At 65.1% G+C, this 49,568-nt stretch carries 52 protein-coding genes (1 of these 52 cut by a window edge); 27 read left to right on the top strand and 25 right to left on the bottom strand.

Going from position 1 to position 49,568, the window contains the following annotated elements:
• Positions 1-78: 78 nt before the first annotated feature.
• From R4P57_RS04765 to R4P57_RS04735, 7 genes are all read right to left on the bottom strand, one after another.
• Entirely contained in the window at positions 79-282 is a 204-nt protein-coding gene (locus R4P57_RS04765) for a hypothetical protein (protein ID WP_317801649.1), read from the bottom strand.
• Between the two features lie 558 nt (positions 283-840).
• Complete coding sequence (locus R4P57_RS04760) at positions 841-2,148, bottom strand: AAA family ATPase (protein ID WP_317801648.1); 1,308 nt, start codon at positions 2,146-2,148, stop codon at positions 841-843.
• Positions 2,145-2,606, bottom strand: coding sequence for a hypothetical protein (locus tag R4P57_RS04755; RefSeq protein WP_317801647.1), 462 nt, complete (start codon positions 2,604-2,606; stop codon positions 2,145-2,147). Before R4P57_RS04755 ends, R4P57_RS04760 begins: the two co-directional genes overlap by 4 nt.
• A 278-nt stretch (positions 2,607-2,884) precedes the next feature.
• Positions 2,885-3,061 carry a helix-turn-helix domain-containing protein gene (locus R4P57_RS04750; protein ID WP_317801646.1) on the bottom strand — a complete coding sequence of 59 codons (177 nt, stop codon included), beginning with the start codon at positions 3,059-3,061 and terminating at the stop codon, positions 2,885-2,887.
• 188 nt (positions 3,062-3,249) lie between these two features.
• On the bottom strand, positions 3,250-4,401 hold the full coding sequence (locus R4P57_RS04745) for a site-specific integrase (RefSeq protein WP_317801645.1): 1,152 nt from the start codon (positions 4,399-4,401) through the stop codon (positions 3,250-3,252).
• A 268-nt stretch (positions 4,402-4,669) separates the two neighbouring features.
• Positions 4,670-4,870 carry a hypothetical protein gene (locus R4P57_RS04740; RefSeq protein ID WP_317801644.1) on the bottom strand — a complete coding sequence of 67 codons (201 nt, stop codon included), beginning with the start codon at positions 4,868-4,870 and terminating at the stop codon, positions 4,670-4,672.
• A complete protein-coding gene (locus R4P57_RS04735; protein ID WP_317801643.1) occupies positions 4,863-5,540 on the bottom strand; it encodes a bile acid:sodium symporter family protein in 678 nt (225 codons plus the stop codon). Before R4P57_RS04735 ends, R4P57_RS04740 begins: the two co-directional genes overlap by 8 nt.
• A 221-nt stretch (positions 5,541-5,761) precedes the next feature.
• On the opposite strand from R4P57_RS04735, the gene R4P57_RS04730 reads away from it, so the two are divergent.
• From R4P57_RS04730 to R4P57_RS04715, 4 genes are read left to right on the top strand one after another with little or no spacing between them, the layout of a single operon-like run.
• Complete coding sequence (locus R4P57_RS04730; protein WP_317801642.1) at positions 5,762-6,037, top strand: hypothetical protein; 276 nt, start codon at positions 5,762-5,764, stop codon at positions 6,035-6,037.
• A complete protein-coding gene (locus R4P57_RS04725) occupies positions 6,030-6,737 on the top strand; it encodes an alpha/beta family hydrolase (RefSeq protein ID WP_317801641.1) in 708 nt (235 codons plus the stop codon). Before R4P57_RS04730 ends, R4P57_RS04725 begins: the two co-directional genes overlap by 8 nt.
• A 16-nt stretch (positions 6,738-6,753) precedes the next feature.
• A complete protein-coding gene (locus tag R4P57_RS04720) occupies positions 6,754-7,206 on the top strand; it encodes a hypothetical protein (RefSeq protein WP_317801640.1) in 453 nt (150 codons plus the stop codon).
• Entirely contained in the window at positions 7,203-7,730 is a 528-nt protein-coding gene (locus R4P57_RS04715) for a GNAT family N-acetyltransferase (protein ID WP_317801639.1), read from the top strand. Before R4P57_RS04720 ends, R4P57_RS04715 begins: the two co-directional genes overlap by 4 nt.
• A 7-nt stretch (positions 7,731-7,737) precedes the next feature.
• Here R4P57_RS04715 and zapE read toward each other — a convergent pair whose 3' ends face one another.
• The gene (gene zapE / locus R4P57_RS04710) at positions 7,738-8,751 is read right to left on the bottom strand and encodes a cell division protein ZapE (protein WP_317801638.1); all 1,014 of its coding nucleotides are present in this window, start codon (positions 8,749-8,751) and stop codon (positions 7,738-7,740) included.
• 34 nt (positions 8,752-8,785) lie between these two features.
• Here zapE and R4P57_RS04705 point away from each other — a divergent pair, with 34 nt between their 5' ends.
• The 5 genes from R4P57_RS04705 to R4P57_RS04685 all read left to right on the top strand — a co-directional run bounded on the left by R4P57_RS04705 (position 8,786) and on the right by R4P57_RS04685 (position 13,428).
• Positions 8,786-9,574, top strand: coding sequence for a pyrimidine reductase family protein (locus tag R4P57_RS04705; RefSeq protein WP_317801637.1), 789 nt, complete (start codon positions 8,786-8,788; stop codon positions 9,572-9,574).
• Between the two features lie 46 nt (positions 9,575-9,620).
• Positions 9,621-11,183 carry an alpha/beta hydrolase gene (locus R4P57_RS04700; RefSeq protein ID WP_317801636.1) on the top strand — a complete coding sequence of 521 codons (1,563 nt, stop codon included), beginning with the start codon at positions 9,621-9,623 and terminating at the stop codon, positions 11,181-11,183.
• Positions 11,184-11,246: 63 nt separating this feature from the next.
• Positions 11,247-12,485 carry a glycosyltransferase family 87 protein gene (locus tag R4P57_RS04695; protein ID WP_317801635.1) on the top strand — a complete coding sequence of 413 codons (1,239 nt, stop codon included), beginning with the start codon at positions 11,247-11,249 and terminating at the stop codon, positions 12,483-12,485.
• 27 nt (positions 12,486-12,512) lie between these two features.
• Entirely contained in the window at positions 12,513-12,941 is a 429-nt protein-coding gene (gene msrB / locus R4P57_RS04690; RefSeq protein WP_032377759.1) for a peptide-methionine (R)-S-oxide reductase MsrB, read from the top strand.
• Between the two features lie 28 nt (positions 12,942-12,969).
• Positions 12,970-13,428: a MaoC family dehydratase gene (locus R4P57_RS04685; protein WP_317801634.1), complete on the top strand. Its 459-nt coding sequence runs from the start codon at positions 12,970-12,972 to the stop codon at positions 13,426-13,428.
• Here R4P57_RS04685 and R4P57_RS04680 read toward each other — a convergent pair.
• The 5 genes from R4P57_RS04680 to hemE are packed head-to-tail and all read right to left on the bottom strand — an operon-like array spanning position 13,406 to position 19,567.
• Positions 13,406-15,727 carry a molybdopterin-dependent oxidoreductase gene (locus R4P57_RS04680; RefSeq protein ID WP_317801633.1) on the bottom strand — a complete coding sequence of 774 codons (2,322 nt, stop codon included), beginning with the start codon at positions 15,725-15,727 and terminating at the stop codon, positions 13,406-13,408. The two genes, R4P57_RS04685 and R4P57_RS04680, sit on opposite strands and share 23 nt — an antisense overlap.
• Positions 15,728-15,740: 13 nt before the next feature.
• Positions 15,741-16,445 (bottom strand): HAD family hydrolase, encoded by a 705-nt coding sequence (locus tag R4P57_RS04675; RefSeq protein WP_317801632.1) that lies wholly within the window; start codon positions 16,443-16,445, stop codon positions 15,741-15,743.
• A complete protein-coding gene (gene hemQ, locus R4P57_RS04670; protein WP_032397941.1) occupies positions 16,442-17,137 on the bottom strand; it encodes a hydrogen peroxide-dependent heme synthase in 696 nt (231 codons plus the stop codon). Before hemQ ends, R4P57_RS04675 begins: the two co-directional genes overlap by 4 nt.
• 4 nt (positions 17,138-17,141) lie before the next feature.
• The gene (locus tag R4P57_RS04665; protein WP_317801631.1) at positions 17,142-18,497 is read right to left on the bottom strand and encodes a protoporphyrinogen oxidase; all 1,356 of its coding nucleotides are present in this window, start codon (positions 18,495-18,497) and stop codon (positions 17,142-17,144) included.
• Complete coding sequence (hemE, locus tag R4P57_RS04660; RefSeq protein WP_317801724.1) at positions 18,494-19,567, bottom strand: uroporphyrinogen decarboxylase; 1,074 nt, start codon at positions 19,565-19,567, stop codon at positions 18,494-18,496. Before hemE ends, R4P57_RS04665 begins: the two co-directional genes overlap by 4 nt.
• A gap of 125 nt (positions 19,568-19,692) precedes the next feature.
• Here hemE and R4P57_RS04655 point away from each other — a divergent pair, with 125 nt between their 5' ends.
• From R4P57_RS04655 to R4P57_RS04620, 8 genes are all read left to right on the top strand, one after another.
• Complete coding sequence (locus R4P57_RS04655) at positions 19,693-20,292, top strand: DUF3000 domain-containing protein (protein WP_317801630.1); 600 nt, start codon at positions 19,693-19,695, stop codon at positions 20,290-20,292.
• A 40-nt stretch (positions 20,293-20,332) separates the two neighbouring features.
• Positions 20,333-21,628 (top strand): ribonuclease D, encoded by a 1,296-nt coding sequence (locus R4P57_RS04650; RefSeq protein WP_317801629.1) that lies wholly within the window; start codon positions 20,333-20,335, stop codon positions 21,626-21,628.
• Positions 21,629-21,700: 72 nt separating this feature from the next.
• Complete coding sequence (locus tag R4P57_RS04645) at positions 21,701-22,927, top strand: acetyl-CoA C-acyltransferase (protein ID WP_317801628.1); 1,227 nt, start codon at positions 21,701-21,703, stop codon at positions 22,925-22,927.
• Entirely contained in the window at positions 22,924-25,029 is a 2,106-nt protein-coding gene (locus tag R4P57_RS04640; protein WP_317801627.1) for a 3-hydroxyacyl-CoA dehydrogenase NAD-binding domain-containing protein, read from the top strand. Before R4P57_RS04645 ends, R4P57_RS04640 begins: the two co-directional genes overlap by 4 nt.
• 97 nt (positions 25,030-25,126) lie before the next feature.
• The gene (gene sigJ / locus R4P57_RS04635) at positions 25,127-25,987 is read left to right on the top strand and encodes an RNA polymerase sigma factor SigJ (protein WP_317801626.1); all 861 of its coding nucleotides are present in this window, start codon (positions 25,127-25,129) and stop codon (positions 25,985-25,987) included.
• 94 nt (positions 25,988-26,081) lie between these two features.
• Positions 26,082-26,828 (top strand): SDR family oxidoreductase, encoded by a 747-nt coding sequence (locus tag R4P57_RS04630; RefSeq protein WP_317801625.1) that lies wholly within the window; start codon positions 26,082-26,084, stop codon positions 26,826-26,828.
• 167 nt (positions 26,829-26,995) lie between these two features.
• A complete protein-coding gene (locus R4P57_RS04625) occupies positions 26,996-28,393 on the top strand; it encodes a sugar porter family MFS transporter (RefSeq protein WP_317801624.1) in 1,398 nt (465 codons plus the stop codon).
• Position 28,394: 1 nt separating this feature from the next.
• Positions 28,395-28,664 carry a YciI family protein gene (locus R4P57_RS04620; protein ID WP_317801623.1) on the top strand — a complete coding sequence of 90 codons (270 nt, stop codon included), beginning with the start codon at positions 28,395-28,397 and terminating at the stop codon, positions 28,662-28,664.
• On the opposite strand, the gene R4P57_RS04615 is transcribed toward R4P57_RS04620, so the two are convergent.
• Positions 28,634-30,001, bottom strand: a complete 1,368-nt coding sequence (locus R4P57_RS04615; protein WP_317801622.1) for a glycosyltransferase 87 family protein — start codon at positions 29,999-30,001, stop codon at positions 28,634-28,636. The two genes, R4P57_RS04620 and R4P57_RS04615, sit on opposite strands and share 31 nt — an antisense overlap.
• A 286-nt stretch (positions 30,002-30,287) precedes the next feature.
• Between R4P57_RS04615 and R4P57_RS04610 the strand changes: the two genes are divergently transcribed.
• Positions 30,288-31,613 carry an MFS transporter gene (locus tag R4P57_RS04610; protein ID WP_317801621.1) on the top strand — a complete coding sequence of 442 codons (1,326 nt, stop codon included), beginning with the start codon at positions 30,288-30,290 and terminating at the stop codon, positions 31,611-31,613.
• On the opposite strand, the gene dxs is transcribed toward R4P57_RS04610, so the two are convergent.
• Positions 31,600-33,480 (bottom strand): 1-deoxy-D-xylulose-5-phosphate synthase, encoded by a 1,881-nt coding sequence (dxs, locus tag R4P57_RS04605; protein ID WP_317801620.1) that lies wholly within the window; start codon positions 33,478-33,480, stop codon positions 31,600-31,602. The genes R4P57_RS04610 and dxs overlap by 14 nt on opposite strands.
• Positions 33,481-33,659: 179 nt before the next feature.
• On the opposite strand from dxs, the gene glsA reads away from it, so the two are divergent.
• Positions 33,660-35,486: a glutaminase A gene (gene glsA, locus R4P57_RS04600; RefSeq protein ID WP_317801619.1), complete on the top strand. Its 1,827-nt coding sequence runs from the start codon at positions 33,660-33,662 to the stop codon at positions 35,484-35,486.
• Between the two features lie 42 nt (positions 35,487-35,528).
• On the opposite strand, the gene R4P57_RS04595 is transcribed toward glsA, so the two are convergent.
• Positions 35,529-36,287, bottom strand: coding sequence for an anti-sigma factor (locus tag R4P57_RS04595; protein ID WP_317801618.1), 759 nt, complete (start codon positions 36,285-36,287; stop codon positions 35,529-35,531).
• Positions 36,284-37,039 carry a sigma-70 family RNA polymerase sigma factor gene (locus R4P57_RS04590; protein WP_317801617.1) on the bottom strand — a complete coding sequence of 252 codons (756 nt, stop codon included), beginning with the start codon at positions 37,037-37,039 and terminating at the stop codon, positions 36,284-36,286. The genes R4P57_RS04595 and R4P57_RS04590 overlap by 4 nt, the downstream gene beginning before the upstream one ends.
• Positions 37,040-37,220: 181 nt before the next feature.
• On the opposite strand from R4P57_RS04590, the gene R4P57_RS04585 reads away from it, so the two are divergent.
• Together R4P57_RS04585 and R4P57_RS04580 are read left to right on the top strand one after the other, a co-directional pair.
• The gene (locus R4P57_RS04585; protein WP_317801616.1) at positions 37,221-38,189 is read left to right on the top strand and encodes an ATP-binding cassette domain-containing protein; all 969 of its coding nucleotides are present in this window, start codon (positions 37,221-37,223) and stop codon (positions 38,187-38,189) included.
• Positions 38,186-39,025, top strand: a complete 840-nt coding sequence (locus R4P57_RS04580; RefSeq protein ID WP_317801615.1) for an ABC transporter permease — start codon at positions 38,186-38,188, stop codon at positions 39,023-39,025. Before R4P57_RS04585 ends, R4P57_RS04580 begins: the two co-directional genes overlap by 4 nt.
• A gap of 24 nt (positions 39,026-39,049) precedes the next feature.
• On the opposite strand, the gene R4P57_RS04575 is transcribed toward R4P57_RS04580, so the two are convergent.
• Positions 39,050-39,571 carry a CGNR zinc finger domain-containing protein gene (locus tag R4P57_RS04575; protein WP_317801614.1) on the bottom strand — a complete coding sequence of 174 codons (522 nt, stop codon included), beginning with the start codon at positions 39,569-39,571 and terminating at the stop codon, positions 39,050-39,052.
• 25 nt (positions 39,572-39,596) lie between these two features.
• Between R4P57_RS04575 and R4P57_RS04570 the strand changes: the two genes are divergently transcribed.
• Positions 39,597-39,758, top strand: coding sequence for a hypothetical protein (locus R4P57_RS04570; RefSeq protein ID WP_317801613.1), 162 nt, complete (start codon positions 39,597-39,599; stop codon positions 39,756-39,758).
• A gap of 16 nt (positions 39,759-39,774) precedes the next feature.
• Here R4P57_RS04570 and R4P57_RS04565 read toward each other — a convergent pair whose 3' ends face one another.
• Entirely contained in the window at positions 39,775-41,046 is a 1,272-nt protein-coding gene (locus R4P57_RS04565) for a class I SAM-dependent RNA methyltransferase (RefSeq protein ID WP_317801612.1), read from the bottom strand.
• A complete protein-coding gene (locus R4P57_RS04560) occupies positions 41,043-43,040 on the bottom strand; it encodes an APC family permease (RefSeq protein ID WP_317801611.1) in 1,998 nt (665 codons plus the stop codon). The genes R4P57_RS04565 and R4P57_RS04560 overlap by 4 nt, the downstream gene beginning before the upstream one ends.
• A 179-nt stretch (positions 43,041-43,219) precedes the next feature.
• Between R4P57_RS04560 and R4P57_RS04555 the strand changes: the two genes are divergently transcribed.
• Positions 43,220-43,885 (top strand): TrkA family potassium uptake protein, encoded by a 666-nt coding sequence (locus R4P57_RS04555; protein WP_317801723.1) that lies wholly within the window; start codon positions 43,220-43,222, stop codon positions 43,883-43,885.
• A gap of 49 nt (positions 43,886-43,934) precedes the next feature.
• Complete coding sequence (locus R4P57_RS04550) at positions 43,935-44,594, top strand: potassium channel family protein (RefSeq protein WP_032397923.1); 660 nt, start codon at positions 43,935-43,937, stop codon at positions 44,592-44,594.
• On the opposite strand, the gene R4P57_RS04545 is transcribed toward R4P57_RS04550, so the two are convergent.
• Both R4P57_RS04545 and R4P57_RS04540 read right to left on the bottom strand, forming a co-directional pair.
• The gene (locus R4P57_RS04545) at positions 44,568-45,221 is read right to left on the bottom strand and encodes a DUF3159 domain-containing protein (RefSeq protein WP_317801722.1); all 654 of its coding nucleotides are present in this window, start codon (positions 45,219-45,221) and stop codon (positions 44,568-44,570) included. The genes R4P57_RS04550 and R4P57_RS04545 overlap by 27 nt on opposite strands.
• Before the next feature lie 121 nt (positions 45,222-45,342).
• Entirely contained in the window at positions 45,343-45,720 is a 378-nt protein-coding gene (locus R4P57_RS04540) for an OB-fold nucleic acid binding domain-containing protein (protein ID WP_317801610.1), read from the bottom strand.
• A gap of 122 nt (positions 45,721-45,842) precedes the next feature.
• On the opposite strand from R4P57_RS04540, the gene R4P57_RS04535 reads away from it, so the two are divergent.
• Entirely contained in the window at positions 45,843-46,565 is a 723-nt protein-coding gene (locus tag R4P57_RS04535) for an alpha/beta fold hydrolase (RefSeq protein ID WP_317801609.1), read from the top strand.
• Here R4P57_RS04535 and R4P57_RS04530 read toward each other — a convergent pair.
• Together R4P57_RS04530 and dut are read right to left on the bottom strand one after the other, a co-directional pair.
• Positions 46,547-47,383, bottom strand: coding sequence for a DUF3710 domain-containing protein (locus tag R4P57_RS04530; protein WP_317801608.1), 837 nt, complete (start codon positions 47,381-47,383; stop codon positions 46,547-46,549). The two genes, R4P57_RS04535 and R4P57_RS04530, sit on opposite strands and share 19 nt — an antisense overlap.
• A 64-nt stretch (positions 47,384-47,447) precedes the next feature.
• The gene (dut, locus tag R4P57_RS04525) at positions 47,448-47,900 is read right to left on the bottom strand and encodes a dUTP diphosphatase (RefSeq protein WP_317801721.1); all 453 of its coding nucleotides are present in this window, start codon (positions 47,898-47,900) and stop codon (positions 47,448-47,450) included.
• 220 nt (positions 47,901-48,120) lie between these two features.
• Here dut and R4P57_RS04520 point away from each other — a divergent pair, with 220 nt between their 5' ends.
• Positions 48,121-48,585, top strand: a complete 465-nt coding sequence (locus tag R4P57_RS04520; protein WP_317801720.1) for a DUF3093 domain-containing protein — start codon at positions 48,121-48,123, stop codon at positions 48,583-48,585.
• A gap of 72 nt (positions 48,586-48,657) precedes the next feature.
• Here the strand turns inward: R4P57_RS04520 and R4P57_RS04515 are convergent, their stop codons facing one another.
• A complete protein-coding gene (locus R4P57_RS04515) occupies positions 48,658-48,960 on the bottom strand; it encodes a DUF4193 domain-containing protein (RefSeq protein ID WP_027496891.1) in 303 nt (100 codons plus the stop codon).
• 545 nt (positions 48,961-49,505) lie between these two features.
• Between R4P57_RS04515 and cei the strand changes: the two genes are divergently transcribed.
• Positions 49,506-49,568, top strand: the start of a protein-coding gene (gene cei / locus R4P57_RS04510) for an envelope integrity protein Cei (protein WP_317801719.1). 618 nt of this gene lie beyond the right edge of the window; 63 of the gene's 681 nt are visible here — the first part of the coding sequence; it begins with the start codon at positions 49,506-49,508; its stop codon lies beyond the right edge, outside the window.

The raw sequence follows: 49,568 nt of genomic DNA, 5'->3' as shown, positions 1-49,568 counted from the left end.
GATTGATTCTTTCACCACGACAGGGCATTTCGCTTCTACGACTCGATCACGTTCACGACCCGATCGGTGCATTCAGGCTTAACCCGGCCCACGGTTCGCCTCGGCGTTGGCCCGTGCTTGCCACGTTTCGGCATACAGCGCGAGTGAGTCGAGGCCACCGGTGGCCTCGAACAGGCTGGCGCACTCACTCGCCAAGGCCCATACGAGTTCATTGACGCCGTTCTCGTGGGCGGTCACTTGGTCGAGTAGCAAGTGCAACGCCCCGCGGTCGTTGGTAGCCACGCACAAGGCCGCACGAGCGGCCCACGCCTTGTGTTGAGCGGGCGGTTGGTATCTGTTTGCGGAAGTCATCGTGTCCCTGTCGTTGGTGGTTGATTGCTGCGCTTGAGTCGGACGGTGACGAGTCGGTGGGCCATAGCCACCCACTCGCACGATGGGCGGGCGTTGCCGCCGCGCTCGGAACGCGTGAGCGCTCATCGGTTGTTCCACTCGGTCGAGGGTGAGTGCCGGTGGTTCTCGGCCTCACCCGGCTCGGTTCGTTGTCGTGTCGGTGCGTTGCCGTCCACGCCCGCGGTGGGGCTCGGCCATAGCCCCGATGTGTCGGTACGTGAACGGTCCCGATACGTGCCCGCTTTCGAGAGAAAATCACAGGTGCCCGCTTCCCACCGCCCCTATAGGGATGGGGCGGCGGGCACTTGTGGCGGGCACCCTTGCGGGCACAAGCGGGCATCGTGCGGGCACCGACCATGACCTGCACGAATACGACCGCCGTGCAAAACGAGCGGGCAAAAGCGGGCAGATAAGCGGGCACCCCAAGCGGGCACCAAGCGGGCACCCCGTTCACGACGTCTCGTCGAGGTGATCGAGGCCGAGTTCGGCGGCGTAATCGGCGGTGATCTTGAACCGCTGTACGGGGTTGCCCGTCGCTGCACTCATCATCGGTTCGAGGCAGTTGCGGCCCTCCAACGTCGCCCACGCTTGAGAGAATCGACGCGATAGCTTGCGGGTGTCACCGTCGATTCTCAGCTCCGTATCGCCCTGTAGGGCGGCCTTGGCCTCGGCCTTGCTGGCACCGCTCTTGCCGTGGTCGAACACGCGGTACATGACCGCCGCCAACCGCTCGTGATAGGGCGACTCGGCGTGAATGCGAGGCGGCAGTACGTCGAACGGATCGCCTGTGGCCCCGGTGCCGACGGTGTCGAGCACGATTGAGCCGGTGCCCTCGACCGGTGCCACGAGCAACGGCAGCGGGTCGGGTTCTTCGATGTCTTTCTGCTTGACAGTCTTGAGCCGCACGGCTCCGCGTTTGTCCTTGACCATGAGTAGTTCGGTCTGCACGCCGCCCTCGATAGCGGTCGAGCCGCGGGCGTGCTCGGTGCCTCGGGTGTTGTGGTGCACGATCAGCACGCACGCCCCCGTGATGCGGCGTAACAGGTCGAGGTTGTGAATCAGCACGCTCATGTCGGTCGCGCTGTTCTCCTCGTGGCCGGGCGTGTAGCGGGCCTGTGTGTCGATCACGATAAGGGCGGGCTTGATCGACTGCATGATGCGCCCGAGGATCACCCACTCGGCGGCGTCGGACGCGGCCCCGGCAAGGTCGACGATGCCGTCGAACACGTCGACGTCGGCGGGTAGGCCCTCGTTGCGTGAGAGTTCCCACGCCTTGAGCCGAGCGTCGATACCGCGCACGCCCTCACCGACGAGATAGACCACCTTGCCGCCGGTGACCGCCTTGCCGTGCCATGGCCGACCGGTGACCACCGAGGCGGCCCAGTCGAGCGCTAGAAACGACTTGTACGACCCCGGTGGGCCGACGAGGCGGGCAACGCTGTCGAGGTACAGATACCCGTCGACGAGGGGTTCGGGGTCGGGCATGTTGCGTAGGTCGTCGCGCGTGCGAAACGATGACTTGACGCGTTCCTCGACGGCGGCCTTGGCTTGAGTTGCTCTGTCTGCCTGTGCTTTACGGGCCATGCCCTCGAACGTCATTTTGCCGGCGTTCGGCGTGGGTTTGGCCTTGGCCCTGGCGGCGGCGGCCCGTCGCAGCTCGGCCTCACGCTCACGCACGAGGAACTTGGGCATCGGCAGGCTCAGTGGTGGCAGGCCGCGCAAGCTCGGCGTGTTGTAGTACTCGGGCAGCGCGTTCATGCGGCAACGTCCTCGGATTGGTAGGGGTAGCACGATGCCCACTCGAACAGGCGGTTGTATGCGCCGTCGGCGGCCTCGGTGGCGGTGCGGCACGCTCGGCACCCGTCGTCGAGAACGTGGCCGGTGGTGTCGAGACGGCGGTGCGTGATCCACGAGTGCCGCAACAGGCCGAGGCACGCGCCCAACGAGGCCGCCACGTCGGCGGTGCGCGGGGCGTGGGCCATGGCCTGCAACATCGTCTCGAACCCCCGAGCAAGCACCGGCTCGTCGGCGGGTAGGTCGAACGTCGGCGGTGCCGCCTCATCGTCGCGCCATGCATCGAACGGCCCCGCGAACATCGGAGCGGGCACCGGCGGCGTGAGCCGCAGAGCGCGTAATGCGACGGTGGTGTCGAGTAGCGCGTTTTCCATTGCGTCGAGGTACCCCGAGGGGGTATCGTGGGAGTTCTTGAGATTCATTCTGTACCTGTTCTGGTGAGGCCCCGTCGGTTTGTGGAACCCGGCGGGGTCTTTCCTATGTCGGGTGAGTGTGCATTGCGTTGAGTCCTTGCGTAGTGGGTTACGTTGTGGGCGTAGGGATTACGCGGCACGACCGAAGTCGACCGCCGGGCGGGTGACTACCGGCCCCATAGCGTCTCGGTACGTCTCGTGATCGGGCGCGGCACAGGCCTGTTGCCAACGCCCCGAGGCGGCAACGTAGCCGAGTAATGCGCCAACGATGCCGAGCGCGGCGGCGGTCACGCGGAACGAATCGGCGTGAGAATGCGGTCGAGAGACGCGGCGTCGACTCGGACGCCGTGACCGGCGAGTTTGTACCCGTCGAGCTTTCCGGCGGCAAGCCACCGCCGAATCGTTGTCACATCGACGGCGAGAGTTTCGGCGGCTTGCGCTTGAGTGATGAGTTTGCGGGCCATGACAATTCAACCTTTACGGGAGTGCGGTTTACCGCTGCCTCTCCGTACAAGGGTTCGCCGTAGCGCCCTATGGGGACTAACGAAACACGTTGGCATGTTGTCGTCGGTGTTCCTCAGTTCTACATCATCGTGCGAACGTCTGACAACCCCTACTTGATTGTGCGCCAACACATTTGAATATGCACCAACTATCCGGTGCCGTTCACCATGGCCGACAATGCCGCCGCAATCGCCTTGTCGCGGCCACCGGCCACGTGCTGATACCGCAACGCCGCCGCGGGCGTCGAGTGACCGAGGCGTCCCATAAGCTCGGCCAACGTCGCGCCTGTGGCAGCGGCCAGCACCGCGCCCGAGTGGCGTAGGTCGTGGAACCGTAGGTCGTCACGCCCGGCCTTGGCGCGAGCGGTGTAGAACCGCCGGTAGAGCGTTGCCGGTGCGAGGTGGCCGCCATGCTGCGCAGGAAACAACAAAGCGTTGCGGTCTCGACCGACGAACTCGGCAAGGTGCGCCTCGATTGCGGGCACGAGGTGCGGCGGTATCGCCACGTCTCGGGTGCCCGCCTCACTCTTGGGATCACCGACTACGAACTCACCGCCCACGCGCACGACGGCCCGGCGTATGCGGATCACGCCGCCCCTCAACTCGTCAGTGACGGGGTCGAACTCAATGTCGTGGCGTCGTAGCTCGGTGAGTTCACCGAACCGGAGTGCGCACCACGAGGCGAGCAAGATCATGGCGCGGTATCGGGCGGGCATGGCCTCGGCGAGGGCGGCGAGTTCGGGCAACGTCGCGGGCTTGATCTTGTGCACCCGCTTGGTCGACCCGGCCCCTCGTATGTGGCACGGGTTCGTGGTGATTTTGCCGTCACTGGCGGCGGTCGCCATGATCGTGCGCACGAGGCCGTAGGCGTGTGAGCGCAACGTCGGCGTGGCGGTGCCAAGGCCCGCATACCAACCGCGCACGTCGTCGGGCGTGATCGACACGAGGGGCAGTGTGCCGAGGCCCGGTAGTACGTGTGCGTCGAGCAACTTGCGGTAGTGCTCACGTGTGCGCGGCTTGACGTCTCGGTGCGCGAGCCATTGCTCGGCGTACTCACGGAACGTCATGCGCCGAGCGGCAGCCTTGGCCGGTGCGCCCTCGACCGGTGGCGACCACAACTCACGGTCAATCTCACGACGTCGGTCGACTAGCCACGCCTCGGCGTCGATCTTCGCGGCGAACGTAGCGGGCGCGTCGTACAGACGCCCGTCGGGGCCGGTATAGCTCGCTTTCCACCGACCGCTACGGAACTGCCTTAACCGCCCGAACCCGCGTTGGGTCTTGCCCTTGGTACCCGCCATTACGCACTCACCCGTCGATTCTTGCACCACGTTTGCACCACGTCAGAGTACAACGGTGCATACGCGTGCACATATCTGCGCCGCGATACTGATAGTTGATTACGCACGTCAGGGCCCAATTTCGCAGGCGGTCGGGCGTGTCGCCAGTATCGCGCATAGCTAATTCAATCCCAGTATCGCGCACCAGAAGCAAGACCAGGTCAGGCCCCCTTTCGAGGGGGCCTGACTTGTTTGTGCCGGAGTCGCCTTCGATCCGTGCTGCCCGACGTCATGACGAGACCTGTGTGCGGGTCCGTCCGGCAACCAGATAGCCGAATGCTGTGGCCAATACGTACATGAGGAACGAGTAGACAGCGGCCGGTATCGCCACCTCGGTGCTTTCGAGCACGCTCAACGCGACCGTGAGGGCAACGGTGGTGTTATGGATTCCGATTTCCATCGAGATCGCGATGGACTGCGGCTCACCCATCTTCAGCAGTCGCGCAGCACCGTAGCCGATTGAAAAGGCTTGCGAAGCAGAACAACCCCGTCACCAGTCCGACCTGTTCGAGGTAACCGACAACGTTGGATCGCTCGCCGACAAGAGCGCCGACCGCCACCAACACCAAGATGAGGATCGAGAAAATCCGCACCGGTCGATCCGCGCGTTCGGCGAACACCAGGGAGCGACTGCGCACCAGCATTCCGACTGCCACCGGAATCAGCACGATAGCTATGACCTGCACTATTTTGCCGAACTGCAGGCCCAATTCACCGTCTGCGTCGAAGTAAGCGATGGCGAAGTTGGTGATGACGGGAATGGTCACGGCCGCCAGAATCGAATTGACCGCAGTCAATGTGATGTTGAGTGCGACGTCCCCACGGAACAGGTGCGAGAACAGGTTCGCGGTGGTCCCGCCCGGCGAGGCGGCCAGCAGCATCACTCCGACAGCCAGCAATGGCGGCAGGTCGAACAGCAGAATCAGTCCGAATGCGAGAACAGGAAGAACCAAGATTTGGAGAGCCAGGGCCATCACAACGGCCCGCGGCGTGCGCGCGGTGCGTCGGAAATCCTCGACGGTCAGCGACAGTCCGAGTCCGAACATGATGATCGCGAGTGCGATGGGCAGAAACGTCGAGATCAATACCGAGTCGTCCAATGGATTGCTTCTGGTGCGGGAAACGTGAGATGAGTGTGCGGCATTCGTCCGTTTCTGGCGATAGTTCGATGAAGAGAATGGAAGTGAGTTGTTCGGGTTACGCGGTCGATTCGACCTCTACGACGGGTCATCGGCGCGCATCCCGAAATCAATTGTGGTGATTCACGCCATAGAAGTGCACAGTGGAGACGACGCACACACTTCGACGGAAGGACACTCACGTGTCGGACGATGCTCAGAGCGAACCCACAGTCGACGACGCCACCCTGGAGGAGGCGAAGAAGTCCGTCGAGGGCCTCGACGATCGGTATCGACCCGGTGCCCGGCCCACCGTGGCCCTTCCGGGAACCAACGGCACCGTCGCCGGAACCGCCTTCGCGGACATGGTCGACGACAACGGTGAGATGGTGGACGCCGATGACCAGGACTCCGACGGCTCTGCTGACACGGATCACGCCGACACCCAGGAAAAGGTAACGTCCTCGAACGATGCCTGAACTCGATGGTCCCGACGCCCCCGCCGACATCGACCTCGACGGGGGCGTCGCCCTTCTGCACACACCCTCGATACCGTCACGGGGCGGCCTCGTTCTCACACACGGTGCGGGCGGCAACTGCGAGTCGCTTCTGCTGCAGCGCATCGCCGCAGTATGGACAGCAGCCGGGTTCACGGTGCTGCGGTTCGACCTTCCCTTTCGAGTACGCAAACCCAAAGGACCGCCGCACCCGTCCCGGTCGGCCGAGGACCGGCTTGGCATCGCCGCGGCCATCGAACGCCTTCGCGCCGAGACCGACGGATTCATCGCATTCGGTGGGCATTCCTACGGTGGCAGGCAAGGGTCGATGATCGCGGCCGAACGACCGGGTCTCGTCGACGGACTCGTCCTGACGTCCTATCCCCTGCACCCGCCGGGCAAGCCGGACAAGGCTCGTACCCAACACCTTCCCGAACTGCGGACACCGACGGTGGTGGTGCACGGTACGAAGGACCCCTTCTGCACCACTGCCGAACTGAGCGCTGCGCTCGCGCTCGTCCCGGCCCCCACGCTGCTCGTCGACATCGAGGGCGCAGGCCACGACCTCGCTCCGATCAAGTACGACGCAGCGACGAAAACCCTTGCCGGTGCCGCCTCGCTGTTCGGTGCCCCGACGTCCGATTCGTCGGTTGACGTCCCGCTCTTCGACCCGTCGCGCTGAAGTGGTCTACTAAGGCATGCCGACCTGGGGATGGTTCATCGTGGCGTTGGTCCTCGTCGACGCCGCGGTGCTCGCGGCGTGGCTGCTGGCCCGCAAGAAGCCCGGCTCGTCTCCGGAGACCTCGGACAACATCAGGCTCATCGGTCTCGACGAGGGCGCCCGCGCAGACATTCATCGACTGCTTGCCGCGAACAAGAAGATCCAGGCCATCAAGGTCTTTCGCGAACGGACAGGTGCCGGGCTACTCGAGGCGAAGAACGCGATCGAAACCGTCCAGCGCGGCGAGCCTTTTCCGTCCTCGGCCACCATCGTCGACGCCGCGCAATCCGGTCCGACACCCTGGGACGATCTGATCCCGCGATTGCAGTCGCTGAAATCGGAGGGCAAAGCGATCTCGGCCATCAAACTGCTGCGCGATAGAACCGGTCTGTCGTTGCGCGATGCCAAGAGCGCAGTGGATCTGCTGTGACCGTGCGCGTGGCAGCACCCGCCGATGCCCATCGCGTCGCCGAGGTGGCCGCGTCGACCTTTCCGCTCGCCTGCCCGCCGGGAACCCGGCCCGAGGACATCGCGCAGTTCATCTCGAACGTGTTGTCGGCCGAGCACTTCGAGAACTACATCGCCGACGCGACCAGAACGGTCCTCGTCGACGAGACAGCCGACGCAGACGTGGTGGGGTACGCGATGCTCGTATCCGGGACGCCTACGGACCCGGATATTCGCGCGGCCCTCTCGCACGAGCCGACCATCGAGATCAGCAAACTCTATGTGCAACCGACCCAGCACGGCAGCGGAGCCGCGGGGCGATTGTTGTCGTCATCGTTGAGTCATGCACGCGACTCCGGTTGTGCCGCAGCATGGTTGGGCGTCAACCAACAGAACGTGCGGGCGCAGAAGTTCTACACCAAACACGGATTCGAGATCGTGGGCACCAAAACGTTCGTCGTCGGAGTCCAGACGCACGACGACTACGTCATGCAGGTGAGGCTGTGACGACCGCTCAGCCGACTGCAGCGAAACGGGACAACGCGAGCAGACGCGAGGTGGCGCGCAGGTACTTCTTGCGGTAGCCGCCGGCCAACATCTCCTCGGTGAAGATCTCGTCGAGCTTGCCGCCCGAGGCCGTCACCGGGATGCCGGCGTCGTACAGACGGTCGGCGAGGACGACCAGCCGCAGGGCGATGGCCTGATCCGATGCCGGGTGCACGTTCTTCAGGAACACTGCAGGAACGCCGTCGAGCAACTTGCCGTAGCGCGAGGGGTGCAGCGTACTCAGATGCGCCAGCAGCTCGTCGAAATCGTCCAGGGTTGCGCCCTCGACGGTATCGGCGCGCTCGATCAACTCGGACTCGGACGTGGGCTCGGGTGCCGGGGGCAGATCGCGGTGGCGGTAGTCGGGTCCGTCGACCCGGATGGACTCGAAGATCGAGCCGAGCTTCTTGATCTCCCGCATGAAGTCCTCGGCGGCGAAGCGACCCTCACCGAGCTGCCCGGGCAAGGTGTTCGACGTCGCGACGATGGACACTCCGCGCTGCGAGAGCTCGGAGAGCAACCGCGAGACCAACATCGTGTCGCCGGGATCGTCGAGCTCGAACTCGTCGATGCACAGCACGCTGTGGTTCGAGAGTTCTTCGAGTGCCTTGTTGAAGCCCAGAGCACCGACGACGTGGGTGAGTTCGACGAACGTGCCGAACGCCTTGGGCTCGGCAACGCTGTGATAGATCGACGCGAGCAGGTGAGTCTTGCCGACACCGAAGCCGCCGTCGAGGTACAGGCCGGCACCGATGGCCGGCGTCTTCTTGCCGAAGAGACCCCGCTTGCCCTTGCCACGGATCTTCTGCACCTTGCTCGCGAATTCCTCGGCCTTCGCAACCGCAGCAGCCTGCGTCGGCTCCTTGGGGTCGGGAATGTACGAGGAGAAACTGACGTCGTCGAACATCGCCGGCGGGACCATCTGCGCGATCAACTGATCGGAGGGGACCACGGGATTTCGGTCGACAAGGCGTGCGGGCATTTGTCGAGCGTAACGACGTGGTCTGATCTCTCTCATGCAGCTTCTCCATATTGGGACCTACTTCACATCGGAGCAGGCAACCGAGTCCGTGCCCGCCGTCGGATCGACCCTCGACGACGATGCCGTCCGTGCCCTGCACGCGTACCCGACCGAGCTGGACCGACCGTGGATCCGCACGAACTTCGTCGCCAGCATCGACGGCTCGGTCACCGCGAAGGGTAAGTCGGCGGGTCTGGGAACCCCCGCAGACGCCCGACTGTTCGGCATTCTGCGAGAACTGTGCGACGCCGTCCTGGTCGGGGCCGGAACCGCTCGCGCCGAGAACTACGGCGGCGTCTCGCTGTCCGCCGAAGCGAAGGCACGGCGGGTGGCCGGCGGACTTGCACCGGTTCCGACGATCGTGGTGGTCACCGCCTCCGGTTCGATCGACGCAGATTCTCGATTGATAACCGACACCGAAGTGCAGCCGGTGGTGCTGAGCTCGGCGGCGGCGGACGGCTCGAAGGTGGCCGCGCTTCGTTCGGCGGGTGCGACGGTGATCGAGGTGTCCGGCGAATCGGTGTCGACCGGAGACATCGTTGCGACGCTGACCGACCTCGGATTCCGCCGTATCCTGTGCGAGGGCGGACCAGGACTGTTCGGGCAACTCGTCTCCGACGGGGCGGCGGACGATCTGTGTCTGACTATCTCGCCGATGCTCGTCGCCGGAGAAGCGGGCCGTATCGCCCACGCCGGCGACGCGTCCGACACGCCGATGCACCGGGCACACGTTCTGGGCGATGCGGACGGAACGCTGCTCACGCGCTGGGTGCGTCGGCCATGAGCAGCGCGCGGCCCGGCATCGATCGAAAAGTCGATAGCCTCGCACGGTGACGCAGAAACGAACGTTGCTCGCCGCGGTCCTCGTCCTCGCCACGATGTGCGGGGCCTGTGGTGCCGGCCCGTCGATCCGACCCGACGTCGCGGTGGAACAACGCTCCCCCGGTCAGCCGGCCGAGCCCTCGACAGACGCGCCGCCGGAACCGGTCGCGCTTGCCGTTCCGACCACCGATCTCGCCTGGGCCGACTGCACCGCAGCCACACTCGGCACGTTCGGGCTCACCTCCACCACTCCCGGCCTGACACTCGAATGCGCAGAGTACGAAGCCGACGTGGATGCGAGCGGGCAGATGTTCGGCACCTTCGCCGTCGGCGCGTTGCGCGCCCGACTCGACAGAACGCCAACCGATGCGGGACCGCTGGTGCTGACGTCCGGTTCGGATCGGTCCTCGATTGCCACCCTGGCCACGATGACCGCCGGCCCGCTCGCGACGCTGCTCGAGGCTCATCCCATCGTCGCGGTGGATCGACGCGGCATCGGCCGATCGACTGCCGTGGACTGCATCGACGCCACGACCAAAACGGAGGTCGACGCGCTGGGGCAGTTCACCAGGTCCGATGCCGACACAGTCGACCGCGCTGTCGACGCCGGTCGTGACGCCACGATCGAGTGCACCGACACGTTGCAACCACAGGAGCTCGCGTTCGGAACCACCTACGCCGCGGACGATCTGGACCGCCTGCGGCAACTCTGGGGTGTGGAACAGATAGGCCTGATCGGCTCGGGCAACGGCGCGCTCACCGCGTTGGCCTACGCAGCGAAGTTTCCGGCCAACATCTCGCGCCTGATCCTCGATTCACCGACCGGAGTGGGCACGGACCAGATCACATTGGCAGAGCAGCGGACACAGGGCAAGGAAGCAGCCTTCGGTGCGTTCGCGCAGCGATGCGTCGCGCTGAACTGCTCCCTCGGCAGCGATCCGACCGCCGCCGTCGCCCAGCTGCTCCGACGCGCCGCCGGTGGCGAATTCTCACCACTGTCCACCCACGAGATTCTCGACGGCATCACCTTCGCCCTTGCATCGACAGCAGGCGACGCGTCTTCCCGCGCCACGGGGCTCTCCACCGCCCTGTCCTCGGCCGCCGGCTCCGACACCACCGCCCTGGCGGCCCTCGCCGAGCGGGGTCGAAACGCCTACAGCACCGATGGTCAATTCGTGTCTCGGTGCACGGACGGGCAACAGTGGCCGTCGCCGCAGGGCGTTCGCGACCTGTCGTCTCAGTGGACCGACCGCTACCCGATCTACGGCACCGACGCCGCTCTGACGGCGCTGCTGTGCTCGTCCTGGCCGACGGCTCCGTCCACTCCGCTGCCTACTGCCCTGGACGTTCCGGTGTTGGTCCTGTCCAACGCAGGCGACCCGATCGTCGGCAACGGCGGTTTGTCCTCGGTCACCGGGTTGGTCGGGGCGACCGGTGCAGCCGTCGCCTCGGCCGCGTGGCAGGGCAGCGGGCATCCGAGCCTCGGCGGATCTCAGTGTCTGCAGAGCGCCGCGGTGAACTACGCACGCGACACCGCGCTCCCGACCGACGGCACCGTCTGCCCCGCCTGAGTCGGGTACCCATCGCGGGGTGTCCTTCGCCGGTGCGGTGACCGCCTCGGGTACCGTTCCCGGGTGTCACTTAGCTTTCTGGAGCCGCGGTCAGGGCGGACGACCGCCGAGGTAATCAAGTACGCCCTGTGGCCGATCGCCATCATGACCGTCATCCAGCGCGTGGTGATCAAGGCGGTCAACGGAGACATCACCAACGATTTCAACCCGGTGTACAGCGCCGCCCTGGCATTTCTCAATCGCCAGCCGGTGTACACGGCGAACTTCGACTCGGTCGATCCGCACTACCTGTATCAACCGAGCGCGACGATGCTGCTCTCCCCCATCGCCGTCATCGACCCCGAGCGGTCCCGCTGGCTGTTCATCATCGCCAGCACCGTCGCGATTCTGCTGGCGCTGTACATCCTGTTGCGTATCTTCGGATTCCGGCTCGATTCGGTAGCGGCCCCCGCACTCCTGCTGGCTGCCTTCGTCAGCGAAACCGTGACCAACACGTTGGTGTTCACCAACTTCAACGGCTTCGTCCTTCTCGGCGAGGTGGCCTTCCTCGGGTTCCTCCTCCAGCGCAAGGACCTGTCGGCCGGCGTCGCCATGGGTCTGACTCTGGCGATCAAGCCGATGCTCGCGCCACTGCTGTTGCTTCCGCTGATGACGCGTCAGTGGAAGGTATTCATCACCTCGATCGCGATCCCCGTCGTGATGATGGCCATCGCCTGGCCGCTGTCGGTGGATCCGATGAACTTCATCGAACGGACACTGCCGTACCTGCTGCAGACTCGCGACTACTTCAACAGCGCAGTCGTCGGTAACGGCCGCTACTACGGCGTTCCCGAACTCCTCACCCTCGGAATCCGAGCGATCCTGGGAACCATGGTTCTGATCTCGCTGTGGCTGCTCTACCGGTACTGCCGCGAGGACCGTCTGTTCTTCTTCGCGACCACCTCGGGCTTGATCCTCACCGCCCACTGGCTGTTGGGCTCCCTCGGCCAGATGTACTACTCCATGATGCTGTTCCCGCTGCTGATGACCGTCGTGCTGAAGAACTCGCTGCTGCGCAACTGGCCGGCCTGGCTCGCGATCTACGGGTTCATGAACTACGACCGATGGCTCTCGGGGCGCTGGATCGAAACCGGCCGCGCCTTGGACTACCTGCGCACCACCTTCGGCTGGGCACTGTTGATCGTCGTCATCTTCGGCGTGCTCGTCAGTCGCTGGTTCGCCGCCCGAAGCGAAGGGCGACTCGACGACGGAATCGAACCGAGCTACCTGCTGCCGAGCGCGCCACCAGCGAAAACGACATAGCCCGGCAAATCGTATTAGCGTGAAAGCATGAGTTCAGCAACCGACAACAATTCCGCCCCGGCCGTCCAGCTCACCGACGCACAATGGCGCGAGAAGCTGACCCCCGAGGAGTACGCGGTGCTGCGGCAGGCAGGCACCGAACGCCCCGGCGTCGGCGAATACACCGACACCACCACCGAAGGCATCTACGAATGCCGCGCCTGCGGTGCCGAACTGTTCCGCAGCACCGAGAAGTTCGAATCGCACTGCGGCTGGCCGTCCTTCTTCGACCCGGCCGACAGCGACGCCGTCATCCTCAAAGAGGACACGACGCTCGGAATGCGCCGCGTCGAGGTCGTCTGCCGCAATTGCCACAGTCACCTCGGGCACGTCTTCGAGGGCGAGGGCTACCCCACGCCGACCGACCAGCGCTACTGCATCAACTCGATCTCACTGACGCTCAAGCCTGCATCCTGATCGGCGCTGCTTGCTCCATACTGTGAGCATGCGCACTTTCACCTCACCAGAACAGATCAAAGCAGCCGTCGGCGAAGACCTCGGCACCAGCGATTGGCTGCAGATCACCCAGGAACGGGTGAACACCTTCGCCGACGCCACCGGCGATCATCAGTGGATCCACGTCGACGTCGAGCGGGCGAAGAAGGAAAGCCCGTTCGGCGCACCGATCGCCCACGGATTTCTGAGCCTGTCCCTGGTGTCGATGCTCAACTGGCAGATCTACACCATCGAGAACACCAAGCTCGGAATCAACTATGGCTCCAACAAGGTTCGCTTCATCAACCCGGTGAAGGTCGGAGCCCACGTGCGCCTGCAGACCACCCTCGTCTCCGTCGAGGAGGTATCCGGCGGAGCACTACAGATGGTGACGTCGGGAACGTTGCAGATCGAGGGCGAGGACAAGCCTGCGCTGGTCGCCGAGATCATCTCTCGGGTCGTGTTCTGACCCCGGACCGAACAGGTGGATCGAACGCTGTGATCGGCGGCAACGGCTCGTCGTAGCGTTCGATCTCCACCAACACGTGTTGGCCGGTGCACCCGCGCGCGAGCGCCGAAGATCCCTCGTCTGCGGTGAGCACGTTCACGCTGCCGTGCTTGCACATCGAATCGGGATCGGCCGGATCGAGAGGGTCGTACCAGGCCCCGGTGGACAATTGAACGACCGACTCCAGCATCGCGTCGTCGAAAACCACACCGGCCAGGCACGAGCCGCGGTCGTTGAACACCCGCACGACATCGCCGTCGGATACTCCCCTGGCTGCGGCCGGTGACGGATGCATGCGGATCGGCTCGCGGCCCTGAATCTTCGAGTTTCGGCTCACCGCACCGTGATCGAGCTGACTGTGCAGCCTGGTGCGAGGCTGGTTGGCGATCAGGTGCAATGGAAACTGCTGGGCCCGGGGTCCGCCGAGCCATTCCTGCGGCTCGAACCACATCGGATGCCCACGGCAGTCCTCGTAGTCGAACCCCGCCACCGTCGCCGAGAAGATTTCGATCTTCCCGCTCGGGGTGCGCAGCGCGTTCCCCACCGGGTCGCGTCGAAAATCCTCGAAGAACGTCAGATCGTCCTCGGTCTTCATCCGAAACGAGCCCTCGTGCCGAAAATTTTCGTACTCCGGAGTATCGACACCCCCGGAGCGTAGATATCCGCGCCACTGCCCGTACAGATGCTCGAGCCACTGCTGCGAGCTACGTCCCTCGGTGAATTGCTCGCCCACACCGAGTTTCGTCGCCAGCTCGGCGAACGTGTCGTAATCGTCGCGGGAGTCGGCGAATCGCGCTGCGGCCGGTTCCATGGCGACGAGCAAAGGATCGTTGCGCGTGCAGCTCAAGTCCGATCGTTCCAACGACGTGGTCGACGGGACGACGATGTCGGCATGCTTGGCCATCGGTGTCCAGTACGGGTCGTGCACCACGACGGTGTCCGTTCTACCGAGTGCGCGACGTAGCCGCCCCAGATCCTGGTGGTGGTGGAACGGATTTCCGCCGGCCCAGTAGACGATCCTGATGTCGGGGTAGGTCAATCGTCTACCGTCGTAGTCGAACTCACCACCGGGATCGAGAAGCATGTCCGAGACCGCGGCGACCGGAATCAGGTCGGGAACGGGATTGATGCCCTGCGGCAGGGTCGGCAACGGATACGGCACCGGGGCCAGACCAGGCTCGTTCATCGACCCGTACCCGTGCCCGAATCCCCCACCCGGAACGCCGATTCCACCGAGCATCGACGCCAATGTGACGCCCATCCACGGTGCCTGTTCGCCGTGCCGCGTCCGCTGCAGCGACCAGGTGACCGTCACCATCGTGCGTTTCGACGCCATCTCCCGAGCGAGATCCGCGATCACCCCGGCCTCGATGCCGCAGATCTCCGACGCCCACTGCGGGGTCTTGGGTGTGCCGTCCGTGATGCCGAGCAGATATCGCTCGAACTCGGGGTATCCCTCGCAGTACTTCTCCAGAAACGCTGTGTCGTGCAGCTTCTCGTCGGCGAGAACGAATGCGAGAGCCAGCATCATCGCCACGTCGGTACCGGGCCGTGGAGCGATCCAGCGCGCGTCGCCGTTCATGTCGCTGCGGAGCGGACTCACGGTGACGATCTGCCCACCGCGGGCGCGCATCGCGTCGAGCGAGCCGAGCGTCGGATGATCCGATGTACCGCCGTGATTGATGCCGGTGTTCTTCACCGGAACTCCGCCGAACGCCACCAACAATTCGGTGTGTTCGGCGATCACGCTCCAGGATGTGGAGCGCGAGAACATCTTCCAATGCGCACCGAGAACGTGCGGCATGATGACGCCGGTCGCACCCAGTGAGTAGCTGTGCACCGATCGCGTGTAACCGCCGATGCAGTTGAGGAAGCGATGCACCTGACTCTGCGCGTGATGGAAGCGTCCGGCACTCGCCCACCCGTACGACCCGCCGTAGATGGCATTGTTGCCGAATGTGTCGACGACTCTGCGCAATTCGGCCGCCAGCAGATCGGTGAGCTCCTCCCACGACACCTCGACGAACTCGTCGCTGCCACGCTTGTCGGTCGGCCCCGGCCCGTGCTCGAGCCAGCCCTTGCGTACCGCCGGTGCGGTGACGCGGGATCGATGGGTCACCGACCCGACGAGGTTGCCCAACACCGGGGAGGGATTACTGTCGGTCACCTGGGGATGGACTGCAATGACATCGCGTCCGTCCGACTCGGCACGAAACATGCCCCAGTGGCCCATATGCTGGACGCCGGCCACTTCGGTCATCGAACCACCCTGGTCATCGAATCCCGAACGCGCTCAACGCTGCCAGCAGTGCATCGGGCCGCTGCGCCGTCGGCACCGGTTCCACGAGAGCGAAGCTGCATCCGATCTCCTGAGCGGCACCGTCGGCCTCGGCACTGTCGCCCACCATCAACGTTCGGGAGGGATCGACGCCCAGGGCCGCGACCGCGTGCCGGAAGATCTCCGGTTGCGGTTTGACGTGACCGACCTCGAACGAGAGCACGAATTCGTCGACGAATCTGTCGAGACCGCGATCGACGAAGGCAGGACGAATATCGAACGCGATGTTACTCAAAACACCGGTCCGAATCGATTCGGCAGCAAGCCTTTTCAGCACGGCCTCGGTGTCCGGATACGGTGTCCACGAATCTGCGTCGATCACGCGACCGTAGACGGATTCTGCGTGCGCCGGATCGGTGACACCGGACTGCGCGAGCACGTGCAGATAGGCCTGCCGGTGCAGGGCCGGGTCGAGATCGCGGTTCCGCCAGGCATGACGCGTCGCGTCGTCGAACTCGACCGTCTCCCCCACCGGTGCCGTCATGCGTCGCATCAGTTCCGCGGCTCCGGCACCGTCGACGGGGGTGCCGTCGGCATCGTGGATCCCGTCGAACCAGGAGGGGTGCTCCTCGAGCCGAAACAGCGTGCCCGAGAAGTCGAACAGAACGGCCTCGATCGCGGGTGTGCCCGTCGTCGTCACGGCAGGGATTCGACGAGCGCGTCCACCTCGACCCGAGGGCCGGTGAAGAACGGGGTCTCCTCGCGCACGTGTCGCCTCGCCTCGGTGGCCCGCAGGTCACGCATCAGGTCCACGATGCGATCGAGTTCAGGGGCCTCGAAAGCCAAGATCCACTCGTAGTCTCCGAGTGCGAACGACGGCACGGTGTTGGCCCGCACGTCCTTGTAGTCGCGTGCGGCCTTGCCGTGGTCGGCGAGCATCGTCCTGCGCTCGTCGTCGGGCAGCAAGTACCAATCGATCGAGCGGACGAACGGGTAGACGCAGATGTACGCGCCCGGATCCTCACCGGCTATGAAGGCCGGGACGTGGCTCTTGTTGAATTCGGCCGGGCGGTGCAGCGCGGTGTTGCTCCACACCGGAGTGCTCGCTTTGCCCAGCGCTGTGGTGCGACGGAAATCGGAATACGTCGCCTGGAGGTCCTCGATGCGCTCGGCGTGCGTCCACACCATGAAGTCGGCGTCGGCGCGCATACCGGCGATGTCGTAGACCCCGCGCACCGCGACACCCTTGTCTTCACGACCTTCGAAGAACACCTTCGCTTCTTTGGCAGCCGCGGCCCGATCCTCGCCCAGAACTCCGGGCGTGACCTTGTAGACCGAGAACATCAAGTAGCGAAGAGTCGAGTTGAGCGCTGAGTAATCGAGGCGTGCCATGGCCCTATCGTGCCACTTCGATCAGACGGGCGGCAGCGGTGGTGGCGGACGCAATACACGCGGGCACCCCGACGCCGCGCTGCCAGGCCCCGGTGACCTCGAGGCCCGGTAGGTCGGCGACTCCGGCCTCGATGGCGGCGACGCGATCGAGGTGCCCCGGCGCGTACTGCGGCAGGCCTCCCGGCCAGCGCTGCACGGTCGCGGCGAGCGGCTCCGCATCGATGTTCGCCACCGCCGCGAGGTCTGCGAGCGCCGTCTCGATCGACTCCGCGTCGGATCGGTCCGACGCCGTGGTGTCACCGAAACGGCCGAGCGAGGCCCGCAGCAGTACCGCGTCACGCTCCCCCAGGTGCGGCCACTTACGGCTCGACAGGGTGAACGCCTTGACGTCCAAACCCGCATCCGTGGCCACCAGGATTCCCGAATTCTGCGGCAGCTCCGTCGTCTTGGGGAACGCGAGCGCGACGACGACCGAGGACGCAAGTTCGATATCCCGCGCGGCGTGCGACGCCGAGGGCGCCACCTCGGAGATGAGCCGACCGAGAATCGGCGCAGGGACCGCCAGCACCACTCCGTCGACGAGTCCGACGCCATCGACGAGCCAGCCGTGGGACTCGCGGCGGATCTCACCGACGCCCGCTCCGACGACCGTTCGGGAGTCGGTCGCAGCGACCAGAGCATCGAGCAACACCGCATAACCGTCGCGCAACCCGCCGAACACCGGTCCCGGCGACGGGGTGGGCAGTGCTGCCAGCACTGCCTCGGTCAGGTTCGCCGCGCCGCCGTCCAACGCGGCAGCCAACGTCGGGAGTGCAGCCCGGACACCGATGGAGCTCGACGAACCGGAATACACGCCGCCGAGCAGCGGGTCGACCGAACGGCTGACCACCTGGGAGCCGAACCTGGTGCCCACGAGATCGGCCACACTCACGTCCGAACCCGCGGTCCACGCGAAGGGCCGCCCAGTCTCGGTCTCGATGACGTGGAGGTCCTCGGGGTCCACCAGATCCCGTACCGAATCGGCGGACGACGGGATACCCATCAGAGTGCCGAGAGGAAGCGCGTGTGTTCGACCGCCGGAGAAAACGAGCGGACGCACCGGTGCCGGATACACCAGCTGATCCGACAGACCGAGCTCGGCGAGCAGTGCCGGCACCTCCGGACGTCGGCCGATGAAAGCCTCCGCACCGACGTCGAGCGAGTCCGTGCCGACCGTGGTGGTGCGCAGCGTGCCGCCGATGCGAGACGAGGCCTCGACGAGAGTGATCTCGGCATCCGGCCCGCAGGACTGACGAAGGCGATACGCCGCGACGAGGCCGGAAATTCCGCCGCCGACCACGGCATACCGCCGCACCGTCACAACGAATGCACCAGCGACACCACGCGCGTCAGAATCTCGGGATCGGTATCGGGAAGCACTCCATGTCCGAGGTTGAACACATGTCCGCGCGCACCGGCCGCAACCGCGCGGTCCGCTTCGGCGGCGATGCGTCGAACTTCTGCCTCGACGGCATCCCAGCCCGCGAACAACACCGCTGGATCGAGATTGCCCTGCAGGGCCTTGCCGCCGCCCACTCGGTGCACGGCGTCGTCGAGTGGGATCCGCCAGTCGACGCCCACCACATCTGCACCGGCCTCACCCATCGCCCCGAGCAACTCTCCGGTTCCGACGCCGAAGTGGATCTTCGGTACTCCGGCCGAGGACACTGCTTCGAACACTCGCGTCGAATGCGGCAACACGTACTCGCGGTAGTCGGCCAACGACAGCGCACCCGCCCAGGAGTCGAACACCTGCACTGCGTCGACGCCCGCGGCCAGCTGAGCCTGTAGGAAGGTGATCGTCGTGGTGGCCAGTGCGTCGAGCAGGGCGTGCCAGGTCGCCGGATCGGACCGCATGAGTGCCTTGGTCTTCTCGTGATTGCGACTCGGGCCACCCTCGACCAGATACGACGCGAGGGTGAACGGTGCGCCCGCGAAACCGATGAGCGGTTTACCAGCAAGTTCGCGGGTGAGGATCCGCACCGCATCGGCCACCGGCTCCACTTGATCGGCGGTCAGGATCGGCAGTGCGGCGACATCGGCAGCCGACCGCACCGGCTGCGCGACGACCGGTCCGGTGCCTGCCACGATGTCGAGGTCGATACCGGCGGCCTTGAGCGGAACGACGATGTCCGAGAACAGGATTGCTGCGTCGACGTCGTGCCGGCGAACAGGCTGCAGGGTGATCTCGGCCACGAGGTCGGGTCGGAAACACGAATCCAACATGCCGATGCCGGCGCGAATCTTGCGGTACTCGGGCAGCGACCTACCGGCCTGGCGCATGAACCACACCGGCCGACGCGAGGGAGCTCGACCGGCGATCGCGGCCAGGAACGGCGCGTCCGGGAGTTCTCGACGGGCGGGGGCTGTGGTGTGCGCTTCGGCGTTCATCGGGTTCCATGCTGCCACGCGTCAGGAAAGCTCCTGCCACCAAGGGCGACACACCCACGTCGGTTCCATCACGGCTCGGCGCGCCTCCGCCTTCGGGCAACGTGACGCGTCTAACGTCCGGTGACGTGACCGAACCCCAATCCACCGCCGAACCTGCGCCGTTCCGCGCCGCCATCGACGCGATGCATCGGGCTCAGGTACACCCGGCAATCGAAATCGGTCCGATCCGGCCGCCGCAGCGTCTCGCCCCCTACAGTTACGCGATCGGTGCCGAGGTCAAGCATCCCGATTCCGACCAGGTCGACGAACAGACCGACGGTGACGCCTTCGGCCGCCTGATCCTGCTGTACGACCCCGACGGCGCCGAGGCCTGGAACGGCACCCTTCGACTGGTCGCGTACATCCAGGCGGACGTCGACGAATCCCTCGCCGACGATCCACTGCTCCCCGAGGTCGGATGGAGTTGGCTGGTCGACGCACTGGAGTCGCGGTCGGAGCCGCTCAATGCACTCGGCGGCACCGTCACCTCGACCAGCTCGGTGCGCTACGGCGACATCGCCGGGCCACCCAAGGCCCACCAGCTCGAACTGCGCGCCTCGTGGACGGCCACGTCCGAGGACCTCTCGACGCACGTCGAAGCGTTCTGTGAGGTGCTCGCCTACGCGGCCGGTTTGCCGCCTGCGGGCATCACCACCCTCGGCCAGCGCAGTTCCAGCCGGACATAGTGGGCGGTCCTTCCACCCGCAGGGCCTAGAGTCACATCTCATGTCAGCCGAGAGTTCTCCCGACACCACGTCGGACAACACCACGCCGGACGAGCAGGCGAACGAGCCTGTCGCCGTTCCGCTACTGGCCCCGGCTGACGGCGTACCCGACGTGGTCGACACGCCGGACGCCGTGCGCGCGGCTGCCGCTCTGCTCGCAGCAGGTCACGGCCCCCTCGCCGTCGACGCCGAACGCGCCTCCGGCTTCCGCTACTCCCAGCGCGCCTACCTGCTGCAGTTCCGTCGCCGCGGCGCAGGCACGGTTCTGCTCGATCCGATCCCCGTCACCGGCGACCTCGCTCCGCTCGCCGAGGTGATCAACCCGCTCGAATGGGTACTGCACTCCGCCGATCAGGACCTACCGGGACTCGCCGAACTCGGCCTGGTACCCGCCACCCTCTACGACACCGAACTGGCAGGACGCCTCGCCGGATTCGATCGAGTCGGACTCGGAGCCATCGTCGAACGCACCCTCGGACTGGCCCTGCAGAAAGGCCACGGGGCCGCCGACTGGTCCACCCGGCCCCTGCCCGACACCTGGCTGAACTACGCAGCACTCGACGTCGAGGTTCTTCTCGAACTGCGCGACGCAATGGCCGAGGAGCTCGAACAGCAGGGCAAGACGGAGTGGGCAACACAGGAATTCGCCCACATCCTCACTCTCGGGCCACCCAAACCCAAGACCGACAGATGGCGTCGGACATCGGGGATCCATGCGATCAAATCTCCCCGCACCCTTGCTGCCGTTCGCGAATTGTGGACCACGCGAGACGAATTGGCGGCCAAGCGTGATGTGGCACCGAGCCGGGTGTTGCCCGACTCCGCGATCGTGGCGGCGGCAACGGCGGACCCGAAATCTTCCCGGGAGCTCGAGCAACTGCCGGTCTTCGGTGGTCCCCGTCAGCGCAGATCGTCCCGATTGTGGGCCTCGGCCCTGACCCGTGCGCGGGCGCTCACGACGTCCGAATTGCCCTCGATGGCAGCGTCTTTCGACGGTCCGCCCCCGGTCAATCGGTGGGCTCGCCGCGATCCCGATGCCGCAGCGCGACTCGCCGACGTACGGGCCGCGATGACCGAGCTCAGCGAATCGGTTGCGGTGCCGGTCGAGAATTTGTTGATGCCGGATCTGTTGCGCCGCCTGGTGTGGGATTGGCAGAGTCCGACCGATCCCGACGTCGACCCGGCCGAGCTGATCGAGGCCCGACTGGCCGACGGCGCGGCCCGGCCCTGGCAGCGGACGCTGGTGGTGCCGGTACTGACGGAGGCACTGCACCCTTCCCAAGTTACCGACGGGTAATACCGGCTACAGTAGGTGTCGCGTCCGGGCACCCGGGCGAGTCGTCCGCATCTGTCGGGAGGATCGAAAAGCGTGTCTGTACCCGCGTCCACCAGCTCACAGAGGAATGTTGTCTTCGTCGACGGCATCCGTACCCCGTTCGGCAAAGCAGGCCCCAAGGGCATGTACGCCGACACTCGCGCAGACGACCTCGTCGTCAAAGCAATCCGCGAACTTCTTCGCAAGAACCCCAACCTCCCTCCCGAGCGCATCGACGAGGTCGCGATCGCCGCGACCACGCAGACCGGTGACCAGGGCCTGACCATCGGCCGTACGTCCGCACTGCTCGCCGGACTCCCCCGCAGCGTCCCCGGATTCGCAATCGACCGCATGTGCGCGGGCGCGATGACCTCGGTGACCACCACCGGATCGGGCATCGGCTTCGGCCAGTACGACGTCGTCATCGCCGGTGGCGTCGAGCACATGGGCCGCCACCCGATGGGTGAAGGCGTCGACCCCAACCCGCGCTTCCTCGCCGACAAGCTCGTCGATCCCAGCGCGCTGGTGATGGGTAACACCGCCGAGAACCTGCACGACCGGTTCCCGAGCATCACCAAGGACCGCACCGACGCGTACGCCGTCGCCAGCCAGAACAAGTACGACGCCGCCAAGAAGGCCGGCTTCATCGCCGACACTCTCGTGCCCGTCGCCACCAAGTCCGCCGCAGGGTGGGGCCTGGCCACCGAGGACGAGCCACCTCGCCCCGGCACCACCGTCGACGATCTCGCGAAGCTCAAGACGCCGTTCCGGCCCGCAGGTCGCGTCACCGCAGGCAACGCCGCGGGACTCAACGACGGTGCCACGGCGGCAATCCTGGCCGGTGAGGACACCGCGCACGAACTCGGACTGAACATCGGTATGCGGATGGTCGGCTTCAGCTTCGCAGGCGTCGACCCGGCCGTCATGGGCATCGGTCCGGTTCCCGCGACCGAGAAGCTGCTCGGCCGAACGGGATTGAGCATCGAAGACATCGGCCTGTTCGAGATCAACGAGGCCTTCGCCATCCAGGTACTCGCCTTCCTCGAGCACTACGGCATCGCCGACGACGACCCCCGCGTCAACCAGTGGGGCGGGGCCATCGCGTGCGGCCACCCCCTCGCGTCCTCGGGCGTTCGTCTGATGACGCAGCTGAGCCGCCAGTTCGCCCAGCAACCCGACGTCCGCTACGGCCTGACGACCATGTGCATCGGTCTCGGCATGGGCGGCACCGTCATCTGGGAGAACCCCAACCACGCTGACTACTCGGGAGCCAAGGCATGAGTGACATCACGACAGCGTTCACCGATGAAGTAGTCACGAACGCGTACACCAAGATCATTTCGGTACCGGGCCTCGAGGGTTCGATCGCCCTGGTCACCCTCGACAACGGCTTCGATCACACCAAGCCGTCGACCTTCGGTCCCGGCGGACTGGCCAAGTTCGACGCCGCACTCGACGAGGCATTCGCAGCGAACCCGGTGGCCATCGCCGTCACCGGTAAGCCGTTCATCTTCGCCGTCGGTGCCGACCTCAACGGTGTGCCGAACATCAAGACCAAGGACGAGGCACTGCAGATCGGGCAGCTCGGCCACAAGGTGTTCCGTCGCCTGCGCGAAAGCACGATTCCGACGTTCGCCTTCATCAACGGTGCCGCACTCGGCGGCGGCCTCGAAGTGGGACTGCACTCGCACTACCGGACCGTCGCGGAGAACGCTGCCGCACTCGGTCTGCCCGAGGCATTCCTCGGCCTGGTACCGGGATGGGGCGGAACTCAGTTGCTGCCCAACATCATCGGAGCCTCGAACGCCGTCACCGTCGTCATCGAGAACGCACTGAACCAGAACCGCGTCCTCAAGCCTCAGCAGGCACTCGACCTCGGCATCGCCGACGCCCTCTTCGGCGGAGCCGACTTCCTCGAGCAGTCCCTCGCGTGGGCTGCTCAGGTCATCAAGGGCGAGATCGTTCCGAACCGTCCCGAGATCGACCGCGGGCAGGCCTGGGACGACGCCATCGCCCGCGCCAAGGGAATCGTGGCAGGCAAGACCAACAACTTCGCCCCCGGCCCCGTCGCCGCGGTCGAGCTGCTCGGGCTCGCCAAGAGCACCGACATCACCGACTCGGCCTCGCTCGACACGGCCTTCGCGGCCGAGGACGAGGCCCTGTCCACGTTGCTGGTCAAGGACGAACTCCGCGCAGGTCTGTACGCCTTCGATCTGGTGCAGAAGCGCGCGAAGCGTCCCGCCGGTGCACCCGACAAGTCGTTGGCGCGCAAGATCTCCGGCGTCGGCATCGTCGGTGCCGGCCTGATGGCCAGCCAGCTTGCACTGCTGTTCGTGCGGCAGCTCAAGGTGCCGGTGATCCTCACCGACATCGATCAGGAGCGCATCGACAAGGGCGTCGGCTACGTCCACGGTGAGATCGACAAGCTGCTCGGTAAGAAGCGCCTGTCCCCCGATGCCGCAAATCGGTTGAAGGCGTTGGTGTCCGGCTCGATCGACAAGTCCGCCTTCGCCAACACCGACTTCGTCATCGAGGCCGTGTTCGAGAACCTCGACGTCAAGAAGAAGGTGTTCGCCGAGGTCGAGGAATTCGTCTCTGCCGAAACGATTCTCGCGACCAACACCTCCTCGCTGTCGATCACCAAGATGGCTGCAGACCTGAAGCACCCCGAGCGCGTCGTGGGCTTCCACTTCTTCAACCCCGTCGCGGTCCTGCCGCTGCTCGAGGTCGTCAAGGGCGAGAAGACCGACGATGCCACCCTCGCAACGGCATTCGCGACGGCCAAGACCCTCAAGAAGTCTGCCGTCCTGTCTGCGGACCTTCCCGGATTCGTCTTCAACCGTCTCGTCACGCGCGCGTCGAACGAGATCATCAGCGCGATCGACGAGGGCACCCCGTTCGATGTCGCCGACGGCGCAGTGGGCGAACTCGGCATGCCGATGAGTCCGCTGACCCTGCTGGCGCTCGTGGGCCCGGCAGTGGCATTGCACACCGCGGAAACCCTCGGCGAGGCATACCCGGAGAGGTTCAAGGACTCCCCCGGATTCCGCGCGCTCGTCGAGGCGAAGAAGCCGGGTGTGTGGACCTACGGACCCGAGGGCCAGGTGGTCGATCCCGAGGTCGCCGCACTGTGGCCGCAGGGTGACTCGCCGTCGACCGCCGAGCAGGTGCTCGAGCGCACCCGCAACGCGATCGCCGACGAGATCAAGATCATGCTCGACGAGGGCGTCGTGGCAGCAGCCGAGGACATCGACCTCTGCCTGCTCCTCGGCGGTGGATTCGGCTTCTGGAACGGCGGCATCACTCCGTACCTGGACCGCAGCGGTGCATCCGAGGCCGCAACCGGTCAGCGCTTCCTCGCCCCGGGTGTAGCCAGCGTCTAGCAACGCCCGCCGAGTTCGAGGTCATGGACGGATTTCTCCGGATTTTCGTCCATGACCTCGAACTCGGCATTGTTCTGTCGGGATATGGTCTGACGCCATGAACAACGAACGCGGTCGGCTGATCGGTATCGCCTACCGCATGCTGGGGTCCTACAGCGACGCCGAAGACGCCGCATCCGAGACTCTTGTTCGCTGGTACCGACTTACCGACGCCGAACGTGGTGCCGTCGACGTCCCTGCTGCGTGGCTCACCCGGGTGGTCGGCCGCATCTGCCTCGACATGCTCGGATCGGCTCGCGTTCGCCACGAGAACTATGTCGGGCAATGGCTTCCAGAACCCGTCCGCGGCCTCGACTCCGAGAATTCGGCCGCCGCAGACCCCTCCGACCGAGTTGCGCAACAGGAATCGGTGACGCTGGCACTGCTCGTCGTACTCGAATCGCTCGGTCCGGCGCAGCGAGTCGCGTTCGTACTGCACGATGCGTTCGCCGTGCCGTTCGACGAGATCGCGACCGTTCTCGATCGATCCCCGGCTGCGTGCCGCCAACTCGCCTCTGCCGCACGAACTCACGTCCGCTCTCGGCACCGCTCGGTCGCCGACCCCATCGAGCACGACCGCGTCGTACGAGCGTTCGCATCGGCCTCCTCAGGCGGGGACATCTCATCCCTCGTCGCGCTGCTCGCACCCGACGTCACCTTGGTCAGCGACGGTGGCGGCCACGTATCCGCGGCCCGCAATGCCGTCCTCGGATCCGATCGAGTCGCTCGCTTCGTCCGCGGCATCACTGCCAAGTCCACCGATCTCCATTGGTCGATCGAGTCTGTCAACAGCCTGTCGGGGATCGTGATCCGACGCGATGGCGCAGTGTTCGGCGTCATCGGTTTCGACACCGCCGACGGCGTGGTCGCCAGCGTGTGGATCGTGCTCAATCCGGACAAACTCCGGCACTGGGTCTGACACCCGCCATACATTCGTCTCGGCTGTGTCGTCAGAGAGTAGAGGCCTGCCCCGTGCGGGTCCGATCATCTCTCGAGAAACAGGTGAATACACGATGAAGCTAGCCGTAGCCGGTGGAACCGGAACCGTGGGAGTGCACGTCGTCGAGGTTGCGCGTGAACGCGGACACGACGTGGTCGTGCTGTCGCGATCTGCTGGTGTGGATCTCGTCACCGGGTCAGGACTGTCCGAGGCCCTGTCCGGCGTCGACGCGGTGGTCGACGTCGCGTCGACGCAGACGATCTCGGCAAAAGAATCGACGGCGTTCTTCTCTGCCGTCACCCGCAACCTGCTGACGGCCGAGACCGAGGCGGGTGTCGGTCACCACCTGGCGCTGTCCATCGTGGGAATCGACCAAGCCCCGCATGCGTACTACGCCGGAAAGGTGGAGCAGGAAAAGATCATTCGCGCCGGAACCGTGCCGTGGACGATTCTTCGAGCCACCCAGTTCCACGAGTTCGCCGCGCAGATCCGCTCGCAGACCTCGTTCGGTCCACTGACAGTCATCCCCAGGATGCTCTCGCAACCGATCGCAGCCCGCGAGGTCGCCGAGCGACTGATAGACCTGGCGGAGCGTCCACCGGCAGGCCGAGTCGCCGATCTCGGTGGACCACATGAAGAGCGCATGGCCGAGATGGTGCGGCGCTATGCACGAGCAATCGGTGCCCGGGGCCTGGTGCTCGAGGTCCCGATTCCCGGCGCGTACGGTCGCGCGATGCGAAACGGAACGCTGGTCACCACGACCGATTCGGATCACGGTCTACAGACCTTCGATCAGTGGTCGGCCGCCCAGGCGCGCTGAGTCGCATCTCGCCGAATCGGAATACCGGACAATTCACCTTTTTCGGTGAGCGGATTCCCGCATGCCTCGAATATCGAGTCGATTTCGCTCCCAATCCGTCGGTACGAGGACGATGATGGCGATCGACCACCAAGGATGCTGGTTCACCTCGAAAGCTGGGTCACGTGATGACGCAATCCACCGATCGGCACACTGCCAAAGTCATCGGAGTCACGATTGCCGCCGCTGTCGGCGGCTTCTTGTTCGGGTTCGATTCGTCCGTCGTCAACGGCGCGGTGGACTCCATCCAGGAGAACTTCGCACTGTCGTCGTTCGTCACCGGCTTCGCGGTGGCCATCGCACTTCTCGGTTGTGCGGTCGGTGCCTGGTTCGCCGGTCGTCTCGCCGACAGCTGGGGCCGAAAGAAGGTGATGCTGCTCGGTTCCGCACTGTTCACCATTTCGTCGGTGGGATCCGGGTTCGCCTTCAGCGTCCCGGATCTCATGCTCTGGCGTGTACTCGGCGGCCTGGGTATCGGCATTGCATCGGTGATCGCGCCCGCATACATCTCGGAGATAGCCCCGGCCCGCTATCGAGGTGGATTGGCCTCGCTGCAACAGCTGGCCATCACCGTCGGAATTTTCGCCGCTCTACTGTCGGACGCGGTGCTGCAGAACGCCGCAGGCGGACCGTCGAACGACCTGTGGTTCGGACTCGAAGCCTGGCGGTGGATGTTCCTGGTCGGCGTCGCACCGGCCCTTGTCTACGGCTTTCTCGCCACTCTGATTCCCGAGTCGCCCAGATACCTCGTCGGAAAACATCTCGACGAGGAAGCGGCTCGCATCCTGGGAGACATCACCGGGGAGGTGAACCCGAACGAAAGGGTCAAAGAGATCCGACTGACCTTGCGTCGGGAATCGAAATCGTCTTTCGCCGATATCCGTGGACCCAAGTACGGTCTGCAACCGATCGTCTGGGTCGGCATCACGATGGCGATTCTGCAGCAGCTCGTCGGAATCAACGCGATCTTCTACTACTCGACGACTCTGTGGAAGTCCGTCGGTTTCAGCGAGAACCAGTCTTTCGTCACCTCGGTGATCACCTCTGTCATCAATGTCTCGATGACATTCGTCGCCATCTTGTTCGTCGACCGATTCGGCCGACGAAATCTGCTCATGATCGGCTCGATCGGAATGTTTGTCGGCCTCGTGCTCGCGGCCATCTCGTTCACTCAGGCAGTGGGCAGCGGGGACCAACTCGAATTGCCGTCGCCGTGGGGACCGGTCGCTCTCGTCGGCGCGAACCTCTTCGTGGTCTTCTTCGCCGCGACCTGGGGACCGATCATGTGGGTGATGCTCGGAGAGATGTTCCCCAACCGAATGCGAGCCGTCGCCCTCGGCATCAGTACTGCGGCCAACTGGATTGCCAACTTCGCCATCACCCTGGCCTTTCCGCCGTTGTCCGACACCATCGGACTCGGATTCATCTATTCGTTCTTTGCCTTCTTCGCGATCCTGTCGTTCTTCTTCGTCAAGTACAAGATCAAGGAAACCAAGGGAATGGAGCTCGAGGACATGGAGATCTGACATGCCGATGTTCGTCGTCGAATACGCATACACCCCCGAAACGTCCTCGGGCCGTGACGATCACCGCACCGATCACCGCGCGTGGCTGCGTGAACTCGAGCGCCGCAAGATCCTCCGATCGTCGAGCCCACTCGCCGATCACAGTGGTGCCACGATGATCGTCGAAAGCACTGACAAGGCAAGTGTGGAGCGGATGTTCGCACACGACCCCTTCGCCCTGGCCCATCTGATAGACCGCGTTCAGATCGAAGAGTGGGTGGCAGGGACGTAGCGGATCGTCGAGTCCTTGAGCAGTCCCATGGCCGCTACCGCCAGAACGATCACGTAGACAACGCAGTACGCGTTCCGTAGTCCTCCGTCGACGATCGGCGATATGGACTGCATGAACGTGCCGATCACCACCACATCGGCCTGTGTGCGATACCAGGCCACGAAAGGCACAGTGGCGGCGAGTAGTCCGAGAACACGGAGGATGCGGTGTCGTGGCCTGGATCGCGCACACGCGTCGAGTCCGATCACCAGCAGCGGAACGCACCACACCCAGTGGTGGCCCCAGGAGAACGGCGACACCATCGGGGCCGTGAGACCGCACACGGTCATCGCCAGCAATGTTCTACCCGCACGGTGAGCTCGATACGACACCCACATCCCCGCAGCAAGGACCACCGCCGCTGCAGGCAACCACACGATCGCAGGCGGATGCTCGGTTCCAAGCGCCCGCGCCACCATCCCCCGAACCGACTGATTCGCGGGAGACGTGGTCGACCCCACTCGGTCCGATGCGAGGATCGCCGAGGTCCAATAGCGCCACGCGTCGGAGGACACGACCACGAACCCGATCACCACCGTGACCAGACCGGTGACGGCCGCGGTCCATGCCGCTCGCCATTGCCTCTGCACGATCGACATGACGACGAACAGGCCGGGCGTCAGCTTCAGACCGGCCGCGATTCCGACGCCGACCCCGCGAAGCCGACTGCCCTCGGGCCGGCCGAGATCCCACAGCACCAACACCAGCAACAGCAGATTGATCTGGCCCAACCACAGCGACATGCGCACCGGCTCCAGCCACGAGCAGCCCACTGCCAGAGCCACACTCACCACCTTGGTCCGCGTGCAGTTCTCGTATCCGAGTCGTCGCCAACTCAGATGAACGACGCCGTAGAGCAATACGACATTGGAGATGTTCACCAGCAATCCGGTCGCGGTATCGGACAGCAAGCCCAGAGGCGCGAACAGCACCGCAGCGAACGGCGGATAGGTGAACGGCAGCGTGCCGAACAACGAAAACGAGTACAGCTCTTCGCTACTGAGCACGGTTCCGCCGCCGTGCCTGTAGACGAGAGCGTCGACACCGTTGCCGAACAACCCGTACAACGAGTCGAACGACAGCAAACGATCGTGTGCAGCGAATGCCAGCACACCGATCACTGCCGAGATCGCCACGAACCACCGCGAATGCCGTCGCTCGGTCCCGTCGTTCCGGGAATTCCGCGCAGGAGTGCCATCCACGGATTCGACGGCCGCCCAGTGGGAGTCACCGTCTCCGAGAGCCGGATCGATTCGGCTGTCCGAGACGTCGGTTCTACCGTCGAAGACGAGGGTCATGAACGAAACATGCCAGTCGTCACGGTTCCGGTAGCATCGACACACCAGTCACACAGGTCACATATTCGCAAAGAAAATTTTCGACACCCGGCACGAATCGACTCGATGTCACGACACGATCGATTCCGAATCCGTCGCTGCATTCGTCGATCGCGAGTTCGTGAAATCCGAGAGTTCGGTGCGGCCCTCGATACAGAACCCGTAGCCAGGTCGAGGATTCTCATCTGACCGGTAGTGCATTGTGAGGCATCGAAACCATCCGTCGATCCGACGCCGAAAGCAGGCCATGAATTCCCGAACCGTGTTCGCTGTGGTCACCGTCGTGTTGTTCGGTCTCGGTCTGCGGCTGTTGTTCGGCAGTACCTCCGCTCTCACCTCGGATATTGCCGCGTTCTACTCTGCCGGCTCCGTCTCGATGGCGCTGTTGACGACGGGACCGGTGATCTGCCTCGGTGTATGGGCGGCCGCTGCAGGCTATGTGCTGCGTCGCGCGCGGATCACCCACGTGCTCGTCGGATGCTTGATTCTCATCGCATTCGGCACCGCGGTGCGCGCGGTGCCGTCCTGGCCGGTGCTGGTGGCGGGAACCCTCGTGGCGGCTGCAGGTATTGCGGTGGCGAATGTGTTGGGTCCGGTTCTGGTGCGCGTGATCGTGCAGGAGTGGAGCCTGCAGGAACGACCCGATGAGCAGGAGTGGAGCCTGCAGGAACGACCCGATGAGCAGGAGTGGAGCCCGCAGGAACGACTCGGGAGTCCGGCGGTGACGGCTCGGCGGCTGGGGCTGCTGACCGGTGTGTTGACTGCCGTCATCAGTGCCAGTGCGGGTGTCGCGTCGGGGGTCTCGGTTCCGTTGACGGAGGCGCTCGACGGCGGTTGGCGGTGGGTGCTCGGGCTGTGGGCGGTCCCGGTGGTGATTGCGGCGTTGTGTATGGCGCTGCTGTCCCGGATGTTCGCGAGGTCGGGGTCGACGGCAGTGTCCGGTGCCGTGGGATCGCAGGGCGGTTCAGGTGTGCTGCGCTCCCCCGTCGCGTGGGCGGTGACGGCGTTCATGGGTGTGCAGTCACTCGTGGCGTATTCGATGATCGCGTGGCTGCCCACGATCTACCAGGATCGTGGAGTGGACGCCGCCGCCGCCGGGCTGCTGTTGACGGCACTGTCGCTCAGCAGTGTCGTGACGGCGCTGACGGTGCCCAGCATGGCCACCAGGTTGCCGAGGCAGAGCGTTCTGGCAATTGCGGTGGTGTTGCCCACGGTTGCGGGCTTGCTGGGGGTGCTGTCCTCTGCAGATTCCTGGGCGCTGCTGTGGGCCGTGTTGCTCGGACTCGGCCAAGGTGGGCAGTTGTCCCTGGCGATGACGCTGATGAATCTACGGGCCGCGACGGCACGAGATGCTGCATCGCTGAGTTCGATGGCACAGACGGTCGGTTACGTGCTGGCAGCGTGCGGCCCGTTGGTGTGCGGCGCTGTGTATTCGGCCACGCAACGGTGGGAACCGTCGGTGCTCTTCCTTCTCGTGATGACGGCTCCGATGGCAGTCGCGGGTGCAGTGGCCGGACGTCGCGCGTTCTACGGCGTCGACGTCCAGCGGGAGACCAGCGTCAGAGGCTCTTGACCCAGTGCGAGACCCGCTGCACGACGTCCTCGCAGGTGAGACCGAGTTCGCGGTGCAGCTGTTCGCGCGATGCGTGGTCCAGGAATCGTTGTGGCACACCGAGATCACGGCACGGGGTGTCGACGCCTGCCCCGCGCAGAGCCGCAGACAGGGTCGAGCCGATACCACCGTGCAGGCCGCTGTCTTCGAGGGTGACCACCATCCGGTAGTCCTCCGCCAATTTCAGCAACGCCTGCGGGATGGGCAGCACCCATCTGGGATCGACCACGGCCACCGAGATGCCGTCCTGCTGGAGTTTCTCCGCCGCGTGCACGGCAAGCGGGCCGAACACTCCGACGGCCACGATCAGAACATCGCCCGTCGCGCCGGATGGCTCGGTCAGTACGTCGACGATTCCGTCCAGTCTGCGCACTGAAGGCACGGTTTCGGTCACTGCGCCCTTCGGAAAGCGCAGTGCAGTCGGTCCGTCGGACGTTGCGATCGCCTCGGCCAGTTCTTCTCGCAGTGTCTCGGCATCTCGCGGTGCCGCCACCTTCATGCCGGGGACGATGCCGAGCAGAGACATGTCCCACATGCCGTTGTGGCTGGCACCGTCGGCCCCGGTGACACCGGCTCGGTCCAGCACCACGGTGACCGGCAGTCCGAGCAGCGCCACGTCCATCAGCAACTGGTCGAACGCTCGATTGAGAAAGGTGGAGTAGATCGCGACCACGGGATGCATTCCGCCCAGCGCGAGCCCGGCAGCCGACGTCATCGCGTGCTGCTCGGCGATTCCGACGTCGAACAATCGGTCGGGGAAGCGAACTCCGAACGCGGCGAGACCGGTGGGCGCGGCCATCGCTGCGGTGATCGCTACGACGTCCTCGTTCTGTTCGCCCTGCTCGATCAGTGCCGCAGAGAACACCGAGGTCCAGTCCGGTGCCGACTTCGACCGCGCCAGTCCCGTCAACGGATCGATGATCCCGGTTGCGTGCATCTGATCTGCGACGTCGTTCTCGGCGTGAACGTAACCCATGCCTTTGCGCGTCACCGCGTGGACGATGACCGGACCGCCGTACGCCTTGGCTCGGCGCAGAGCCGATTCCATCGCGTGCTGGTCGTGGCCGTCGACCGGACCCAAGTATTTGATACCGAGATCGGTGAACATCACCTGCGGGCTGATGGCGTCCTTCACCCCGGCCTTCATGCCGTGCAACATCGCGTAGGCCGTGGGCCCGACGATCGGAATGCGACGAACGATGCGGCGACCGTTGTCCAGCACCTTCTCGTATCCGGGCTGAAGCCGAAGGGCCGCCAGATGATCGGCCAAGCCCCCGATGGTCGGGGCGTACGAGCGACCGTTGTCGTTGACGACGATCACCAGGGATCGATCGCGGCCTGCGGCGATGTTGTTGAGGGCCTCCCAACACATTCCGCCGGTGAGCGCACCGTCGCCGACAACGGCGACGACGTGCCGGTCGGTTTCGCCTTTGAGTGCGAACGCTTTGGCCAGGCCGTCGGCGTAGGAGAGGGACGCAGACGCGTGCGAGGACTCCACCCAGTCGTGTTCGCTCTCGATGCGTGACGGGTAGCCCGACAGGCCGCCCTGCTTACGGAGCGTGTCGAACAGACCGGTGCGCCCGGTCAGCATCTTGTGCACGTACGCCTGATGACCGGTGTCGAAGATGACGGGATCACGCGGGGAGTCGAAGATGCGATGAATCGCCAACGTCAGTTCCACCACACCGAGATTGGGACCGAGATGGCCGCCGGTAGCGGACACCTTCTCGACGAGAAATGCACGGATCTCGCGAGCCAGTTCGGCCAGCTCCGCACTGCCGAGGTCGCGCAAGTCCTCGGGCGTCTGAATTCGAGCTAGGACACCCAACGAGATCGCTCCCTCCGGCCGGAAAACACAATGGAAATTTCAGTCTACGGAGTTACCGTGCCCTGCTGCTCCGCCCAGCGTCGTGACGCCGACAGTACCGTCGAACATCGAGGTGCTCTGGGTCAGCCGCCCCTAACCTCGGCGGAGTCGAATCGGACATCACACATACAGTGTGGCCTATGAGCAACGTGGTCGATGCCATCCTGCGCCGAGTTCACGAACTGTGTCGAGACGACACGTCCGGGCAGGTGGCGGACTACATTCCCGAGCTCGCTGCCGTGACGCCGGACGGGTTCGGTATCGCGCTGACGACCACGGACGGCTACGTCTACGAGGTCGGTGACACTCGACTCCCGTTCACGATCCAATCGATCTCCAAGCCGTTCACCTACGCACTGGCGTTGGCCGACCGGGGCCTGGACGTCGTCGCGAGCAAGGTCGACGTCGAGCCGTCCGGTGAGCCGTTCAACGAGATCAGTCTCGACCCCGTCACCGAACGACCGCGCAACCCGATGATCAACGCCGGTGCCATCACGTCGGCGTCGCTGATCGCGGGGCGAAGTGCCGAGGATCGTTTCGAGCGCATTCGAGCCTCGTACTCGCGGTATGCGGGGAGGTCGCTGACGTTCAACGACGCCGTCTACCGGTCGGAGGCGCGCACCGGCAATCGCAACCGCGCAATCGGGTTCATGCTCCGTTCGTTCGACATCATCGACCACGATCCCGATGCCGCCGTCGATCTGTACTTCCGCCAGTGCTCGATCGACGTCACCGCCGCGGACCTCGCCATGATGGCGGCCACCATGGCCAACAACGGCGTCAACCCGCGCACGCGGGAACGCGCACTGGCACCGGCTCTGGTCGAACGAGTGCTGTCGGTCATGACGACCTGTGGGATGTACGACGGTGCAGGCGACTGGGTCGCGAGGGTCGGCCTGCCGGCCAAGAGCGGGGTCGGAGGCGGGATCCTCGCGGTACTCCCGGGACAGATGGGCATCGCCGTCTACTCCCCGCGGCTCGATTCCCACGGGAACAGCGTCCGCGGAGTCGCCGCCTGCCGAGAGCTCTCGAAACGCCTCGAACTGCACTTCCTACACGTCACCCGAGCGGCGAAGTCCTCGATCCGGCGCCGATACGTGGTCACCGAGGCACCCTCACGCAAACGGCGATCGGAGGTGGAACAGGCCACCTTGGCTGCCGTGGGCGATCGAGCCCGCGTGTACGAACTGCACGGGGATCTACTGTTCTCCGGTGCCGAGACTGCCGTCCGTGAGATCGGTGACCTCGACCGGGAATTGGACGCCCTCGTCATCGATGTGCGAGGCGTCGACGAGGTCAGTGACATCGCCCGGACCATGTTCGAGGATCTACGTCAGGATCTCGCGGAGCACGGTTGTGTGGTGGGTCTGGTCGATCCCCGAGCGATCATGGGTCACACGACGTCGAGTCTCGACCCGGCCGACCCCGCAGGCCGAACCTACTCGAGTCTGGGTGCGGCCATCCAGTGGGCCGAGAATCTGCTCCTCGATCGCCATTGCGCGGGTGTGCGACAGCCGACCGTCGTCACCGCGGCCGAGCATCCGTTGCTGGCCGGGCTGTCCGCCGCACAGTTCGAGGCGGTGACTCCGTATCTGGAGAAGCGGCACTACGCGCGAGGAGACGTGATCGTTCGCCACGGCGATGCGGCGGCGGGCCTGTTCCTGATGCTGCGCGGCGAGGTGACGTCCACAGCCGTCGCCGCCGACGGTGGCAAGCACCGCATCACGACTCTCTCCCCCGGCATGAGCTTCGGTGAGATGCCCCTGTTGATGTCGGTGCCGTTCCTGCTCGACATGGTTGCCGACACACCGGTCGATCTCGTGGTGGTGTCGGTTCAGCACTTCCAGGCGCTCACGCGCGACGCACCGGAGATCAAGCTGGCGCTGCTGGAAAATCTCGCCACCGGGGCCTACGGCCAGATGGCAGCGGTGATCAGAACGCTCGGGCGGTTCGACATCGGCATCTGACCGAATGTCGAACCGCCCGAGGCGACTGTGCGCGTGCTGTGCTCAGGCGCCCAACGTCAGCATCGTGAGCACCTCGGTGGGCTGCGCCGACCCACCTGCGGGTTCGAGCGAGAACGCGAAATTGGTCGACGCCCCGAGACCGTCGATCACCGTGCCGTCCTCGGCGGTGAGCTGATCCTCGGTCACCACACCGGCAGAGCGAGGTGAACCGTCCACGAACCACATTTGGTAAACGCGGCCGGGCGGTGGCTGCGGGACTCCATCGAGATCGACGACGACCGCGTTCTGGGACAGCGAGTACGCCACTGTCGCCGAGCCGCCACCGGGGAACTCCGCCGTCACCTGTCGTGAATCGGGCGCGGCCACGATCTGGTCCGCCTGAGACGGCTGCGCATCGTTGCCCATGGTCTGGCTGACGACCACCACTCCGCCGACGGCGACGACCACCGCGGCCGCAGCCGAGACCATCGAGTACCGCCAGGCCTTCGAGCGTTCCCGCCGATGCCTGTGCAGTGGCGTGACGTTCGGTGGCAGCTTGTGGACCGTGGGCTCCTGATCGCTGACGGAGACCTGGTCGAGCACCCGTTGCCGGAGGGGCTCGGGCGCAGGAGTGGCGTCGGCCGCCGCTGCCAAGGCCAGCGTCTCGTGGATCTCGCCCACGAGGACGTCGAACTGGGCGCGTGCGGTGTCGTCGACGCGCAACCGCTCCGTCTCGATGTCGCGTCGCTCGGCTTCGGTGGTCGCGTGCAGGGCATAGACCTCCGCGTCGTCGAGCAGTCGTTGTCGTGACGATTCGTTCATTGCGGATTCACCCCCAGGCATGTCTTCAATTTGATCAATCCGTCTCGTATGCGCGATTTGATGGTAGGAACCGCGACCCCGAGCCGCTCCGCAACTTCGCGATAGGTGTAACCGCTGTAATAAGCCATTCGTACCGACTCGCTCTGCGTATCGGTCAAGGTGTCGAGACAGGCGACCACGGCCTCCGATTCGAGCCGCTGCGTCACCGTCTCGAGCACCTCGTCGTGCTCCGGTGTGTGACTGACTGCGCCGTACGCGGCCTCACGGTCGGTGCCCGACTGCTCGCTCCGAACGCGATCGACCGCTCGACGGTGCGCCAACGTCATGATCCAGGCCAGTGGACTGCCCTGGTTCGGGTCGTAGTTCGGTGCCGCACGCCAGATCTGGAGAAACACCTCCTGCGCGGTCTCCTCGCTGTACCCCGGGTCGCGAAGCACCCGCAGCACCATGCCGTAGACCCGTGACGAGGTCGCGTCGTACAGCTCGGCGAAGGCCGCCCGATCGCCCTGCGCGATCGACGCCATCAACCGACGGAGACGATCCGCTTCATCGGCACGTAGGTTCTTGAGCTGTGGACTGGGAACAGCACACACCGCATCCTCGGCCGCGTAGTTCTCCGAGGCATCGGACGTCGTCCGGTCACGGCCGGCATTCGACGATCCGGACGCACCCGACAACGGCGCGCTCATCGGAAGGTCGTCCCAACAGACGGGTTCATGATCGAGTTCATCGATCACGACACTAGTGGTCATATCGCTCTCATATCGAAACCTCCGCGTTTTCCCGCCGCAGTACATATTCGGAACAAACCGACCGGAGGATGGTTCGGGACGAAAATTCGTTTGCGGAGATGTGGACCGCGTTTCATCCTTGGTGGAGAATCGGACAATCGTGGGGAATCGGGCGACCGACCCACCGGCGGAATCGAGAGACATGGCGGCGATCGAGACACACGGTCTGGTCAAACGTTTCGGAACGAACATCGCTGTCGACGGAGTCGACCTCTCCATCCCGTCCGGTGGTGTCTACGGCGTGCTCGGGCCGAACGGCGCAGGGAAGACGACGACCATCCGGATGCTGGCCACCCTCCTTCCGATCGACGGAGGCAGCGCGCGGGTCCTGGGTCACGACGTGGCGAGCGAACCGGAGGCCGTACGGCAGAAAGTCGCTCTTACAGGACAATTCGCCTCTCTGGACGAGGATCTCACCGGTACGGAGAATCTGGTGCTGCTCGCTCGACTGCTCGGCTACTCCCGGCCCGCCGCCCGATCACGAGCCGAGCAGTTGCTGACGGCGTTCGACATCGCCGATGCCGGACCCCGACAGGTCAAGACCTACTCCGGCGGCATGCGCCGTCGCATCGACATCGCCGCCAGCATCATCGTCACTCCCGAACTGATCTTCCTCGACGAGCCCACCACCGGACTCGACCCCCGCAGCCGAAACCACGTGTGGGAGATCGTCCGTGCGTTGGTCGCGGGCGGAACGACTGTGTTACTGACGACACAGTATCTGGACGAGGCCGATCAATTGGCCGGGCGTGTCGCAGTCATCGATCGCGGCAAAGTCATCGCCGAGGGGACGACGGGTGAGCTGAAGGCGTCGGTGGGATCGAACTCACTGCACCTGCGAGTTCTCGGGGCGTCCCAGCGAACGGCCGCTGCGCAGATCCTGCGAGATCTACTCGGCGGCAACGTCACCGAGGACCCGGATCCGTCGACCGTCACCGCACGGCTGGACAACCCGGCACAGGCCGCACCCGTGCTGCCTGCACTCGAGACCGCAGGCATCCCCATCGCGTCGTTCACGCTGGGTCAACCGAGTTTGGACGAGGTGTTTCTTGCCCTCACCGGGCATGATGCCGGCTCGGCAATCGAATCCGACCGCGAGGTTGCGTCATGACCACCGACGCCCAGCAGTCGACGCCACAGGCGTCGACCATCATCGATGTGCTCGCCGCCGCCGGGCCTCGTCCGCCGCGTCCGTCGTCGCTGTCGACGTCGTTGAGCTTCGGGTGGCGAGCGCTGCTGAAGATCAAGCACGTACCCGAGCAATTGTTCGACGTGACGGCCTTTCCCATCATGTTCACGTTGCTCTTCACCTACCTGTTCGGTGGCGCATTGGCCGGGTCGACCCAGGCGTACATCCAGTTCCTGCTCCCCGGCATCCTCGTGCAGACCGTGGTGATGATCACGATGTACACCGGCGTGACCATGAACAAGGACATCGAGAAGGGCGTGTTCGACCGTTTCCGTTCGCTGCCCATCTGGCGGCCGTCGCCGTTGGTCGGTGCGCTGCTCGGTGACGTCGTGCGCTACACGCTGGCTTCGGTGATCGTGCTGATTCTCGGGTTGATCCTCGGTTTCAGGCCGCAGGGTGGCGTCGTCGGCGTCGTGGCCTCGATCGCTCTGCTGCTGGTGTTCTCGTTCTGCCTGTCCTGGATCTGGACCATGATCGCGATGATCGTGCGCACCGAGGCTGCGGTGATGGGCGTGTCGATGTTCATCCTGTTTCCGCTCACGTTCGCGAGCAACATCTTCGTCGACCCCAGCACGATGCCCGGTTGGCTGCGCGCATTCGTCGACGTCAACCCGGTCAGCTTCCTGGTCACGTCGCTGCGTGGCCTGATGCAAGGCGATGTCGACACGGGTCGGCTGGGAGTGACACTGATGCTGTGCGCGCTGTTGCTGGCGGTGTTCGGGCCGATCACGATGCGCCTGTACAACCGAAAGTCCTAGCGAACGCGGAGCGCTGTGCCTCGATCACGAGGCCGCGCGTGCTCGATGTCTGCGTACCGCGTCACGATTGGAGCACACCGTTCCGCAGTATCGCTGTCTGCCGGTTCTCGAGGTGTCGGCGAAGGCGAGCGTGCAGTCGGCGGCAGCGCAGCGATCGAGGCGAGACATTCCGCGTCCGGTCAGATGCAAGGCTGTGCCGACGCTCACCAGGGCCCTGATGACGCCGCCGAGTTCGATGTTGGGGTCGCGATAGTGCATGTGCCAGCCGTCGTCGGCATGGTTGGTCAACCGCGGGTAAGCCGACGCCTGTGCCAGCAGAGCATTGAGCTCGTCGGCCCGATCGTTGTCGGTGATTGCGTCCACCACGCGCGCCCAGTCACGCAGGAATTGGAGGGTGTCGACCAGATCGGCATCTGTTGCGGTCCAGTCCGGTACGAGGCCGGCGTCCACGCAGCGTTCGCCCAATTCGGCCGCCGACGTGGGTGGTGAATTGAGCAGGTCGATACCGAGTTTCACCGCATATTCGCCGTAAGGGTTGATGTGCACAAGACCATTACATCACGATGGACGCATGCACACCGAACACACCACCCACACCTGGACCACCCACTCCACCCACGACACGAGCGAGGGACTCGTCGGATATCAGGGATGCAGGTGCGGCGCACAGCGCATCGTGACCGTTCCCACGCAGAGCTTTGCCCCGGTCGCCGAAGTTGCGCACCGGGCCTGATCGGTTGCCGCAGCCCTCACCGACGAACGAAACGGCCGATGCATTCGACGTGGCTGGTCGAAGGAAAGGCGTCGAAGGCGCGCATGTCGTCGAGCTCGTATCCCGCAGCTCGGTACAAGCTCACATCCCGCGCGAACGAGGCCGGATCGCATCCGATGTGCACCACCGAACGCGGAGACCTGACGACGAGGGCGTCGATCACGTCCCGTCCGGCTCCCGCGCGAGGTGGATCGAGCACCGCTACCGTCACCGGCTCGGTCAACGCATCGATCGAGCGCTCGACCCGACCCGGCACGAACGAGACCTGCGGCAGATCCCGCAGCGCCGAACGGCCGTCCTCGGCTGCACGACGGGAGAATTCGACACTGGCGACTCGGCCGCTCGGACCCACCCGATCGGCCAGGGCGGCGGCGAACACACCGACACCGCCGTACAGATCCCACGCACCGTCACCCGCTGTGGCGTCCGCCCAGTCCCCCACCACATCGGTGTAGACCTGCGGCGCACCGCGGTGGGCCTGCCAGAATCCGGTGGCGTCGAGGGTCCACGCCCTGTTCGAGACGTATTCCGTCGCACGACCCGATCCGATCACGGCCTTCTCGGGCCGATACCGAGACGACGCCGCCCGGCGCGCCGACGCCCCACGACGACCTGGCGATCGGCGTCCGGTGGGCGTGAGTTGCGCCGGCGCGATCTCCACCACGTGCCGCTCGCCTTCCCCATCGAGCACCACCTGCAGCTCGGCACCCGGCCGCCATTGTTGATCCGACAGACCCTCGAAGGCCGCGGAATCCATTTGAGGACAGATGAGTTCGGTGACGATCGAGCTACTGCGATAGCGGTGATAGCCGGGCCGTCCGCCGGAATCGACGGCGAGTCGCACTCGGGTTCGCCACCCGGTGCCGTCGCCGGAACCCGGTAGTTCCTCCACGTGCACCTCACGCTCGATTCCGGCGACACGGCGAAGTTGTTCGGCGACGACGAAGGACTTCAGTCGCCGTCCGGCATCGGCACTGGCGTGGGAGTAATCGCAGCAGCCCGAGCCGCCGGGTCCGGAGATGGGACAGCGCGCGTCCACTCGGTCCGGAGACGCCGTCAGGATCTCGACAGCATCGGCGCGACAGAACGACCCGCCTCGATCTTCGGTCACCTTGGCCACGACGCGTTCGCCCGGTAGTCCGTGACGCACGAACATCACTCGGCCGTCGTGGCGGGCCACACAGAACCCGCCGTGCCCGGGCGCACCCAGCTCGACCTCGAGCAGCAGCCCGAACCAGCTCTCGCTCACTTGCCCGCCGGTGGCTCGTAACCCCGACGCGACGCACCCGGCGCATTTTCGAGCACTTCACGCTTCGCCTTCTCGGACGACCGCAACTGCCAGGGCACGCTGGTGACCATCACCCCCGGCTGGAACAGCAGTCGAGACTTCAGACGTAGCGCACTCTGGTTGTGCAGAATCTGCTCCCACCAGTGACCGACCACGTACTCCGGGATGAATACCGTGACCACGTCACGCGGCGAATCGCGTCGCACCCGCTTGACGTAGTCCAGGACCGGTTTGGTGACCTCGCGGTACGGCGACTCGACGACCTTGAGCGGTACCGACACGTCACTGGCCTCCCACTCGCGCACCAGCGCGCGGGTATCGGCCTCGTCGACGTTGACGGTCACGGCTTCGAGTGTGTCGGGCCTGGTGGCTCGCGCATAGGCCAGTGCCCGCAAGGTCGGCATGTGCAACTTCGACACCAGCACGATCGAGTGCGTGCGGCTGGGGAGGACGCCATCCCACTCCTCGTTCTCGAGTTCGCGCGCCACCGTGTCGTAGTGCTTCCTGATCATGCGCATCAGTACGAAGATCGCCATCATTGCCACGATCGCAATCCATGCTCCCGCGGCGAACTTGGTGATCAACACGATCACGAGCACCGTTGCCGTCATCGCAAGACCGACACTGTTGACCACGCGCGAACGCTGCATCTTTCGGCGCTGCTCACTGTCGGTCTCGGATCGGAGCAGACGTGTCCAGTGCCGGATCATGCCGGTCTGGCTGAGCGTGAAGGAGACGAACACTCCGACGATGTAGAGCTGAATGAGCTTGGTGACCTCGGCACCGAAGGCGACGACGAAGACGATCGCAGCTCCGGACAGAAAAAGGATGCCGTTGCTGAAGGCGAGCCGATCGCCACGGGTGTGAAGCTGCCTCGGCAGGTACCGGTCCTGTGCCAGAACCGAACCGAGAACGGGAAAGCCGTTGAAAGCGGTGTTTGCCGCGAGTACCAGGATGAGGGCCGTCACGGTGGTGATGAAGAAGAATCCGGCAGGGAATCCACTGAACACCGCCTCCGCAAGCTGGGCGATGAGCGTCTTCTGCTGGTAGCCCTCGGGCGCGCCGATCAGCTGAATGTCGGGATCGAGGGCGTACTTGATGCCGATCTTCTGCGCCAGAATGATGATGCCCATGAGCAGCGTGATGCCGATCGTACCGAGAAGCAACAGCGTCGTCGCCGCGTTGCGGGACTTCGGCTTCTCGAACGCGGGTACTCCGTTGCTGATGGCCTCGACTCCGGTCAGCGCCGCACATCCGGACGAGAAGGCCCGCGCGATGAGGAACGCGAACGCGATTCCGTACAGGTGCGAATCCTCTGCCTTCAGATCGAAGCCCGCCGATTCTGCATGGATGTCGTCGCCGAGCACGTAGACCCGGAACAGGCCCCACCCCAACATCAGGAACATGCCGCCCATGAAGGCATAGGTAGGGATCGCGAACGCAGCCCCGGACTCCCGGATGCCCCGCAGATTGATCGAGGTGACGAACACGATGGCCACCACGGCGAACAGCACCTTGTGCTGAGCGACGAAGGGCACTGCCGACCCGATGTTCGACGCAGCTGCCGAGATCGATACCGCCACGGTCAGCACGTAGTCCACCAGCAACGCGCTGCCGACCGTCAATCCGGCCGCCGGTCCGAGATTGGTGGTCGCGACCTCGTAGTCGCCGCCACCGGACGGATAGGCGTGCACGTTCTGCCGATAACTTGCCACGACCACGGCCATCACCACACAGACGGCGAGACCGATCCACGGGGTGAACGCGAGCGCCGAAATGCCCGCCACGGACAACACCAGAAAGATCTCTTCGGGTGCGTAGGCAACCGACGACATGGCGTCCGAGGCGAACACCGGCAGCGCGATTCTCTTGGGCAGCAGCGTATGACCGAGCTTGTCGCTGCGGAACGGCTTACCGAGCACTAGCCGCTTGGCGGCAGTCGAGACCTTGGACACGCTGAGAAGCGTAGGCCGTCCATGCACGGACGTCGCAACCACGCCGCCGGAAAGTGGGCCCGAGCGACCCTCGGTCCATCCGGTGACGAATCTCCCGATACGTTGGTGCTCACATGCCCACGGTGGCAATGTTGGTCGGCAGTGGTGGTCGACCATCGAAATCGGGACGGAGCTGGGCGTTGTACGTAGTTGTGATGGGATGTGGCCGGGTCGGCGCATCGCTGGCGGGGGCGCTCGAACGCATCGGACACGAGGTGGCGGTCATCGACCGCGACGAAACAGCTTTTCTCCGCCTCGAGCCCGACTTCGGCGGACATCGCGTCGTCGGTATGGGATTCGACCGAGATGTGTTGGTGAGCGCAGGAATCGAGAAGGCCGAAGCCTTTGCCGCCGTATCCTCCGGCGACAACTCGAACATCATCTCCGCTCGTGTCGCGCGCGAGACGTTCGGCGTGGACAAAGTAGTCGCGAGAATCTACGACGCCAAGCGCGCCGCCGTCTACGAGCGACTCGGAATCCCGACGGTCGCCACCGTCCCCTGGGCCACCGATCGTTTTCTGCACAACCTGTTGCGCGACGACCCCACCACCAAGTGGCGCGATCCGTCGGGCAGCGTCGCTGTCGTCCTTCTCGACTTTCACGACGCCTGGATCGGCAAGAAGCTCTCGGTACTCGAAGACGCCACCAATTCGCGAGCCGCGTTCGTCATCCGATTCGGCGGCGGACTGCTACCGGACAAGCGCACCGTGATCCAAGCCGGTGACGAGGTGTACGTCGCCGCGGTCTCGGGCACCGTCGCCGAAGCCATTGCGCTGGCGGGCAACCCGCCGCCCTCGGACGACTGATGCACGCGCGCGCGTTCCCCACCTCCCCCATCGACCCGAACGGGAAGCCATGAAAGTCGCCATCGCCGGAGCCGGCGCAGTCGGCAGATCCATCGCACGCGAGTTGATTCGCAGTGAACACGACGTGATGCTCCTCGAACGCAAGCTCGACCACGTCGATCAGGCCGCCATCCCGGAAGCGGAATGGGTGCTGGCCGACGCGTGCGAATTGAGTCTGCTCGAAGCCGCTCACCTCGAGAATTACGACGTGGTGATCGCTGCAACCGGCGACGACAAAGCCAACCTGGTGCTCAGCCTGCTGGCCAAGACCGAGTTCGGCGTCAATCGAGTGGTGGCCAGGGTCAACGATCCGCGCAACGAATGGCTGTTCGATGCTGCATGGGGCGTCGATGTCGCAGTGTCGACGCCGCGAATGCTCGCGTCCCTGGTCGAGGAAGCCGTGTCGGTGGGCGACCTCGTTCACCTGATGACGTTCCGCAAGGGTCAGGCCAACCTCGTCGAGATCACGCTGCCGGAGAACACACCCCTGGCGGGCAAGCCGGTCCGCAAGCTCCAATTGCCCAGGGACGCAGCGTTGGTGACGATTCTGCGTGGCGGTCGAGTGATCGTGCCACAGCACGACGATCCGCTGGAGGGCGGCGACGAGCTACTGTTCGTCGCGGCGAAAGAGGTGGAGAACGAACTACGCGCCGCTGTCGGCCTGATCTGACCGCAGCTGCTCCCGCTTGCGGTCCGCGCTCGACGCTTCGTCGAGCGCGCGATCGGCCGCACGCACAGCCCAGAGCGTGACCAACAGTGCCACTCCCGTGAGCGGCCAGCCCATGCCGATGCGGGCAACGGCGAGCCAGCCCGTCTGGTCGGAGTCGTAGAGCTGAGACTGCACGATGTATCGAGCACCGAACACCGACGCCCAGGCGATCGTGGCCACGTCGTAATAGCGCACGGCCGACCGGTCGCCACGCCACGACGTTCCCTTGCCGTTGAGGTATCCCCAGATGATGCCGACCAACGGCCAGCGCGCGAGCACCGAGAGCACGAATGCCGCGCCGTAGGCGAGCGACGTGTAGATGCCGAACAGGAAGTAGCCCTTGGCATCTCCCGTCCGGTATGCGATGAACGCACAGATCCCCACCCCGAAGAATCCCGAGATGGCGGGCTGAATCGGACTACGACGAATCAACCGCCAGACCAACACCGCAGCGGCGACTCCCAGAGCGGACCACAGAGCCACGGCGAGGTTGACATAGCTGTTCACCGGAACGAAGACGACAACGGGCAAGGTCGAGTAGACGAGTCCGCTCAACCCGCCGAGCTGTTCGAGGACGGTGGGAGCCACCTTCTCGGCGTTGTCCGTGCTCGACGCGTCGGTCGTGGGTTCCGGCGTGTTCGATGTCGGCGGGGGCGGCACGGAATCATCGCTGTTGGTCACGACAACGAGAGTGCCATACCGGTGACGATCAGCTGTCGTCGCGCAGTTCGTAGTAGGGGTTGTACACGATCTTGCGTCCGTCGCGTTCGCCGACACGTCCGCGAACGAGCACGGTCTTGCCCGGCTCGATTCCGGCAATCTTGCGGCGCCCGATCCAGACGAGCGTCACCGTGTCGGTACCGTCGAAGAACTCGGCCTCGATGTTGGCGTTGGCCGCCTTCGAGCACGCTTCGACGCTGCGCAACCGACCGAACATCGTGACTTCCTCGCCTCGCGAACAGTCACACGCCCGCCGAGCCCCGGAGGCCTCGGAGGTTTCGGCCATCTCCTCGGCATCGAGTTGATCGATGTCCTCTGTCAACTTCCGCGTCAGACGGCGAAAGTATCCTGCGGCAGCGGGTGCCATTCTGTGCTCCAGCGGTGTGGGTCGTTCCCTCGTCAGGGTGGGTACTTCGCCACTGTAGACCCGAAGTGTCACGCTGACCAACCGTTGCCACGGCGGTGTCAGCAGGCGTGCACAATCGTGTCGTGCACAGCCGATTCGACGCCCGTACCGCGATCGTTCTACCGGGGACGGGGTCCGATGCCCGGTTCGCCGCCGACGCGTTCTCGGCAGCATTCGACAGTGTGGGATTGACCACCATCGCGGTCGAACCCGACCCGGCCGCCGTGGTCGAGAGCTACCTGACCGCCCTCGACGACGCGGCGGATCGACACGGACGCGTAGTGGTAGCGGGGATATCGCTCGGGGCAGCCGTCGCGGTTCGATGGGCTGCCGAGCATGCGTCGAATACTGCCGCTCTCGCACTCGCGCTGCCGGCGTGGACCGGAGACCCGGCCGGTTCCCCCGCGGCCCTGAGCGCGGAGTTCACCGCCCGATCCCTGCGCGAACGGGGGCTCGACGCCGTCACCGCGGCAATGACAGCGTCGAGCCCGCCGTGGCTCGCGCGCACTCTGCGGAGGTCCTGGGCTGCCCAGTGGCCCGCCCTTCCCGACGCGTTGGACGAGGCGGCTCGCCATCGCAGCCTCGAACTCGACGAGCTCGCTCGCATAGAGCTGCCTGCCGTCGTCGTGGGTGCAATGGACGACGCGGTCCATCCGATCGAGGTAGCTCGACAGTGGGCGCGGGCGCTACCGAACTGCGAGCTGCGCACCGTGACCCTGGACGGCATCGGGAGCGACCCTGGATGCCTCGGCCGAGCGGCCGTCGACGGTCTCGACAGGCGGTCGACTCAGCCGCCCAGCTGCTGAATCGCCGATCCCGACGCGCCCCGACGCGGCGCTCGGTCACGCTCGGCAGCGGTCGGTTGCGGAGCCGAATCTTTTTGCAGCGCAACAGGTTCCGCAGTGGGGACCACGGTCTGAGGCTGCGCAGCCTGTTCCACTGCACTCTGCTGAGCTTCCGCCTGCTGCTGTGCGGCTGCAGCAAGTTGCTCGGCCAGCACCTGCGGCAACACCACCGGTAGCGGTGTCCGAACTGGGTGCGGGTCGGCACCCCGATCCACCACGGTCTGCCGAAGAATCGTGTGCGCCAGCCGGACGAGCGGTTGGCCCTCGCCCACCGCACCCGACGGACCCGCCAGCACGCAGCGGACCATCCAGCGATAGCCGTCGACTCCGATGAAGCGCAGGTCGGCGTTGGCCGTGACACCGAGGAGTTCGCGTCCCCACGGACCCGTCTCGACCGTCGTCTCGGCCTTGTCGTTGCGCAGAGACGTCGCCAGATCGGTTGCCACCTCGCGCCACTGACCGGGTGATTTCGGTGCCGCGTAGGCAGCGATGGTGATGCGCCCGAATTGCGTGACGATGTGCACTGCCTGTGGGCTGCCTGCCTGAGACATCTCGACCTGGAGTTGACCGCCCTCCGGCAGCGGAATCAGCACCGAACCGAGGTCGAGTCGCGTCTGGGCAACGGTCTCGCGATCGTCGTCGAGGTCCGCGAGATCGTGGGGACCGTCGGCGGTCGTGTCCGCGGCCTCGACATCGCCGTCTTCGACGCCGTCGACGAATGGCTCCGCACCGGGCGCGGAGGCACTGCCGGCGTCGTTCTTCTTACGCCGTCCGAACATGTTCAGCTCTCTTCTTCTCGGTTGCTTCCACTGTGCCTGCCACCGGCGAACGTCATGGCGGAACTCACTGCTTCAGACTCGCATGGCCACCGGTCGAACCGTGACCACCGGTCCCTCGAACGGTGTCGTCCAATTCGTCGACCTCGACGAACGTCACCAGTTCGACTCGCTGCACGATCAGTTGGGCAACACGGTCGCCTCGCTCGAGCGCGATCGGAGTGTGCAGGTCGTGGTTGATCAGACAGACCTTGATCTCCCCGCGATATCCGGCATCGATGGTGCCCGGGGTGTTGATCACCGACAGCCCCGACTTCGCCGCCAACCCCGATCGCGGATGCACCAGCCCGACGGTTCCCAAAGGGAGCGCGATCGCGAGGCCGGTCCCCACCAGGACGCGTTCGCCCGGTGCGATCGTCACCGGGGCCGTGATTCGCAGATCCACGCCCGCATCACCCTCGTGCGCACGCGTCGGCACCGGAAGCTCGGGATCGAGCCGGCGCACCAGGACCTCCGACAACGGATCGAACTGCCGGCACGGGGTGGGGGGTCGGTCGGCGGACGGTTCGTTGCCGGACTCGGTGACTTCGTCGCTCACGTCGAACGAGACTACGCTGGCCGGCTTCGGTCTCGGTGTGGCGACTACCCTGGGACTCGTGACTGCAGATCGACAGGCCGAACACGCGTCGGAGTCCGGCGACTCCACTCCCCACACCGGTTCCACAGCACCCGCGAACTCGGTGCTGTACTCCGAGCGACTCTGGGTGCCGATCTGGTGGTGGGCAGCGGGCGCGGCCGTGGCGGTGTTGCTGGCCGCGGAGATCCACATGGGAGCGCCGGGCATCCGTGCCTGGCTGCCCTACGTCGTGTTGCTCCCGCTGATCGCGTGGGCGTTGTTCGCCTTCAGCAGGCTGCGCGTCGAGGTGGTCGCCGGTACGACCGGTGCCGAGTTACGCGTCGGGTCTGCTCATCTGCCACTCGATGTGGCGTCCAAGGCGGCCGTCGTTCCGGCGACAGCAAAAAGTGCGGCGCTGGGAAGGCAGCTCGATCCGCTGGCCTTCGTGCAGCACCGCACCTGGGTGAAGCAAATGGTGATCGTGGTCCTCGACGACCCGAACGACCCGACGCCCTACTGGCTGATCAGCACCAAACGCCCCGAGGAACTGTTGGCGGTCCTGACCGCGCACGGCGTCGAAGCGCGCTGACCTACCGCTCGATCGACGGTCGGAACCGTCGACACAGACCTGACCCGACCGATCAGGTCTGTGCGGCGAGGATCACGCCGCGCAGTCGCGGCACATCAGTACACCGTTGGCGTCGCTGGCCAGTCGGCTGCGGTGATGGACCAGGAAGCAGCTGGAGCAGGTGAACTCGTCGGCCTGCTTGGGAACCACCCGGACCGAGAGCTCCTCGCCGGACAGATCTGCACCTGGGAGCTCGAAGGACTCCGCGGTGTCGGATTCGTCCACGTCCACCACGGCGGACTGGGCCTCGTTGCGTCGGGCCTTCAATTCTTCGAGCGAGTCCTCCGACACATCGTCGGATTCTGTTCTTCTCGGTGCGTCGTAGTCGGTTGCCATTGTCTTCGTACCCCTCATCTTCGTGCGTGTGTGTGGTGGAAGCTGCCGATGTGTTCGGCTTGTGGCCGTCGGCTGTGAAGAGGGCGCTTGCTCGCTCCCACCGATGTTCGTATCTGTTCACAATCGTTCGTCGTCGCGCGGTGCCCGAAACTACACCGGATAGTTCCCAGAACTCGCCGGTTGAAACCCGATCGAGACCTCGCTCACCTGATCGATGGTGCACCGGCGTCCGATTCTCGAAGCACCGCGGCCGCCAGACAATAGCCGAAGCCGGTCACAAAGCAGAAACCGAACCGCCGACGAGTCCATCACCTGGGTGCACGCCGCATCAACACCGGGATGGGCAGCTTCATTCCGCGCTTCACAGAACACTTCCCGACGCCGGTTTCGAGCTCCGAATCGGGCGTCACGCACTGGATCGGAGGAGGGTCCGGCCGAGTGTGCCGTCCTCGCGCACCCCGGCCATCTACAGTAGGCACCGCGTCGGTGTGAACCGACTCTGCGAACCGGTCTCGGCGACTGCCGACGGAAAGGCGAAGATCACTGTGGTTTCTCTGATCACCGAAGGCCATTCGGTCGACGGTCGAGGTCGTCCGTTCCGTCGACGC

The sequence above is a fragment of the Rhodococcus sp. IEGM 1330 genome, assembly GCF_033142445.1.
Lineage (GTDB): Bacteria > Actinomycetota > Actinomycetes > Mycobacteriales > Mycobacteriaceae > Rhodococcoides.
The sequence above is the reverse complement of the archived record's forward strand: the minus strand, read 5'-3'. Positions and strand labels throughout refer to the sequence as shown.

Bases quoted from the DNA above. Each gene is read 5' to 3' on its own strand.
- R4P57_RS04580 (WP_317801615.1), top strand. From the start codon at position 38,186: ATGACCACCGACGCCCAGCAGTCGACGCCACAGGCGTCGACCATCATC.
- R4P57_RS04755 (WP_317801647.1), bottom strand. From the start codon at position 2,606: ATGAATCTCAAGAACTCCCACGATACCCCCTCGGGGTACCTCGACGCA.
- R4P57_RS04740 (WP_317801644.1), bottom strand. From the start codon at position 4,870: ATGGGTGAGCCGCAGTCCATCGCGATCTCGATGGAAATCGGAATCCAT.
- R4P57_RS04725 (WP_317801641.1), top strand. From the start codon at position 6,030: ATGCCTGAACTCGATGGTCCCGACGCCCCCGCCGACATCGACCTCGAC.
- R4P57_RS04680 (WP_317801633.1), bottom strand. From the start codon at position 15,727: ATGACCGAAGTGGCCGGCGTCCAGCATATGGGCCACTGGGGCATGTTT.
- R4P57_RS04720 (WP_317801640.1), top strand. From the start codon at position 6,754: ATGCCGACCTGGGGATGGTTCATCGTGGCGTTGGTCCTCGTCGACGCC.
- R4P57_RS04550 (WP_032397923.1), top strand. From the start codon at position 43,935: ATGAAAGTCGCCATCGCCGGAGCCGGCGCAGTCGGCAGATCCATCGCA.
- R4P57_RS04625 (WP_317801624.1), top strand. From the start codon at position 26,996: ATGACGCAATCCACCGATCGGCACACTGCCAAAGTCATCGGAGTCACG.
- R4P57_RS04570 (WP_317801613.1), top strand. From the start codon at position 39,597: ATGCACACCGAACACACCACCCACACCTGGACCACCCACTCCACCCAC.
- glsA (WP_317801619.1), top strand. From the start codon at position 33,660: ATGAGCAACGTGGTCGATGCCATCCTGCGCCGAGTTCACGAACTGTGT.
- R4P57_RS04610 (WP_317801621.1), top strand. From the start codon at position 30,288: ATGAATTCCCGAACCGTGTTCGCTGTGGTCACCGTCGTGTTGTTCGGT.
- R4P57_RS04705 (WP_317801637.1), top strand. From the start codon at position 8,786: ATGCAGCTTCTCCATATTGGGACCTACTTCACATCGGAGCAGGCAACC.
- hemQ (WP_032397941.1), bottom strand. From the start codon at position 17,137: ATGGCACGCCTCGATTACTCAGCGCTCAACTCGACTCTTCGCTACTTG.
- R4P57_RS04745 (WP_317801645.1), bottom strand. From the start codon at position 4,401: ATGGCGGGTACCAAGGGCAAGACCCAACGCGGGTTCGGGCGGTTAAGG.
- R4P57_RS04515 (WP_027496891.1), bottom strand. From the start codon at position 48,960: ATGGCAACCGACTACGACGCACCGAGAAGAACAGAATCCGACGATGTG.
- zapE (WP_317801638.1), bottom strand. From the start codon at position 8,751: ATGCCCGCACGCCTTGTCGACCGAAATCCCGTGGTCCCCTCCGATCAG.
- R4P57_RS04595 (WP_317801618.1), bottom strand. From the start codon at position 36,287: ATGAACGAATCGTCACGACAACGACTGCTCGACGACGCGGAGGTCTAT.
- R4P57_RS04540 (WP_317801610.1), bottom strand. From the start codon at position 45,720: ATGGCACCCGCTGCCGCAGGATACTTTCGCCGTCTGACGCGGAAGTTG.
- R4P57_RS04590 (WP_317801617.1), bottom strand. From the start codon at position 37,039: ATGACCACTAGTGTCGTGATCGATGAACTCGATCATGAACCCGTCTGT.
- hemE (WP_317801724.1), bottom strand. From the start codon at position 19,567: ATGAACGCCGAAGCGCACACCACAGCCCCCGCCCGTCGAGAACTCCCG.
- R4P57_RS04760 (WP_317801648.1), bottom strand. From the start codon at position 2,148: ATGAACGCGCTGCCCGAGTACTACAACACGCCGAGCTTGCGCGGCCTG.
- R4P57_RS04615 (WP_317801622.1), bottom strand. From the start codon at position 30,001: ATGACCCTCGTCTTCGACGGTAGAACCGACGTCTCGGACAGCCGAATC.
- R4P57_RS04685 (WP_317801634.1), top strand. From the start codon at position 12,970: ATGCGCACTTTCACCTCACCAGAACAGATCAAAGCAGCCGTCGGCGAA.
- R4P57_RS04640 (WP_317801627.1), top strand. From the start codon at position 22,924: ATGAGTGACATCACGACAGCGTTCACCGATGAAGTAGTCACGAACGCG.
- R4P57_RS04630 (WP_317801625.1), top strand. From the start codon at position 26,082: ATGAAGCTAGCCGTAGCCGGTGGAACCGGAACCGTGGGAGTGCACGTC.
- R4P57_RS04650 (WP_317801629.1), top strand. From the start codon at position 20,333: ATGTCAGCCGAGAGTTCTCCCGACACCACGTCGGACAACACCACGCCG.
- msrB (WP_032377759.1), top strand. From the start codon at position 12,513: ATGAGTTCAGCAACCGACAACAATTCCGCCCCGGCCGTCCAGCTCACC.
- sigJ (WP_317801626.1), top strand. From the start codon at position 25,127: ATGAACAACGAACGCGGTCGGCTGATCGGTATCGCCTACCGCATGCTG.
- R4P57_RS04750 (WP_317801646.1), bottom strand. From the start codon at position 3,061: ATGGCCCGCAAACTCATCACTCAAGCGCAAGCCGCCGAAACTCTCGCC.
- R4P57_RS04620 (WP_317801623.1), top strand. From the start codon at position 28,395: ATGCCGATGTTCGTCGTCGAATACGCATACACCCCCGAAACGTCCTCG.
- R4P57_RS04530 (WP_317801608.1), bottom strand. From the start codon at position 47,383: ATGTTCGGACGGCGTAAGAAGAACGACGCCGGCAGTGCCTCCGCGCCC.
- R4P57_RS04585 (WP_317801616.1), top strand. From the start codon at position 37,221: ATGGCGGCGATCGAGACACACGGTCTGGTCAAACGTTTCGGAACGAAC.